The 44,763-nt window shown below is 45.9% G+C and carries 33 protein-coding genes and 3 pseudogenes; 7 read left to right on the top strand and 29 right to left on the bottom strand.

Translation table 11 applies throughout. The features are described 5' to 3' along the window. Nucleotides 1-233, top strand: a pseudogene (locus L5M18_RS16860) (IS4 family transposase); the annotation flags it as partial. Between the two features lie 9 nt (nucleotides 234-242). Here L5M18_RS16860 and L5M18_RS16855 read toward each other — a convergent pair. Beyond that, a complete protein-coding gene (locus tag L5M18_RS16855) occupies nucleotides 243-749 on the bottom strand; it encodes a toxin-antitoxin system YwqK family antitoxin (protein ID WP_263197869.1) in 507 nt (168 codons plus the stop codon). Nucleotides 750-926: 177 nt separating this feature from the next. On the opposite strand from L5M18_RS16855, the pseudogene L5M18_RS23515 reads away from it, so the two are divergent. Then, nucleotides 927-1,037: pseudogene (locus L5M18_RS23515) on the top strand (IS30 family transposase); the annotation flags it as partial. Between the two features lie 295 nt (nucleotides 1,038-1,332). On the opposite strand, the gene L5M18_RS16850 reads toward L5M18_RS23515, so the two are convergent. The 4 genes from L5M18_RS16850 to L5M18_RS16835 all read right to left on the bottom strand — a co-directional run bounded on the left by L5M18_RS16850 (nucleotide 1,333) and on the right by L5M18_RS16835 (nucleotide 5,212). Next, nucleotides 1,333-1,911, bottom strand: coding sequence for a porin family protein (locus tag L5M18_RS16850; protein ID WP_263197867.1), 579 nt, complete (start codon nucleotides 1,909-1,911; stop codon nucleotides 1,333-1,335). A 614-nt stretch (nucleotides 1,912-2,525) separates the two neighbouring features. After that, on the bottom strand, nucleotides 2,526-3,377 hold the full coding sequence (locus L5M18_RS16845; protein ID WP_105251307.1) for a class I SAM-dependent DNA methyltransferase: 852 nt from the start codon (nucleotides 3,375-3,377) through the stop codon (nucleotides 2,526-2,528). A 140-nt stretch (nucleotides 3,378-3,517) separates the two neighbouring features. Further along, nucleotides 3,518-4,294 carry an EAL domain-containing protein gene (locus L5M18_RS16840; RefSeq protein WP_263197866.1) on the bottom strand — a complete coding sequence of 259 codons (777 nt, stop codon included), beginning with the start codon at nucleotides 4,292-4,294 and terminating at the stop codon, nucleotides 3,518-3,520. Nucleotides 4,295-4,498: 204 nt separating this feature from the next. Then, a complete protein-coding gene (locus L5M18_RS16835; protein ID WP_006083233.1) occupies nucleotides 4,499-5,212 on the bottom strand; it encodes an oxidative stress defense protein in 714 nt (237 codons plus the stop codon). Between the two features lie 418 nt (nucleotides 5,213-5,630). Between L5M18_RS16835 and rimO the strand changes: the two genes are divergently transcribed. Next, nucleotides 5,631-7,049, top strand: coding sequence for a 30S ribosomal protein S12 methylthiotransferase RimO (gene rimO / locus L5M18_RS16830; protein ID WP_198573078.1), 1,419 nt, complete (start codon nucleotides 5,631-5,633; stop codon nucleotides 7,047-7,049). Between the two features lie 237 nt (nucleotides 7,050-7,286). On the opposite strand, the gene fumC is transcribed toward rimO, so the two are convergent. Next, nucleotides 7,287-8,690, bottom strand: coding sequence for a class II fumarate hydratase (fumC, locus tag L5M18_RS16825; protein ID WP_263197864.1), 1,404 nt, complete (start codon nucleotides 8,688-8,690; stop codon nucleotides 7,287-7,289). Between the two features lie 208 nt (nucleotides 8,691-8,898). Next, the gene (locus L5M18_RS16820; protein WP_173496458.1) at nucleotides 8,899-9,123 is read right to left on the bottom strand and encodes a ribosome alternative rescue factor ArfA; all 225 of its coding nucleotides are present in this window, start codon (nucleotides 9,121-9,123) and stop codon (nucleotides 8,899-8,901) included. A gap of 266 nt (nucleotides 9,124-9,389) precedes the next feature. On the opposite strand from L5M18_RS16820, the gene L5M18_RS16815 reads away from it, so the two are divergent. Further along, nucleotides 9,390-10,238 carry a substrate-binding periplasmic protein gene (locus tag L5M18_RS16815; RefSeq protein WP_263197862.1) on the top strand — a complete coding sequence of 283 codons (849 nt, stop codon included), beginning with the start codon at nucleotides 9,390-9,392 and terminating at the stop codon, nucleotides 10,236-10,238. Nucleotides 10,239-10,521: 283 nt separating this feature from the next. Next, the gene (locus tag L5M18_RS16810; RefSeq protein WP_263197860.1) at nucleotides 10,522-12,648 is read left to right on the top strand and encodes a TonB-dependent receptor; all 2,127 of its coding nucleotides are present in this window, start codon (nucleotides 10,522-10,524) and stop codon (nucleotides 12,646-12,648) included. 251 nt (nucleotides 12,649-12,899) lie between these two features. Here the strand turns inward: L5M18_RS16810 and pmbA are convergent, their stop codons facing one another. Then, a complete protein-coding gene (pmbA, locus tag L5M18_RS16805) occupies nucleotides 12,900-14,243 on the bottom strand; it encodes a metalloprotease PmbA (RefSeq protein ID WP_263197858.1) in 1,344 nt (447 codons plus the stop codon). Nucleotides 14,244-14,680: 437 nt separating this feature from the next. On the opposite strand from pmbA, the gene yjgA reads away from it, so the two are divergent. Continuing rightward, nucleotides 14,681-15,217, top strand: coding sequence for a ribosome biogenesis factor YjgA (gene yjgA / locus L5M18_RS16800; RefSeq protein WP_198573074.1), 537 nt, complete (start codon nucleotides 14,681-14,683; stop codon nucleotides 15,215-15,217). A gap of 29 nt (nucleotides 15,218-15,246) precedes the next feature. Next, the gene (locus L5M18_RS16795; protein ID WP_263197856.1) at nucleotides 15,247-17,760 is read left to right on the top strand and encodes an Ig-like domain-containing protein; all 2,514 of its coding nucleotides are present in this window, start codon (nucleotides 15,247-15,249) and stop codon (nucleotides 17,758-17,760) included. A gap of 146 nt (nucleotides 17,761-17,906) precedes the next feature. On the opposite strand, the gene L5M18_RS16790 is transcribed toward L5M18_RS16795, so the two are convergent. From L5M18_RS16790 to L5M18_RS16690, 21 genes and pseudogenes are all read right to left on the bottom strand, one after another. Further along, on the bottom strand, nucleotides 17,907-19,232 hold the full coding sequence (locus tag L5M18_RS16790) for an APC family permease (RefSeq protein WP_263197854.1): 1,326 nt from the start codon (nucleotides 19,230-19,232) through the stop codon (nucleotides 17,907-17,909). Nucleotides 19,233-19,656: 424 nt separating this feature from the next. Further along, on the bottom strand, nucleotides 19,657-20,544 hold the full coding sequence (locus L5M18_RS16785) for an ion transporter (RefSeq protein ID WP_212600528.1): 888 nt from the start codon (nucleotides 20,542-20,544) through the stop codon (nucleotides 19,657-19,659). A 221-nt stretch (nucleotides 20,545-20,765) separates the two neighbouring features. Beyond that, nucleotides 20,766-21,956 (bottom strand): ABC transporter permease, encoded by a 1,191-nt coding sequence (locus tag L5M18_RS16780; RefSeq protein WP_263197850.1) that lies wholly within the window; start codon nucleotides 21,954-21,956, stop codon nucleotides 20,766-20,768. Between the two features lies 1 nt (nucleotide 21,957). Further along, nucleotides 21,958-23,175 carry an ABC transporter permease gene (locus tag L5M18_RS16775; RefSeq protein ID WP_263197871.1) on the bottom strand — a complete coding sequence of 406 codons (1,218 nt, stop codon included), beginning with the start codon at nucleotides 23,173-23,175 and terminating at the stop codon, nucleotides 21,958-21,960. Between the two features lie 80 nt (nucleotides 23,176-23,255). Further along, complete coding sequence (locus L5M18_RS16770; RefSeq protein WP_107402716.1) at nucleotides 23,256-24,230, bottom strand: HlyD family secretion protein; 975 nt, start codon at nucleotides 24,228-24,230, stop codon at nucleotides 23,256-23,258. Beyond that, nucleotides 24,220-25,602 (bottom strand): TolC family protein, encoded by a 1,383-nt coding sequence (locus L5M18_RS16765; protein WP_263172904.1) that lies wholly within the window; start codon nucleotides 25,600-25,602, stop codon nucleotides 24,220-24,222. Before L5M18_RS16765 ends, L5M18_RS16770 begins: the two co-directional genes overlap by 11 nt. 94 nt (nucleotides 25,603-25,696) lie before the next feature. After that, on the bottom strand, nucleotides 25,697-27,145 hold the full coding sequence (tldD, locus tag L5M18_RS16760) for a metalloprotease TldD (RefSeq protein WP_113940074.1): 1,449 nt from the start codon (nucleotides 27,143-27,145) through the stop codon (nucleotides 25,697-25,699). A gap of 140 nt (nucleotides 27,146-27,285) precedes the next feature. Next, a complete protein-coding gene (locus tag L5M18_RS16755; RefSeq protein ID WP_263197848.1) occupies nucleotides 27,286-28,116 on the bottom strand; it encodes a carbon-nitrogen hydrolase family protein in 831 nt (276 codons plus the stop codon). Next, nucleotides 28,040-32,386: a YhdP family protein gene (locus L5M18_RS16750; RefSeq protein WP_263197847.1), complete on the bottom strand. Its 4,347-nt coding sequence runs from the start codon at nucleotides 32,384-32,386 to the stop codon at nucleotides 28,040-28,042. Before L5M18_RS16750 ends, L5M18_RS16755 begins: the two co-directional genes overlap by 77 nt. Continuing rightward, a complete protein-coding gene (rng, locus tag L5M18_RS16745) occupies nucleotides 32,386-33,852 on the bottom strand; it encodes a ribonuclease G (protein ID WP_168825804.1) in 1,467 nt (488 codons plus the stop codon). The genes L5M18_RS16750 and rng overlap by 1 nt, the downstream gene beginning before the upstream one ends. Nucleotides 33,853-34,070: 218 nt before the next feature. Further along, nucleotides 34,071-34,676, bottom strand: a complete 606-nt coding sequence (locus L5M18_RS16740; RefSeq protein WP_198573065.1) for a Maf family protein — start codon at nucleotides 34,674-34,676, stop codon at nucleotides 34,071-34,073. A gap of 2 nt (nucleotides 34,677-34,678) precedes the next feature. After that, a complete protein-coding gene (mreD, locus tag L5M18_RS16735; protein ID WP_105251286.1) occupies nucleotides 34,679-35,167 on the bottom strand; it encodes a rod shape-determining protein MreD in 489 nt (162 codons plus the stop codon). Further along, a complete protein-coding gene (gene mreC, locus L5M18_RS16730) occupies nucleotides 35,167-36,171 on the bottom strand; it encodes a rod shape-determining protein MreC (protein ID WP_263148058.1) in 1,005 nt (334 codons plus the stop codon). The genes mreD and mreC overlap by 1 nt, the downstream gene beginning before the upstream one ends. A 44-nt stretch (nucleotides 36,172-36,215) precedes the next feature. Continuing rightward, entirely contained in the window at nucleotides 36,216-37,265 is a 1,050-nt protein-coding gene (locus tag L5M18_RS16725) for a rod shape-determining protein (RefSeq protein WP_105251284.1), read from the bottom strand. A gap of 340 nt (nucleotides 37,266-37,605) precedes the next feature. Further along, nucleotides 37,606-41,340 (bottom strand): DUF6701 domain-containing protein, encoded by a 3,735-nt coding sequence (locus tag L5M18_RS16720; protein WP_263197846.1) that lies wholly within the window; start codon nucleotides 41,338-41,340, stop codon nucleotides 37,606-37,608. Next, a complete protein-coding gene (locus L5M18_RS16715) occupies nucleotides 41,330-41,809 on the bottom strand; it encodes an MSHA biogenesis protein MshP (protein WP_263148054.1) in 480 nt (159 codons plus the stop codon). The genes L5M18_RS16720 and L5M18_RS16715 overlap by 11 nt, the downstream gene beginning before the upstream one ends. Next, nucleotides 41,799-42,650: a PilW family protein gene (locus L5M18_RS16710; protein WP_263197844.1), complete on the bottom strand. Its 852-nt coding sequence runs from the start codon at nucleotides 42,648-42,650 to the stop codon at nucleotides 41,799-41,801. Before L5M18_RS16710 ends, L5M18_RS16715 begins: the two co-directional genes overlap by 11 nt. Continuing rightward, nucleotides 42,650-43,180 (bottom strand): prepilin-type N-terminal cleavage/methylation domain-containing protein, encoded by a 531-nt coding sequence (locus L5M18_RS16705; RefSeq protein WP_263197843.1) that lies wholly within the window; start codon nucleotides 43,178-43,180, stop codon nucleotides 42,650-42,652. Before L5M18_RS16705 ends, L5M18_RS16710 begins: the two co-directional genes overlap by 1 nt. Next, nucleotides 43,170-43,658 carry a type II secretion system protein gene (locus tag L5M18_RS16700; RefSeq protein ID WP_263197841.1) on the bottom strand — a complete coding sequence of 163 codons (489 nt, stop codon included), beginning with the start codon at nucleotides 43,656-43,658 and terminating at the stop codon, nucleotides 43,170-43,172. The genes L5M18_RS16705 and L5M18_RS16700 overlap by 11 nt, the downstream gene beginning before the upstream one ends. Nucleotides 43,659-43,829: 171 nt before the next feature. Continuing rightward, nucleotides 43,830-44,348 (bottom strand): type II secretion system protein, encoded by a 519-nt coding sequence (locus L5M18_RS16695; protein ID WP_263148049.1) that lies wholly within the window; start codon nucleotides 44,346-44,348, stop codon nucleotides 43,830-43,832. Nucleotides 44,349-44,530: 182 nt separating this feature from the next. Then, nucleotides 44,531-44,763: pseudogene (locus L5M18_RS16690) on the bottom strand (IS4 family transposase); the annotation flags it as partial.

The following is a 44,763-nucleotide window of genomic DNA, read 5'->3' as shown; positions in this document are numbered from 1 at the left end:
TGATGGTTCAATGCCTGTTGTGGCTAGTTGGTTTACACGCACAGCAACAGGGCTGGGATAAGCATTTTCAGGCCAATACCATTGGGCATCGAACGGTACTCTCAACGATTCGCTTGGGATTGGAGGTACTCAGGCGGCCTGATTATCAAATCACGGAGAAAGAATTGCTGGCGGCCTGGGTATTATTCGCCAATCAGTTGCTCAAATATGGCTATGCTATGGCTGATTTATGAGGGGATCCTTCAGTACAACGCTTCATTCTCTAGTTCACCATTACAATGATAAGTTCGATAAAAACCGTATTCTTTCCCATTTTTAAAAATTTGCACTGTTACTTGACCATTTTCATTATAATATTTCCAAACACCTTCTAAAGTCCCATTTTCATAAGTCAATTCCGACTCTAACTGACCGTTTCTATAATAGCTTTTACAAATACCATCTTCTTTCCCATTTACATAAAACTTTTCCTCCATTAGTTTTCCATTAGACCAATAATGCTTATAAATGCCTTCTCTATTGCCTTTTCTATAAGTTCCCTCTTTTTCTAACTGACCGTCTTTATAATAACTATTACAAATACCATCTAACACTCCATCTTTATAATTTTCTTCTTTTTCTAGCAGACCGTTTTCATAATAACTATTACGAATACCATCTAACTTTCCATCTTCATAATTTTCCTCAATCCTTAGTTGACCATTTTTATAATGACCTGTTACTTTCCCTGTAAATATTTTTTTACTCATTTTGCTATACCATAATTAAGATAACTAAAATTCAACTCCGAAGTGCGATACTCTAATCGGAGAATAGAAGCAAGATTAACGCCCAAGAGTGCAAATCTCAATCTATCAGTTCTATTTTCAACCATAGTTTACTCAAAAGCATACTTATGTTAACCATAGATATAAGAGACTATCACCATGAATTATCTGTATTTGACCATAGTAAGACGATACCAGATTTCTGCTCTTTTAGAACAAGGCTTTCGATATAAATGTACTGATTGTCATCGTCCTAATGACGATAGGCAATCCTCCCATGCCTAAAATCGGTGGGGTTTGCATGTTTAAAAACGCCTTTTTTAATGAATTAGTTTGACTTTTGTCCCATATATCGCCCCATCATTTTTAATGGTACTCGTTCAAGCAATTTTCGCCATAACAAATTGTAGGCAAAAAATGGAAAGTGAATTATATTGTTGTTTATAAATGGCTGCCAATACTTCTTATTAAATCCAATAACATCTACCATCAAGATAAAGTAAAAAAGGCGTGACACTTAAAGTATCACGCCTTAATAATTATGAATTGTTGATGAGATTACTAATTAGAAGCGATATTCAACACCAATACTGGCTTGATTAAAGTCTGTATCTGTTTTTCCGCCATTGGCGACGCTATCGACATTAATATCTGCATCATACCAAGTGTACTCAGCATTAATTAAAAATCGTTCTGTGACTTTAAATGCCACACCGGCGCCGGCGAATACACCTTCACCATCGTCATTGCCAGAAAAACCGACGACGTCATAATCTGTCGAATACCATAACTGACCACCTTTAGCATATAGCTCAACTCGGTCTGCAATGGGAAGCATGACTTTAAGGGCTGCCGTATAACCATCGGTTTCGGCATTGGCTAAACCATTACCATAATCACCAAAGTTAATGTAACTACCTTCAAGAGCAAGGTATTTATTAAACTTATAACCAACAAGGCCCTGCATTACATCACTATTATCATCAAAATCATCATCGCCATCGACTTTTAAATAACCGTAGTTAGCGCCGACATAGATTCCGTTTTCTGCGGCATCACTGTTGCTCATGTTATCTGCATGAGAATATGCACTAAAAGAGGCTAAAGAAATAATGGCAGCTAAAGTAAGAATGGGGTTTTTCATAAAGTACTCCTAGTTAATTATTTAAATACACTAAGGACATTACAAAAATAATGCCAACCTCGCAAAACCACACTCAGATCAATACACAATGAAAATAATAACCATACTTATCAACACCATAGATTTATTTTAATATTTTAAATTCGAGTTAACTATTTTTATAAAACACATGAAACTTTTTTCATACTTACACTAAAGCCGTGCTAATTTTGTCTTAATGTATTTATTGCCTGTGTAATTGTAACTATTTCATAGGCAACAAAATAAATACACAAAATTATTACATTTAATTAATTCTATTATCATTTCTATTGTGCGACTTATTTATTAAAGCAAGTTTATTAAAGCAAGCTCTAACAGGAATACTGTGCCGCAGCGTTATGAACAAGAGTTATGGATGACGAACTGATTGTTAAACATGGACGTTATTTGGCAAGGAATATCCAAAAGGGGAACGGTACTTTCCCCTTTTGGTCGACTCTTGATGAAAAACAGAAGTGAAGTCTACTACTTTAATTTGGCTTTAAATAAAAACAGACTGAAAGAGAAGCGAGATTTAACAAGTCACACTGACATTATGAGCAGACCTTCTGTTACCAACCTTCAACAGAAGGTCAAATCTTCACGCAAACAAACAGCGCGTTACCTGATGCTAAATCCCACGGGACAATTCTTTCATAATCGTGTTCGAAAACATGCACTTCAAAATAGGGCGCTAACAATTCCTGCAGCTCAGTGAAGCTGGTAGCGACCATAGCATGTTGGTCTTGCCATTGCTCAATACTGTGAACTTCTTGTAAACCCACTTCTTGCAAACCTGCGGCGTGTAACCCTGCTTCCAGCGAGCCTAAGCCTTTCATATCAGAGACAGGTAAAGGCGAGACCTCAGCAAACGGCTGACTGCTTTTGGCAATACTCAACTTTAATGACTGTTTCTCACCTTGCCCACTGTAATGCCAGCCGGATTCGAAGGCGAAATGGCTACCATCAAACTCGGCAAAATGCTTAACCGAACTTGTGTTATCGATTCTGTGCTTATCGACAGTATTAAAACAAAACAGCCCACCGTCATTAAGTGCGCTATGCACACTGGCGATACAGCTTTTAAGGCGTTCGATGCAAGCACTGTAATGGATGGAATATAAAAAACAGGTAATCAAATCGACGCGCTCTTCTAAATAAAAAGCCGTCATATCTTGGAGGTTAAACTGAGCTTCAGGACAACGACGCATGGCCATGTCTAGCATAGGCTGATTAATATCAAGGCCACTGCACTGATAACCAAGGTCGATAAAATGCCGCACATGCGGACCAGTGCCACAGGCTAAATCAAGATGTTGCTTACCATTATTGCCGAGGAACTGATGCAGACGATGGATACTCGCGCTCTGTTGCTGGTAGTTGATATCGGAACACATTAAATCGTAATAACCGGATAAATCGGTATAGAGCGCGTTGGAAGACATAGTAGCGAATAGGTAACAAGGGCAATTTTAGGTGGCGCATGATATATCAGTTAGCCGATATCAGAAACAAAGAATTATCCATCGAGTCTCAGCACGTGTTATCACTCTAATCGTGCAACGATATCAATCCACCTAACCATTTACTTTGGGGAGTGAAAGCTTAGCTCTTCATAGGAACTCAAATATTCGAGTCGTGGTTTGGCAAAATAATACCCCTGAAAATACTCAATCCCTATTCCAGCGAGATAATTAAGTTCGGCTTCAGTCTCAATGCCTTCGGCCAAAACTCTTGTATTAAGCTCTAAACAAATACGCAGTATTTCATCCACGGCTAACTGCTTTTCTCTATCAAGATCGATATCACGGATCAAGGTCATATCAAGTTTTAATACTTGAGGGCGCAGGGCTTCGAGCCAGCTTAAATCAGCAAAACCACTGCCAAAATCATCGATTGCCGTGATAAAACCACGCTTAGCATAGCTCTCGAAGATACGGACTAATTTTGCCCGATCAACAATTTGCTCGCCCTCAGTCACTTCGAACATGATTTTGTGAATATCAAACCCATACATGTCGGCGGCTTCAATCGTCGCGCGGATACATGTCTCAGGGTTATATACGGCATTAGGTAAAAAGTTGATACTGAGCATCTTATCGAGTCCCAGCTTTGAAGCGGTTTCTATCGCTTTTACACGGCAAGCCTGATCAAAATAGTATTTATTATTTTCATTAATCCGCTCAAACACCCACGCAGCCCCTTCACCATCAGGGCCTCTGACCAGAGCTTCATAACCGCTAATCTCACGACTAGGCCAATGGATAATAGGTTGAAATGCCATTCGAATTTCAAATCCTAATGACTTACCACTTAAGCAATCCATGCAAGTTTGTTGCTTTATTCGAGCGGGAAAATCCATAAACGGCCTCCTAAACATTAACCTTACTAGTGTGAGGATAAATACTTAAATTTGCCAGTTTTTACTGTTCATCATCCTAATAAAATCCATCACATATAGAGTGAAGAATGCTATTTCCAAAAATATAAAACGATTGTAAACGGCATAAAAAAATGGATGAATCCCAATAGGAGCTTCATCCATCACCATATGCCTCTGACTGATTTACTTCAGTTTATAAATCACTTCAACTCTATCTTCTATGCTCACTTGACCATATTGATAACTCTCGGCGGCGCCCATGGCATCGGCTTTAGCGCTCATGCGTAACATGACAGGTTGCACAGGGCGTTGATCGTAATAACGGATCTGCCAGATCTTACCGAGATTTTCACCAAAGCCTTTAGCCAAAGATTCGGCTTTTTGTTTGGCATCCACAATCGCAGCTTGACGTGCCTTGGCGACGTATTCAGCTTCTTTGCTCGACTTAAGGGCGATGTTATTGACCCGATTCATGCCCTCTTCTAAGGCAGAATCTAAAATAGCATTCAAGCGGCTTAAGTCTGTTACCGTCACGGTAATTTGGCGACTGGCAGTATAACCCGTCAGCTCTGGCGCCTTATCCTGCACATAGACGTATTGCGGTTGAAGATTTAAATTCGCGCTCTGGATCTGATCTTTAGTCACACCCGCGGCGGTGAGACGGGCGATAAACTTAGCCACGGCGGCATCGGAATTATCTTTGGCGGCTTTAGCGGTTTTTTCGGTCACGGCCACTTCCACATTCACATCCGCCATATCGGGTTCGACTTGGATTTGACTCACACCCATGGTTTCAATATGCGGGAAATCGACCTCAGCGGCGAGCACTGCTGGCGCCATAAACGCGCTAGAAAAAAGACCACCCGCCACCAATACCGCTAAAAGAGAATTTTTCATAACTTACTCCAAAAATAATGTGCTTATACCTAAACCACTTCAAATAGAACGCATATTCAAAACGAGACGGCTAAAACGACTGTGTCGCTTATTTAGCGCTTAGGCTATCAGTAAAAAGTGCCAATACTTGTGCCAATATGTAACAGCATCAAGAAATTGTCTCTTGCCCCTATAAACGCGGCCAATTTTAAAAAGGGTTAATTTTTCTGAAAAAATGTTTAGCGCTTTTTATCCAGATGAGTTAGACCTTGGATCTTTGGCCTATCTTCCTATATCCACACCCAAAATAGGCCTTAGGGTTAACTGGCATATTCAGCGCCCCAACTGTACACTTTTCAGCCAAAGCTACTGTACCTTTTAATCACTTCAGGTATAATCCGCCAACTTTTTAAGGCGGCTTATACCTCAGCGAGAAACCATGACAGTTGAAACTTTTAAACCCAAGCAAACGACCACGCTTGATATCCCAGTCAAAACATTAGAAGCAGCAAGCACTAATGCTGTTACCACTGGGAATCGCATCGGTTTCGTGTCTTTGGGCTGCCCAAAAAACCTCGTGGATTCAGAGCGTATTCTGACTCAGTTACGCATCGACGGCTACGAAGTCACTAACAGCTACGACAATGCCGACTTAGTTATCGTCAATACCTGCGGCTTTATCGATGCTGCGGTGGAAGAATCTCTGGATGCTGTGCGTGAAGCCTTAGAAGAAAACGGCAAAGTGATCGTCACTGGCTGCCTTGGCGCCAAAGAAAACCAAATCCGCGAAGTGCACCCAGATGTGTTAGAAATCACTGGCCCACACAGCTACGAAGCGGTGTTGAAGCATGTTCACAAGTATGTGCCTAAGCCAGAGCACAACCCTTTCACCTCGTTAATCCCACAAACTGGGGTTAAGTTAACGCCTAAGCATTACGCTTATTTAAAGATTTCAGAAGGTTGCGACAACCGTTGTACTTTCTGCATCATCCCTTCGCTACGTGGCGATCTCGACAGCCGCCCAGCGGGCAGCATCTTAGATGAAGCTAAACGTTTAGTGGAATCAGGCGTACAAGAAATTCTAGTTGTGAGCCAAGACACCTCGGCCTACGGCAAAGACAAAGGTGGTCGTACCGATTTTTGGAACGGTATGCCCGTCAAGCAAGACATTACTAGCCTAGCGCGCCAACTGGGTAAAATGGGCGCTTGGGTGCGTCTGCATTACATCTATCCCTACCCATGGGTTGACGATTTGATCCCGCTGATGGCGGAAGGTTTAATCCTGCCGTATTTGGATATTCCAATGCAGCATGCTAGCCCGCGCATTCTCAAGATGATGAAGCGTCCAGGCCGTGTTGACCGTCAGTTAGAAGCGATTCAACGCTGGCGTGAAATCTGTCCAGATCTAGTGATCCGTTCAACCTTCATCGTCGGCTTCCCAGGTGAAACCGAAGAGGATTTCCAAATCCTGCTCGATTTCTTAAAAGAAGCTCGTCTTGATCGCGTAGGTTGCTTTAAATATTCTGAAGTCGATGGCGCTGTCGCCAACACTATCGCCGAGCTTATCAGCGAAGAAGTGAAAGAAGACAGATACCACAGATTTATGGAACTCCAAGCCGAGATCAGCGCCGAGCGTTTAGCCCGTTTCGTTGGCCGTACTTTAGATATTCTGATTGATGATGTAGACGAAGAAGGCGCCATTGGCCGCAGCTTCGCCGATGCACCAGAAATCGACGGCATGGTGTTTATCAATGGTGAAACTGAGCTGGAACCTGGTATGTTGGTTCGTGCCCGCATCACCCATTCAGATGAACACGATCTGTGGGCAGAAGTGGTAGATGCTGACACCCAAGACTAAGCCGTTCTGATATAGGACAGGCTATGACTCAAAAAGCGAACCTCTGGTTCGCTTTTTGTTTTTATCATTTCGTAAGCATTAACACTGCGAATGCTTCAGCATCCTTACTCCACTGTTTCACCTCACTATCTCATCACACTGTTTCTTTTCATTATATTGGCTCACTATCTTGATTCATTGCCAGCCTCAATTTCGCTGATTTATCAGCAGCTAGGATGAGACGTTTTGAATTAAGCATTAAGCATCGGGTCCCAACATCTTATTGGCATCGACCCACAGCTCGAACTCTTCTGCTGTCACAAACTCAAGTTCTAATGCCGCTTGGCGCAGTGTCTTATGCTCGCTATGGGCTTTTTTGGCTATCTTAGCGGCCTTTTCATAACCGATATGTTGATTCAGCGCCGTCACTAACATGAGTGAATTTTCCACATGCAGCGCGATTTGTGGCTCGTTCGCCACTATGCCGACCACGCAATGATCGCGAAACGATTGACAAGCATCCCCCAATAAGCGCCCCGATTGCAGCACATTGGCGATAATCATCGGCTTAAACACATTGAGCTCAAACTGACCATTGCTGCCGCCAATCCCAACGGCGACATCATTACCCATGATTTGCGCGCACACCATAGTCATAGCCTCGACCTGAGTCGGGTTCACTTTTCCCGGCATGATCGACGAACCGGGTTCATTTTCAGGCAGTAATAACTCACCAATGCCACAGCGCGGGCCAGAACCTAACATCCTAATATCATTTGCGATCTTCATTAAACTAACCGCCGCCACTTTATAGGCCGCCGACAGGGAGACTAATTCATCGTGGGCAGCAAGGGCAGCAAACTTATTCGGCGCCGTCACAAAGGGCAAACCCGTGAGTTTTGCGATATTGTCCGCCACCTTAACGGCGTAATCCTTGTGTGTATTCAGCCCAGTGCCGACGGCGGTCGCACCTAAGGCTAACTCGGCCACCCGCTTGAGACTGTGCTCAATGCCTTCGATGGCATGACTTAACTGCGCGGCATAACCCGAAAACTCTTGGCCTAACGTTAACGGTGTTGCATCCATAAAATGTGTGCGACCGATTTTGACTAGGTGCGCAAACTCCTCGGCCTTATCCTGTAAGCTCTGCAGCAATAACCTCATGCAGGGCAAAACGAGCTCAACCGCTTGGCGATAAGCGGCAATGTGCATGGCGGTGGGAAAAGTATCGTTGGAGGATTGCGAGCGGTTAACATCATCATTGGGGTGCAAGCATTTAACCGCATCGATAAGTTGCCCACCTGAGAGCACATGACCGCGATAGGCAATCACCTCATTGACGTTCATATTGGTTTGCGTGCCCGAGCCCGTTTGCCAAATCACTAAAGGAAATTGCGCATCGAGTTCGCCTGCAATCAGCTCATCGCACACTTGGACAATCAGTTGAGCTTTAGCTTGAGTCAAAGTGCCAAGTTGTTGATTGGTAATAGCGGCGGCTTTCTTTAAATAGCCAAAAGCGTGGATCACTTCGACAGGCATAGATGCCTCAGCACCAATACGAAAGTGCTGCCGCGAACGCTCGGTTTGTGCGCCCCAATAACAATCGGCGGGGACTTTCACCTCACCCATAGTGTCGTGTTCAACTCGATATTGCTGTGCCATGTGCATCTCCTTCGCTAAAACGCTCTAAGCGTTCACCATACTCGTTCAGGGCGAAAGTACAATTAACCTCCAACAAGGAGTATCAATAATAAGGCTGATTTAAGCGTAAAGATTGGCGTAAAGGCAGGTGGAGGATCATGAATTGGCAGGATTAACGAGGTACTAACACAGCAGACTAAAACAGCGAACTAAAGCAGTAAAAAGCAGATTAACAAAAGCACAGACCTAGAAAGTCAAAAGGGGCATCGCCCTTGTGCTGATGCCCCTTTCGGTTTTGTGCCTTACGGTCGTATGACCCTTTGCCCTTTTTCGCTTTCTCGGTGCGGGTCCTAAACAAGGGACTCGTCACTAACGCTTTTAGTGCGTTATCGGTAATGGTGCCTCGACCACTTTCGTGTTCTAAGGGCATATTTTGCGGTTTTTGCTTAGTCATTTTATGCCTCACTGCTTAATGAAAGTTAAGCCCATAGCCTAACAGCGCAAACTATAACGCAATCAAATCAGATGTACAGAGTTTGTGCACTCCAGCATAAAAAATGACTTTGACTAGTAGGAAAGTATGATAGATTATTCAAATAAAAATAATATATTAGCTTAATAATCAATAAGATTTTATTAATAGGTTTAGTGAGTGGATTTTGCCATAACCTTTATTGGCACTCAGGTTACACTTTGTAATCGACAGATAAGGAGATCAATTTGACATCTGCGTTAGTCGTTCAACCTTGGCTCGGCGCACTGCTCTTGCTAATAACGCTTCAAGCCCCGCTTGCCAACGCTTTTTCCAGTTCAGACTCCTGCGTGATGACTATGGGGTATCGCACCAGCGAACGCTTACCCTTTATTGGCGACGAATCCAATAACACGGGATTTTATCACGAACTCTATCAAGCGGCGGCGGACAAGATTGGCTGCAAACTCAATGTGGTGCGCGCACCTAAATTACGTATTCTGCGGGATCTCAAACTCGGCAATATCGATTTTTATCCCGGCCTTAATTTCACCGAAGAGCGGGCTCAATACGCGCATTTTATCCCCAATGGACTTTCACAACGTGCGATTGGCATTAGCCGTGCTGGCGCCGCCGATATTCGCTCCATTGAACAGTTAGCCCATAATGAGATGACCCTCTTAATCGCCCCAGGCAGTTATGACTTTGGCGGCTTACCCGACAAAATCAAGGTACGCAAACCGCCTGAGCTAACCGTCCCTAAAGCCTTGGATTATTTACTTTCAAACCAAGGGGACTTTTTTATTTATGATCAAACCACTTTGCATTATTACCTCAAAAATCGCGACCAAAGCCAGTTTAAACTCCACTATCACTACAGCGAATTACCGCAGGAAATGTATCTCGGTTTCTCGAAAAAAAGCCGCCACTACCGCGGTAGACACAACCCCAACTATCGCGCCGATATCCCCATCAGCCCAGATAACAGTCCCACAGTGTTAACACCAGATTCTAAAGTCTTTGAATTTGCCAAAGCACTCGCCGCCATGGATTCCCAAGGTGAAACTCAGCGCTTGTATAGCAAGTATTTTGGCTAGCTTAAATCCCAGAAATTAAAATGCCTCATTTGGGTTAGCTTAAATCACAAAAAGTACCGCTAACGCAGAGTTCTATTGGACCTCTTACCAATTGAGGAACCAATAAAGAACTAAGCGAATCATGCCTAACTGATTAAAAAGTGGAAAACTTGTCTTCTGCTCAAGCCATATTCTGATGTTTTAACTCGCTTTGTTACCCTCTGCGACAATATGCCGCACCTGCCACACTGAGATGCTCTTTATAATGCAGCGCAATTAATCCAAGTGAATGGAAGACAATAAGATGGCTGCAAATTCTGCGTATTTATCTCACCCGTTTAAAACTTCAGTAATTTCCTCATCCCTCGCAATCGCCATGGGTTTATCACTAGCGCCACAGGCCATGGCTGACGACAGCGAATTAGCCAATATTGAACGCTTAGAGGTCCATGGCCAACAGACCGAAAACCGTAACGCCTTAGGCTCGGCTGAAAATCTACTGAAAGGGCAAGGAGTCGATTTCTCCGAAGCGGGCGGCGTATCGGCCCTACCTATCCTCAATGGCATGATGGGCGATCGCATCAAAGTGCTGGTCGATGGCGCGGACATTACCGCGTCCTGTGCAAACCAAATGAATCCACCGCTGTCCTATATCTCCGCCAATCAAATCACCACAGCCGAAGTCATTGCGGGCGTATCGCCAGTCAGTGCCGGTGGCGATAATATTGCGGGCGTGATTAAGGTTAGCAGCCTTAACCCTAAATTTGGTGAAAGCGAGGCTATCAAGTGGAATAGTGGCGATATTTCAACTGGATATCGCAGTGTGAGTGACACCTTATTACTCGGCACCAACGCCACAGTCGCCAGCAAAAATGTCAGCCTTAGCTATCAAGGCGCCTATGAAGATGCCAACAGCTATAAAGATGGCAATGGCGATAAAGTCATAGATACTCTATACCGCGCACAAAACCATGCACTGACCGCCGCATGGCGCGATGAGACTCAAGAAGTTGCCATCAAATTGACCCACCAAAATATTCCATTCCAAGGTTTTGCTAACCAATACATGGATATGACGGATAACAAGAGTTACGGTGCGCTCGCCCGTTATCAACTCAAACTCGACGATGACGGTGAATTCAGTGCCCAAGTAAACTGGCACGGCGTGAAACACGAGATGGGCTTTTTCACTCCAGAAAAAACCGGCAAGATGCCAATGAATACTGAAGGTGATGACTACAGCTATCAACTGCACTGGCGTTTGCCAATGGGTGATGACAGCACCTTACTGGTCGGCCAAGAATACTATAGCTACCAGCTCGACGATGTTTGGCCTGCGGTGCCTGGCACTATGATGGCGCCCAATGACTACATCAACATCAACGATGGCCAGCGAAAACGCGCCGCCGTTTATGGAGAATGGCAGCAAGATTTAAGTCAAAGCTGGTGGTTATCGGCGGGTGTTCGCTTTGAGTATGTCACCACCAATACCGGTGAAGTCCAAGCCTATAGCAACATGCCTATGATGGGCATGCCCAATGTCGACGCAGAAGCGGCAAAAGCCTTTAATGCAATGGACAGAAAACGTGATGATAATCTGATCGATGCCACCTTACTGGCGCGCTATCAATTATCGACCAATCAACAACTTGAGTTTGGTTTAGCCCGCAAGAATCGTGCACCTAATCTGTACGAACGTTATAGCTGGGGCCGCGGCACTATGGCGACCACTATGATAGGTTGGTATGGTGATGGTAATGGTTATGTGGGTAATCCGGATCTTAAACCAGAAACCGCCCACACCCTGAGCGCAGCCTACAAATATAACGATGATAGCTGGCAAGTCTCGACCACAGCTTGGTACACAGCTGTGACTGACTATGTCGATGCCGAAGTCATTGGTAGCTTCAATCGCACCAGTTCGCCTGATGGCAAACGCAATATTCTCCAATTCACTAACTTAGATGCCAATCTCTATGGCGCACGTTTTAATGCGCTCTACCAGTTTGCCGAAACCAGCACAGGTAAATGGCAAGTATTAGGCAAAGTGAATGTCACCCGTGGCGAGCGAGATGAAGGTGATGAACCTTTATATCAAATCAAGCCGTTGCAAACTGAGCTGGCACTGCAACATCAGTTAGGTCAGTGGGAAAACAGTCTTTCATGGCAATGGGTTGCGACCAAAGATCGCGTAGATGACCGCCGCCTTGAAAATGAAACAGACAGCTACTCCTTGCTCAATTTGAACAGCAGTATGAAATGGCAGGATCTGACTGTTACCTTCGCCGTGAATAATCTGTTCGACAGCTACTATGAGCTGCCACTGGGCGGCGTGAGTGTGGCTGAATTTAAGGCCGATAATACCAATGGCTTTAACCAGATTGCCGGTGCAGGTCGCTCGTTTGAACTCAGCGCAAACTATGCGTTTTAACGACTGATTTTAAAGGCACTGTTTTTAACAACATCGTTTTTAACCACATAGTTTTTAACAGCGCGGATTTTTAGGCCGAACAGCTCTAATCCAAACGTTAAACAAAAAGGGCAAGCAGATTAAGTGATTAATCGCTTGCCCTTTTTTATGCTCAAACCACATTCATGCCACTAACACAAAAGCACAGGCACTAAAGCACTGAGACGACTTAAGCGCACTATGCAGCACGGCTGAACGAGTGACACTATGGATTAGTTACCCGCAATCTTCATTTCAGATAACAAGATACCGCCGGTACGAATCGATGAGCGCAAATCAAAATCCTTACTCACGGCTTGCACGCCACGGAACATCTCTTTTAAGTTACCCGCAATAGTGATCTCTTCCACTGGATATTGGATCTCACCGTTTTCAACGTAAAAACCCGCCGCACCACGGGAATAATCGCCCGTTACCATGTTCACGCCTTGGCCCATGACTTCGGTCACAATCAAACCTGTGCCCATGTCTTTCACCAATTCGTCGAAGGTTTGGCCAGTGTGGCCGAGCGTCCAGTTATAAATACCGCCCGCATGGCCCGTGTTGGTTAAGCCTAACTTGCGCGCCGAGTAACTGGTCAGCAAATAGGTTTCTAACATGCCGCGGTCAATAATGCGTCTGTCTTGGGTCGCCACGCCTTCACTGTCGTAGTTCGCGCTTGCCAATGCGCCCAGTAAATGCGGCTGCTCTTCGATATTAAACCAATCGGGGAAGATTTGGGTGTTGATCGAATCCAATAAGAAACTGGATTTACGGTATAAACTGCCACCGCTGATCGCACCGATAAAGTGGCCGATTAACCCTGTGGCGATATCTGGCGCTAATAAAATGGGTAAACGCGTCGTCGCGATTTTGCGCGCACCAAGGCGACTTACTGTCTTCTCGGCGGTCTTTAAACCTACCGTTTCAGGTGCAAGCATCTCGCTGAATTTACGGGCGATAGTGTAATCGTAATCCCGTTGCATATTGCCTTCACTATCTTCACCGATCACGCTGCAACTCAAGCTATAACGCGAGCTGCAATAACCGTTTAAGAAACCGTGGCTATTGCCATACACTTTAACCGCAGTGTGAGCATTGGCACTGGCGCCGTCGGAGTTATTGATACGTGGATCGGCATCGAGCGCCGCAGTTTCGGCGCGGATCGCCAGTTGCGCTAACTCATCGGGGGAAATATCTTGTGGATAATACAGTTGAAGATCGCGGATCTGATTTGCCATCAAGGCTTTATCGGCAAGACCACTGAATGGATCCGGAGAAGTATAACGGGCGATATCGTCGGCCGCTTTCACCGCGAGGGCAATGGCCTCTGGACTTAAATCCGACGTCGATGAACTGCCCTTGCAACCATCGCGGTAAACCGTAATTCCTAAGGCACCATCTTTATTAAATTCAACGGTTTCAACTTCTTTTAAACGGGTAGAAACCGACAAACCTTGTTGTTTACTGATCGCCACTTCGGCAGCGTTCGCTCCTAATTTGTTGGCATATTCCAGCGCCACGGCCACCGCATCTTTCAGCGCGCCCAATTCACTATCGATTCTGTTCAAAGACACAAAGCTACTCTTTCGTTGTCGGCAATTGCCGTAGCATAACAAACACAAATCCCATTCACATTAATTATTCGCGGCTGACTTAGGCTTGAGAGCGCATCCTATACCCAAACAACCTGAAGATGCAGGATTCAGCGGGAGTTTAACGCACTTTAGGCAAGGCGGTTATTTGCAGGCCTAGCGGGCTAAGTTAAAAATAACCAACACAGCATAAAGTGCGTTAAAACCCGCCGGGACGGAGCGCCTAGGGCACTCCACTTCCGTGTTGCATCAATTCAAAAGGTAGCCGACATTCTGTCATTGCTGCGCCTTGAATTGAAGCACCCTATGCGCTCTGAAACTCGTATCTTCAGGTAGCTTGGGTATAAACACATTCACCTAGGCGATTTTTGGCTGGAGATGTTATTATTAGCCAGTTATTTACTTGAGGTTTTATCTATATGAAGATTGTTGGTGATTCAGAACATTTTAAACAGCCCTACGACATAGATGAAGATTATGTCAGCAGCAAAACAACGGACAAGCGTGATAGCGAAGCCGTGCAAAAAGTCGGTATGGAGCTTGTTTCACTGAGCAAGACTCAGCTAGATAAAATCGAGCTGGATGAGTTTTTGTACGACGCTATCCTGCAAACACGCAAAATCAAGGTCAATACTGAGGCGTATCGTCGCCACATGCAGTATATCGGCAAATTAATGCGTAATTTTGATATTGAGCCTATCAAGGCTTCACTCGCTATCGTGTTGAATAAAAACAACAACGAGACCGCGAAGTTGCAGATGTTCGAAAAAATGCGTGAACGCTTACTCACCCAAGGTGATGATGAGATTCAAACTGTCGTCGAGCATTATCCGCAATTAGACAGACAAAAACTGCGTACTTTAGTGCGTCAAGCCACTAAAGAACTGGCCAAAAGCCCAGAATCAAAATCATCTAAAGAGCTGTTTAAATATCTACGCAGCGAAATCCAAGACTAATTAACTTCAGCCCCACAAGGATGTTGCTTATGCGACTTAGCAAAACGTTATCGGTATTTTCTTGGGCATTACTGGGCGCATTAGCGCTCAGTGGTTGTAATGGCGCCGCTGATGGCACCGACACTGACGGAACAACAGACAGCTACAGCTTAACGCTGGGCTATAAAACTGTAGTTAACGGCAAGTGCGCCGATGCAACCACCAATTTAAGCTTTGCCTCCGATACGAGTTTTTGTGCCGTCGCTACCTTAAAAAAGGGTTCGAGTAAACTTAGCGGCCAACTGATTAGCTTCGCTGCGACCTTAGGTACTGTTGCGCCAGCAACAAAACTCACCAATGCAGATGGCGTTGCTGAAGTCATCATTTCTAACCCTGCATTAACAGCAGAAGCTGGTACGGTAACGGCGAGCTATACGCCGTCTGATGCAGACGCATTAACTGCAAGCCGGAACTACGAGTTCGTTGGTTCAGGTAATGGTAACACCATTGCAACACCTAAGCTCAGCGCCAGTATTTTAAGCAGCTCAGCCTTAGTCACTCGCTTTAAAGTCGATGAGTCGGTGCAATTACAAGCCATATTGCTCGATAGCGAAAGCAAAGGTATCGAAGGCGCTAAAGTCACCTTTACTGCAGGTTCAGCGGCGCTCAATCCAACCAGTGCACTGACCAACATTCAAGGTATTGCGCAGGTACCCTATACGCCAAGTGCAACTGAATTAGGGGCAAATGCCTTAACGGTCACTGTGGACTATCAAGGTCAATCGCTGCAAACCAGCAGTTTGTATGAAGTGTTGAGTAAAGATGCAGTCAATCAAGAAGGCACGCTGAAACTCGGCTCATTCAATGGCGCAGTCTTTACCGAAGGTAAACTGGCGAGCACCTTAACGGCCGATGCCAATGGCAAATATAAAATCAGCGCAGGCGGTAGTTTTGGTGTAAGTGCAAGTTTAGTATTAGAGGCCAATGACGGCACGGTTACGCGAGTACAAACACCCTCATCCATCAGCTTTAGCTCAGATTGCACCACAAACAATAGCGCCACACTCGATACCCCAGTTACAACCTTATCGGGTAATGCGGGCTCGACCTTCCAAGACACAAGTTGCAGTGGCAACAGTGAACGTAGCGACCAAATCATCGCCACAACCGTAGCTGGCAATCAGACGTTAACGGCAAATTTCCCATTCACACTGCAACGCCAAACCCTTGCCAGCTTAAGTTTTGAGTCGGCCGAGCCCGCCCAAATTCGCATTAAAGGTGCGGGCGGCACAGGTGCAAGCGAATCCTCTTTAGTTAGCTTCAAAGTCACCAGCGCCAATGGCCAACCCGCAGCGCAACAGAATGTCAGCTTTACCTTAGATACGGTTGTCGGTGGTTTAAGTTTTGCCAATGGCACTGCGAATGCGCAAAGCCTGACTAACTCCCAAGGTATCGCCAGTGTGCGCGTATTATCCGGCACAGTACCCACGCCTGTGCGCGTGGTCGCCACTGCTGTTGATACTGATACTAAAGAAGTCATCACTAGCCAATCTGAACAGTTAACCGTGAATACTGGTCTACCTCAACAACTTGGATTTAGTTTAGCGACGAGTAATGCCAACCCTGAAGCGGGTAATATTGATGGTGAGAAAGTCACAGTGACCGCTAGACTGTCTGACAGTTTTGGCAACCCTGCGCCAAATGACACAACAGTTAACTTTACCAGTGAAGGCGGCCAAATAGAGCCAAGCTGCTTAACCCAAAATGGTGTCTGCAGTGTGACTTGGACATCAAGCGATCCAAGACCTCAAGACCATCGCATAACAGTATTAGCCTACGCTTTAGGTCACGAAACCTTTTTCGACACCAATGGTAACAACCAATTTGATTCGGCCGATGGTGGTGCAATTCTAAAAGCCTGCTTAATGAATGGCGCCCCCGTTGCCTGTCGTGGTAACGGCCTAGATGTAGAAACATTCCACAACTCAGGTTTTAGCGATTTGCCGACAGCCTTTCGCGATGATAACGAAAACTTCGCCTATGATAGTGGTGAACGCTATTTCGATAACCTCGCTAGCAACACCTACAAAGGTGCCGATGGCAAGTTTAACGGTCCTCAATGTCAAGGCGCGCTCTGTGGGACAGGACAAGCCAATAAAACTTACGTCCGTAAAGCTGTCGTGATGATAATGTCTGGCTCGAAAGCGTATTTCACACTGTGGCAAGATGGTGTCAAAGTATATGAAGATCACCAAGGTCAAAATATTCTTAACAATCTTGATTCGTTAACGGCCATACCAGCTGGGCAAACATCCAAATTTATCGTAAAACTCTACGATAGTGCCGATCAAATTATGCCCTCTAGTACAACGCTTAATGTAGATGCAGATAAAGGGGAATTACTGTCAACGCCTTATACTGTGCCTAAAACGAATGATGCTAATGCAAGTATGGCGGACTTTTACCTCAAAAATACTGAAACCGCTAGCAGCCAAGTGGTACTAACTGTGAATACACCAAGTGGCGTTGAAACCTTGCTTAAGTTCAATGTGTTGCTGCAATAATAACGAACTGATATATAACAAAAGACCCGCGAATGCGGGTCTTTTTATTGAAGGATTTTATTAGAGGATGACAACTCACGGCCCTTAGATCTACTACACATCTTTAGTTATAGCTGTGCATCTATGAGCCATGACACTCACTAATTTTATAGCTCTACTGCACGGCGTAAACGGAAACTCCGTAAAGCCAAATACAATGCTCCCACTGCCGCCCATATAAGCCCCAGCTCTAATGATTGTGGCTCTAAGTTTGCCCAAAGCACGCCAATAGTGCCGGCGCCACACAATGGCAAGACTAAGTATTGTAAGTGGTCTCTAAAAGATTTATTACGTCGATCCCTTAGGTAAAACTGCACAATCACGGATAAGTTCACGAAGGTGAACGCCACTAAAGCGCCAAAATTCACTAAGGCTAAGGCCATTTCCAAATCAAATGAGACGGCAGACAGCGCAAGCGCCCCCACCAACAAGACATTAAATGCAGGGGTTCGCCATCTAGGATGGATATAAGCAAACCCTTTACGTGGCAACATATTATCCCGCCCCATCACATATAAAATCCGTGCAACCCCAGCATGGGCAGCCATACCGGATGCCAATACGGCAACAGTGGTCGCCACTAATACGATGGACTGGAATAGATTACCACCCACATAGAGTGCAATTTCAGGCAATACCGCATCAAGCTGTTGAAAGCGGGAAATATCGGGGAAATAGAGCTGCAAAAAATAAGACACGCCAACAAAAATCACGCCACCGAGCAAAGCCGTCAACACAATCGCGCGAGGAATAACACGTTGAGCATCTTTAGTTTCTTCAGTCAGTGAACTTAACCCGTCAAAGCCGAGGAAGGAGAAACACAGAATCGTCGCCCCTGTGAATAATGGCGCCATCGCCATATTATCGGCATAAAATGGTCGCACACTCGCGACGACACCTTCGCCTTCACCGAGGGAAATGCTATAGGCCATTAGACCAATGAACACCACAATAATGGCGATCTGTGCAAACACTATCACCCCATTAAAGTTCGCGACTAGATCAATCCCCTTGAGATTAAGCAAGGTCATTATGGTCACAAGAGCGAAAATAAAGATCCAAGGTTCGACGCTGGGAAACATGGCGGTTAAATAGATTTTTGCGAGCAACATATTGATCATTGGCATAAACATATAGTCCAGCAGCGATGACCAACCCACCATAAAACCAACATTCGGGCTAAAGGTTTTTTGAGCATAAGTGTAGGCTGAACCCGCATAGGGATATTTACGTACCAAATGACCGTAACTAAACGCGGTAAATAAAATCCCCGCCAATGCGAATAGATAAGACGTAGCCACATGGCCAGAGGTGATCTCGGAAACAATACCAAAGGTATCAAAAACGGCCATCGGCGTGAGATAGGCAAGCCCCATCACCACCACTTGCCATAAGTTGAGGGTCTGCTTCAAACCCAGATTTTGTTGGCTCATCAGCACACCCTCATTGTACAGGGTTGAACACCTAAGCACGCATCTGCAATTAGTTTTTGCTTGCGGCTAACCGTCTGTACTCTAGGTTTAATGGCTAACGCAACGACTTGATTTACAACAACTACCGACAATCCGGTACACAACAGCCCCATTGGTCTTTCCTCAGTAAAATAGGTTCAACTGAACCTCATATCATTTCCGGATGTTTACCGGCCTCAATTGTTTTAAAACACATACGCCATAAATAAAAAATAACCGAGATACTGAGTATCTCGGTTATTTTTTCGGCGCGCATTCTCCCCCAAAACCAACAAGAAGACAACCCAATAAAAATATTAAGTGATCCGCAATCTGTGATGGCTTAGCGAAAAACGACAGAATCCAAGTACAAGACTTGATATCAGCTCACGATCCTTAATCTGCTTTAATCAGAACCAATATCTCCCTTTGTCGATACATTAGAAGAATCACCAGCAGCACTGCGCAGCAAGGTTTGTAATTGTTGTAGCTCGAGTCTGATGGCTTTCAACTCCTCGTGCATTTGTCTTTGTTCCTGCTCCAAGACTTGTTTGTCCTGCTCACGCTCTAATGCATGCTCTTCGTCACTGAAGGTTTGCATGGTATTGACGATAATCGCAATAAACAAATTTAGCATAGTGAAAGTAGCCACCAGAATAAATGGCACGAAAAATACCCAAGCATAAGGGTAAACTTCCATCACTGGCCGCGAAATTCCCATAGACCAGCTTTCAAGCGTCATTATTTGAAATAGGGTATAAAACGAATCAGCAATGGTGCCAAACCATTCCGGAAACGTACCCCCAAAGATTTTGGTGGCTATCACCGCAAACACATAATAAATCAACAGTAATACCGTGGCGATCGATGCCAATCCTGGAAGTGATCCCAACAGAGCTGACACGACCCGTTTCATTGATGGCACAATTGTTAACACTCTCAACACCCGCAACACCCGTAGCGAACGCAGTACAGCCAGAGGCCCAGATGCAGGGATCAGTGCAATCACTATCACGGTAAAATCGAACACACTCCAAGGGTCTTTAAAAAATTTCCCCCTATAGGCATAAATCCGCAGCAATAACTCCACGACAAATACACTCAGCAGCACCTTATCAAGACTCATCAACAAAGTACCGTATTGCGCCATCAGGCTGGCTGAGGTCTCCATACCTAACTGCACCGCGTTGATTAAAATCAATGCCAAAATAAAATGACCAAACCAGTTTTGCTCAACCAAGCTAATCACTCGTGCCTGCAAACCCGTTGGTACGTTAAGTAAAGATGTACTCATGTCGACTCCTATAATCACAATTGCGGCGATTGTAGCGAGTGCGCTTTCAGATGCCCAGTTTTTACGGTGGGTTAAATAACAACAGGGTTAAATGCAGTGGATTGAGCAAGATTTGGATAATATGAACAGCAACTTTTATGAGGGGTGGGTAAAACGTCATTACGTCCTCAGTAAACGATTAACACTCGCCAATAAATATAAATCTAAGGTATCGCTAAAAACTAATGGGTACCAGTCAGCAACAATCTCGCTCGACGCTTAATCCCCAACATCGCTAGGCCGAAAAAGACCGCAAATAAGCCCCAGAGTTGTAGCCACTTGGGCATCACACTCGCCCAACTTGCGCCCATTTGATTGAGTTCTAGCATGCCCATAATCGCGGGTACGGCGGGAATAAACTGTGAGCCGAGTACTAAAGGTTCTGGGATCAGTGCTATCGGCCACACAAAACCTGACACGAATAGAATAGGCATAGAGATCAGCAGTAGCACCTGGGTGGGTAAATCACGGCGGGTGAACAAGGTGCTCATGGCAACACCTGCGGCGGCGGTAGCCAGTAAAAACGGCAATAACCACAGCGCAACTAAGCCAAGGCTCGCTTGAATACTCACGTTATACCAGTGATAACAATAGCCCACATAAAAGCTGGTAAAGAAGATATAAATCAACATGAAAGCAAGAATACGACCACAGACTAATTGCACCGGTGACACCTGCTGCCAATACCCTTTATGCCGCCATTGCCCTGCCCCCAAAATGCCAGTACCTATGAGTAAGGTTTGGTGCAAAATCAGCAAGAACAGTCCAGGTACTACATAGGGCGTATAACCTAGGCTCTGGTTAAAGGCTGGCACACTGTTAAGATGAAGCGAGTTTAAACTCTCTTGGGCCTGCTTAGGATTTTGTCCTTGAGCAAGCATGCCAATCAATTGCACTTGTTTACCCGCATCCATTCCAGCGCTAACTAAGCCTTCAACAACCGCGGAATAAATCAAAAAGTAACTAGCATCACCGCCATAGCTTAGCGTCACACCTTTACCGAGCAATAAATCGCGGCGGAATCCTTCAGGGATCACGAGTAAGCCGTGGGCCTTACGCGTCTCAATAAATCGCTTCGCCTCGGTAATCGAACCGACTTGACCTATGACTTGAATTTTTGCGCTGGCATCGGCATGACGGATCAATTGACGGCTTAGGGAAGAATGGTCTAAGTCCACCACGATCAGTTGTTGCTCGGTCGGCACTTGATTCAGATAGGGCAAAGGATACAAAACCGAATAAAACAGTACACCGCCAAATAAGGTCACAGCGATCGCTTTATCGCTAATAATGGCCTTAAACTCAGTGAGGATCAGTCGCCACAGACTGAGCTGACGTGGGGTGTTTGCGTGTTCGCTATTGGATAAATTCATCCTATTGCCCCTTCGCAGATATAGCTGCGTCCGAGTCATAAACCGTCACTGCAGCATTGGTGTTAACTGTGGTAGGCAGTAATTTACGCGACAGGAAATATATCAAAGGTATCAGACAGATAAAGCCCCAATAGCTGGTGATTTGGCTCGCTACACTTGGCCAAGGAGCGCCATAACTCACGATACTAACATGGGACTCAATATAATGGCTCGATGGCATGATAAGTCGCCACCACTGGGCTAATTGCGGCATTTCGTGAGTCGGAAAAGTAATGCCCATAAAGGCAAACGCTGGCGCAAATAAAGCGGTACAAAAGCTGATGACCCGCGCACTGTCACGCATCACTACAAATATTAATAACACTAAGCTCCAGACTGCCAATAACATGACTAATTGCGCTAGCAATAATAGGGCTAAACTCCCCGCCATCGGCAGAGCAAGATACAAATACAGCCAAGCTAAAATAAAGCCGCCCTGCAGCATCAATATCGGCGTAAACAGCACCATTTTCGCCCACACCTTAGGCCAAAAATGTTCAGTTAAGAGATTCGACATGCCATCGGCCTGAGTGGTAGGCGCTAAATGCAGCTCTCGATTTAAACTGTTTGCCATCACTAACATAGATAACAACTGCCACAGCGCAATCAGCACTGGCGGTACTAAGAAACCTATGTAGTTGTTATTTCGGTTAAACAGGGCTGTTGTTTGGCTTTTGACTGGGCTTAAATTCACTGCGACTTGGGATTTCGGTGTACCATTTGCGAGCTGCTTTAAACCCGCCACTTGCTGTAATCCGTCGCCTAAACTCAGCTGAATTTGGCTTGAGAGTAACTTACCCACCAGCAAAAATTGACTGTTGTAGCGCACATCAATTGTAGGCTTATGGCCTGTAAGTAAATCCTTTTTCATATCATAGGGAAAAACCACAATAGCGTAGACTTTCGCCTGTTGCATCGCGCTTATCGCCGAGGATAAGTCGGTAAAACTTTGCGGATCGGTAACTGGGTTTGCCTTAAGCTGACGGGTCAACATGCGGCTCAATTGACTATGATCTTGGTCGACAATCGCCACGGGCAGTTGCCTTGGCAGACCTGCACTGAATAACCACCATAAGCATAAAATTCCCAGTAGTGGAATATAACTTATCAGCGCTAACTGCCAAGGGTCATGCCATAGGGCACGCAGCTCACGGCGAACTAACGCTGTGAGCAACGCCATAAAGCTTATGCTCGATGGCTGTGATTCACCCTTAATCTTGTCCGCCGCGTTGGCGTGAGGCGTACGTTCAGTCACGACTTTTACTCACTACGCAGCAACACAGACATGCCGACACGCAGATCGGTAATCGGCTGGTTTGGACGCAATTCCACTTCAAAGGTTCGCATATCAAAATCATGGCCACTTTCGGTCGAACGCCAAGTGGCAAACTCACCCATCACACTGATATGGGACACAGTAAAATCCACATCCTGCCCGAGTGCCGGAATCGTTAATTGAATTGTTTGACCTTTTTTGAAACGTTTAAGTTGGTCTTCTCGCACTTGGAACACGGCCCAAGCATCCTGCATATCAATCAGACTGACAATCGGAAAACCACTGGGGGCCAATTCACCCGCCTGTAACAGCACGTCGCTGATCTCACCCGATTTAGGTGCGCGCATTTGGCTATCTTCCATAATGGCGCTAACTTCTTTCACTGCACCTTCAGCCTTACGGGCATTACCTGCTGCAGCCACTTTGGTTTCCGTCCGCGCGCCTTCTTCTGCCATTTGATACATGGCTAAGGCAGCTTGTTCTGTGTATTTTGCCGCTTGCCATTGGGTAAAGGCTTCATCGCGTTTTTGTCTTGCCGCCACACCTTCGTTAAATAAGTTTTCGACTCGGGTATAGGTGGTTTTAGCGAGCGTTGCCGCCGCCTGCGCCTTGAGCCATTGCTCCTTGGCTGCCATCACTTCTTGACTGCGAGCACCGTTGTTGGCTTCTAGCTGCATCGCCTTAGCGGCATCACGGCCACCTTCGGCCTGCATTAACTTTGCATCTAGCTCAGGACTGCGGATCGCAAATAATAAATCCCCTTGGGCAACACTATCACCGCGGCGCACGAGCACTTGCTCGACTCGGCCTGGCACCTTGGACGAAACATTGTACTCACGGGCTTCAATCTGGCCCTGCAACAAACTCGGCTGCGGGCTATAAGCGAGCTTGAGTCCATAGGCTAAGATAAGGCCTAATGCGACCAACGCCACAAGGGCAAGTATTCTGTTAGCGCGCATTGTTTGTCTCCTGCACTTGGGTAGGGGCTGTGGTACGACCGATAAATTCATCTAGTTGACCACTAATGGCCATTAATCTGGCATAGGCTTGCACATAACGATAACGGGCAGCCAATTGCTGAGTTTTCACCGCGCTTAGTTTCAGCTCCGCATCGACTCTGTCGATAGAAGTTGAAAGCCCTTGATTAAAGGCGATTTCCCTAAGACGCAGGTTTTCAATAGCAAGTTCGAGCGAAGTATCGAGCGCCGTCACTTCTTCCTCGGCCTGTAATAATTGGCGATAGCTTTGATCCACCAGCAGGCTCAAGTCTTGTTTAGTTTGTGCCTTGGTATAACGAGCTTGTAAGAGTGCACTTTTCGCCGCTTCGACCTTACCGCTACGACCATCGCGGCTGATCAGTGGCACATTGACCCCAACCCCAACCATCCAGTCAGGTGTGATGCTCGTCAAGAGTGTGTCTTCTTCATACAAGGTGTAGTTACCGAAGAGGAAAACCGTTGGATGGTATTTACCTTTTTCCAACGCTATTAAACCGTTCGCTTGCGTTTCTTTCGCTTCGAGTAATTTGAGCGCCGGATGTTGGCTCAGGGTAATTTGGCTGAGTTGAGCGAATGAAGGAGCCTGTGGCAGTACAAATAAGGGAGAATTTGTGCTCACCTGACTTTGCTGTAGCATACGTGCCAGCGCGATCACTGCCATTTCGTGTTGCCGACGAGCACTGCCTAAATTGACTTTAGCATTGTCTAGGGCGACCTGCGCATTGAGGCGCTCAACCTTCGCAATTTGCCCTTCGCGCTCTAGTGCTAAAGCATGATCAACATGCTTAGCTAACGAGCCAACCAGATCAGTCTGAGTATTCACCAATGCCAACGTCACATCGACAGCGTAATATCTATCCACCAGCAGGGTAAATAAATCACGAGTAGCCAATTGTAATTCTTGTTGCTTCTCGGCCACCATAGCCGCGTGTATACCTTGAGCCGCAGTGATTTGTCCGCCCGTATAAATCGGCCACATTGCCTGTAAGCTGGCGCTAAAAATATCTTGTTCACTTAAGGGCAGCGGCGGAATACCCGCAATAATGCCCCCAAGCGATGGCGGGATAGAAATCACAGAATTTAATTCTTTCAGATCAAACTCAATCGGTTTATCCAAATGAATATAGTTACCGCGAATGTCTAATGAGGGCAAATTTAAGCTCTCGCCCGCCTCTTGTTCACCCTTAGCGCGGTTAACTTCCTGCGATTGCGCTTGCAATTTGTCGCTCACCTTCAGCACTTGCTGCCAAGCATCAGTAAAGCTAATCGGCTGAGCATAGCCAGCCGAAGGCAATGATAATAGGCAAAGCCAGACTACACGTGATAGTTTCATTAACACCTCTAGAGTAGTTACTCTAATTTCCTTTGCGAATGATAACATTCATGGTGGGTAGCGACTAGAACCTATAGACGTAAGGTTCTAGGTTTTATGCTGTTCCGCCCACGGTGAGCTTATCGAGTTTTAGGGTCGGTTGACCCACACCCACAGGCACACTTTGACCGTCTTTACCACAAACGCCCACACCTTGATCTAAAGCCATATCGTTACCGACCATAGAAATCTGGCTCATAGCCTCAGGGCCATTACCGATTAAAGTAGCACCCTTAATGGCTTGAGTAACTTCACCATTTTCAATCAAATAGGCTTCGGATGCTGAGAACACAAACTTACCCGAAGTGATATCAACTTGACCACCGCCAAAGTTAGGGGCGTAAATACCCTTCTTCACTGACTTAATAATCTCACTGGGATCTGACTCACCGGCCGTCATATAAGTATTGGTCATACGTGGCATAGGCAAATGCGCGTAGGATTCGCGGCGACCGTTACCCGTTGGCGCAACACCCATTAAGCGAGCATTGAGTTTGTCTTGGATGTAACCCTTTAAAATACCGTCTTCAATCAATACGGTTCTTTGGGTTTGTACACCTTCATCGTCGATGCTGAGTGAACCACGACGATTAGGCAAGGTGCCATCGTCGACCACAGTCACTAACTTAGACGCAACTTGCTGACCAACCTTGCCGCTAAAGGCACTGCTGCCCTTACGGTTAAAGTCGCCTTCTAAACCATGTCCAACCGCTTCGTGGAGCAATACACCGGGCCAGCCATTACCTAACACCACTGGCATTTCACCCGCTGGTGCATCGATGGCGTTAAGGTTAACTTGCGCTTGACGCACGGCTTCGCGGGCAAAGGCGAAACACATAGGTAAACCTGTGTCATCGCTTGCCATTAACACGCCGTAGTCATGACGACCACCACCACCAGCGCCACCACGTTCACGTTTACCGTTTTCTTCCAAAATCACGCTACAGTTAAAACGCACCAGAGGACGGATATCGGCCGCCAGAGTGCCATCACTCGCAGCAACGAGGATTTCTTCGTGCACACCAGCAAGGCTAACCACCACTTGAATAATCCGGCTATCTAGACTGCGAATAAAAGCATCGGCTTCTTTCAGCAGGTTGATTTTTTTGACTTCTTCCATCGCCGCAATCGGATCTAAGCTGTCGTATAACGCCAATGCTTTTTGACGTTTAAAGGCTTGTACCTGAGTCTGCTCACCCGCACTAGCAATGCCACGGGCAGCCTGTACTGCAGCGCTTAAGGCGGCAGGAGTGATATCATCTGCATAGGCAAAACCCGTTTTCTCACCGCTGATGGCCCGCACACCCACACCGCGTTCAATATGGAAACTACCGTCTTTGATGATGCCGTCTTCCAGCACCCAAGATTCGTGGCGACTACCTTGAAAATAGAGATCGGAATAATCGATTTTGTGCTGATGTATGGTGTTTAGATAGGTTTGCAGGCCATCTAGCGCTAACCCATTCTTCAATAAACTTTGCTCTACTTGTGCTAAAAATGGCATCTATGCTCTCTTTGACCCCAAGGGATCTTGATATTCTGAGTGTAAATTCGGTGTACTAATTCTATGTGTTAATGCTGCGTATCGACTCAAGCGCAAATTCAGCATTTCAACTCGTCTGCTGGCTACTGGCTACTGGCACATTATTTCAAGCTTGGTTCAAGGAAACGATTATGCTGCATGACGGGCATTTTACTGCGAATACTGTGCAGTTCGGTTAAGTCGACCTCAGCCTGTACCCAACCAGTACCGGTTTTAAGTTCAGCCAAAATATTCCCCCAAGGACCGACTATCATGCTCTGCCCCCAGGTTTCGCGGCTACCTTCGTTATGCTGTCCCCACTGAGCTGCAGCAAGAATAACGCATTGGGTTTCAATCGCTCTTGCCTGTAACAATACCTGCCAATGGGCTTCCCCCGTCACCTTAGTGAAGGCAGAAGGGACAGTAATAATCTCAGCCCCCGCAAGGCGCATCGCCCTAAACAAGTCGGGAAAGCGTAAATCATAACAGATGGTTAAGCCAATTTTGCCAAAAGGTGTATCGATAACGCTAATGTGATCACCGGGGCAGAAGGTTTCGCTCTCGCGATATTGTTTTGTACCATCGGCAACATCCACATCAAAAAGGTGCAGTTTATCGTAATGCCCTAAAGTATCACCTTTATCATCAAACAGATAACTGCGACTATAGACACGACCATCCTCAGCCAACACCGGAATAGTCCCCGCGACCATAAACACCCGATACTTGGCGGCCAGTGCACTTAACGCCGATTTGAGCGGACTCTGATGAACATCGCCCGCATAGACAAGTTGCTGACTTTCATGGCCACCAAACAGTAAGCTGCATTCGGGTAACACGACTAAATGGGGCGCATCGGCATCCCGTCTGAGTTCGTTAAGCTGCGATTCGATAAACAGCAGATTGGCGCTGACGTCGCGACTGCTCTGACATTGCAACAGGCTGATGTGCATTCTGATCTCCCTGAATTTGCTTAATCGGTTCTACTGCTGGCTGATTCTCTGGTGTGGCAGGCGTGTTCGGCGCTTCAGGCGAAGGCGTCGCTTGAGGTTGCTCCCGCTTTAAATCGAGCGCTTTAATTTGATCTGTTGCTGGCTTTAGCTCTTCTGACTTTGATTCTTCAGATCTGGCCTCTTCAGGCTTAACGTCTTGTGGCTCGAGCGCTTCTGGTTGTGTTGCTTGAAGCTGTGGCTCAGATTTAGCGTTGCTTGGTTTAACTTCAGTTGACTGAGCTTCAGTTAACTTAGTTTCAGTTGGCTTAGCTTCTGTTAATTGAGCCTCGGTCGATTTAGTCTCTACCGGCTGAGTGATATCGGCGTTATGACTCGCGGCTTCAGTCGGCACCGCTGGGCGCTCAACGCCAACTACAGGTAAAATAGATTCTGGAATTTCAATCTCTTTACTCTTACGCTCTAACTCTTCGACCACAGGCTCAGCCATAGTCCCAGTCACCCGAAAACGAATTTCTGAAATCACTTCAATCACAGGCTCAAGCACTTTTGTCAGGGCAAAGGCTCCCAGACCCAGTGTCCAAGCGCTGGTACTGAGCAATACGACAGTCGGCACACTTGAGGCCAACTGCGGCACAAAGCGGATATCGTAATTCAAACTTTCAGTGGTGAGATCCGTATAGCCACGCACCTTCATATTACCCGCGATGGCATCCATTTCAGTGTCTGTAGTTTTCACCACGCCATTATCAATCTGCAAATTGCCATTGAAAGAATTGAAATACATGCCCTGACCGAAGACATCGGTGAAATCCAGCGACAGTTTACGCACCAAAGAATCTAAACTGAACAGGGAGAAAATCCGCGCGCCCTTGTCACTCACCTGAGATAAGTGGCCTTTGCCTAAGTTGAATTTCACCTTGCCATTTAAGGTTTCGAGGGAGAAGGCATAGGGAGCACCTTGCCAAGATAAGTCCGCATTAACCTTCAAGGGGGCTTCATTAACGCCAGGCTCTATACCCAATTGAGCAGATAGATAACTAAACTGAGTGGCATTTAACTCAACACTGAGGTCAGTTTTATTCTGTCCAGCCTGTTGCTGCCAAATGCCACTGCCCTGCAAATTGACATTGGGCGTAGTCAAAGACAATGTTTGAATCTTATATCCTGCCGCTTGTGGGCTCGCCTGCAAAACAAGCTTTCCAAAGGATTTATCGAAGAAACGAAAATCTTCCACATTCACTGCAACTGGCGGCAAGTTAGTGAGCACTTGATCACTGGCAAAATCGGCATCCGAGTTCGGCTTTACCTCAGGTGAAAAATAGAATTTATTCGCCACAACTTTGAGACCTTGAGTTTTCCAATTTGGATAGAAATCGATCCAACCGTCAAATTCGTTGGCAACGGTATTAAAACGCCATCCCGTCTCGTTAGGCTTAGCATTAAGCCTAAGCTCCGTCAGTTGTTGCCCTAAAAGATCGAGCCGACCGATATGAGAATCGATACTCGCCACCGCGGGAAATAAACTTTTATGTGGAATATCATCAACTAAAATGCCCGTTTTCGGTATTTTCTCTTGACCAACAAAGGCATTAATCACAGGTAACCATTCGGCTAATTTGGCCTTACCGAGATCGATTTGAATATGACCTTGTTCCGTATTTCTGGCTTCATCAACATCGAATAAACGCCCCAATAACAAGTCAAAATAACTAAAATTTGCGCCTTTATCGGCATCGAAACCACCGATAAACTCGGCATGACTGGCAAGTTTGACATCGAGCGTCGCATTATCTTGATCGCCAACAAACTCGGCGACTAAAGGTCGTGGTTCATTTTCGGGTTTAGCAAAGTATCCAGGGAGTAACAGTTGCGTCCCCAGCATATCCGAAGTCACTTTGGCTTGGATTTGATAACCTTGCTCAGTAAATAGCATAGTCATAGCACCGTCCCAACTGATTTTGCCCTGATAAAAATCACTCAAGGGATTGTGCAATTCATCGGGGAGACGACTGAGATCCCAACGACTTTTCAGCGAAAGATTAAGGCCAAAATCTTTACCTTTAGGCTGAGTGTCGAAAGTTAAACTAAGCGGTTGTTCGAACAAGCGCGCTTTGATGCCTTTTCCTGTCACAACCTCATTCGCAAAGTCGACAACACCAGTCACGCCATGAAGTTGAAGCCCTGGCTGAGCAATATATACCGGTGTGTTATCAAAACGGATTTGACCACGAATATCTTCAGCTTCACCTTCATACAGTGGAATGCTGATGTCTAAAGTGCCAGTGACAGCACCTTGCACTTGCACGACATCTAAGGTTTTACCTACTGAGTTCGCCAAAGGTGAGGCTTGTAACACCTTAGTCGCCGCACTGCCTTGAGTAGCAAGTTCGGCTTCAATCCTTAGCAGCGTCTGTTCACCAATGGCGGGAATAAATACATGGGCCCCTGTGGCATCCACATTCATCAGCTTGCCTTGGTTTAACCAAAGATCCATGCGGGTATTTTCAAACAAAGCGTTAAGGGACAGATCTGTGACCGCAGGCCAGTCGGGTTGAAACTGAAATTTGGCATCTGTTAAGGTAAATGCTGCCTGAAATACGCCGCTATTATCGTCGAAGGGAAAACCACTTAACGGACCACGCCAAACAACTTGCGCATCTTGGGTCTGACCCGCTTTAAGCCCAGTATCCAAATACTCGGCCAGTGATTCACCCATCGCCTTATTGGGGAAATACTTGTCGGCATTAGCCACATTGTTGAGACGAACATTGGCCGCCAGCGCCATGTGTGCAGCACCGCTAAAGTCCAAATTCAATGCCGCATCAACGCCGATATCTTCGTTTTCAAACTGCAACTGGGGCACATTTAAACTCAGATGTTCAGTATCGAATTGACCATCAATTGGCGCACCATTGAACACTAATGGCGCCGAAAATTCATCACCAAAATCGAGGGTGTACACTTGTTCAGGTAGAGAGAAATACAGCGTCTTATCTTGCCAGCGAAGGTTCACATCTACAGGATGAGTATTGGGAATACCCTCGACCTTCTGCCAATGCAACTGCTTCACTTCGGTACTGGCGAGCAAAGGCTGGTCGGCTTTTTGATACAGGCGGATTGGTCCAATATTAGCCTCGGGAGCTAACGCATGCCATTGACGCAATACAGCTTTATCGACTCCTGGGAATAGCGGCAGCAGCGGCAATAGACTCTGAGTATTAACTTGATTCACATAGGCAAATAATTCATCGTTTTGACGCTTCGCGGCCAGCATTAACGCCGGCCAATGCTCACCATTGGTGACAAAATCCAGTCCTGAACTTTGCACTTCCCAACCCGTCGCCTTTGGCTGCCAAACAATGTCACCCGCTTGAATTTCAAATTTCTGCGGCTCTTGCTTTAATGTCCATTGCAGCCAGCTCGGCTCAAAATGAACCATAGCAGAACTGATGCTGCGGTCGGCAAACGTAAGCCAAGCCTTAAGATTGACAACCCCTTCTAAGGGTAACTTTTGAGTAGAATCATAGGGATTAGGCTGACGTGAAGCCCATTCACCTAAATCCAAAGAGTTAGCCGCCAAATAAATCTGCCCAGTCAAACTGTCGGGATTTGCACCATCACCCTTGATATCTAACTGTAATCCGAGAGACTCATGCTCAGAGGCATGACTATCAAGATACAACTCTCCCGCACCCCGGTGACGTTCACCCTGATTGCGCCAGTTCAAATGACGGATATGGATCGGGCGAAACTCTTGGTGCATGCTCAGCAATTGCACTGTGGCATTGGTTAAGGAGAATCTATCGAGTTGTTTGAGTAATAGGGCATAGAGCCAATCGAGTTGCGGGGCTTTATTAATTGTGGCGGGATCGTTCTCGGTAAGTTTATCCATGTCTAAAGCGACATGGACACCCTCAAAAATAACATCTTCGATTCGCGGGGTGAGCGTGAACAGCGATTGCCAAAAATCTAACTTCACTTGTACGTTCTTGATCATCAAGGTCACAGGCAGTTGTTCCTGTGGCGGGATCACTAAGTCATCGATGTTAAGTGCAGGACCAAATGCCTGCCAATGGGCGGATAACTCCCCCACTTGCACATCGACTTTATATTCGCTTTTTACGTAATTCACCAGTTGCTGGCGAACTTCATCAACCTGCGGTAATAAACCACGGATCAAACTGACGGCAAGCGCAAACAAGACCAAAATAAGCGCCAGAAATTGCCAACAAAAACGGCTAAATTTTTTTGCAGTAAAAAGCGTAGCCACTACATCATCACCACATCGTATTTGTGCTGTGAGTACATAGGCTCATTTTGCAAACGGATGCGCTTACCTATGTAAACCTCAAGTTCAGCAATAAGATGATTATCATCGGTATGCAGACTTTGATACACGGCAGGCGAACAATACAACAGGAACTCATCAGCATCGTAGGCACGGTTTAAACGGATTATTTCGCGAAAGACCTCATAGGAAACCGTCTCAACTGTCTTCATGCTCCCCGTGCCATGGCAGGCCGGACATTCGCCGCAGACGACATGCTCTAAACTTTCGCGGGTACGCTTACGGGTCATTTCGACTAGACCTAACCCCGAAAAACCACTCACATTGGTTTTTACCCTATCCTTAGACAAAGCGCTGGTTAAGCTACTAAGAACACGAGCCTTATGATCCGCCGTCATCATGTCGATAAAATCGATAATAATGATGCCGCCGAGATTACGCAGACGTAACTGCCTCGCTATCGCTTGGGTCGCTTCGAGGTTGGTATTAAAGATGGTTTCTTCAAGATTCCTGTGCCCCACAAAGGCGCCAGTATTGATATCCACAGTCGTCATGGCTTCAGTTTGATCTATGATCAAATAGCCACCAGACTTGAGCTCGACTTTACGGCCGAGTGCACGTTGAATTTCGTTCTCCACATCGTAGAGATCAAAAATAGGCGCAGGCCCTGAATAGTGCTCAATCTTATCGGCAATCTCTGGCATAAACTCCTGCGCAAAAGACTGCAACTCGGCAAAAGTGCGGCGAGAATCCACTTGAATACGGTCCAGCTCAGTACCGACAAAATCACGCACAATGCGCACAGGTAAGGCTAAATCTTGATACAGGAGCGACACACCACTGCGTTTACGTCGCTCACTCACCTTTGACCAAACTCGGCGTAAAAATGCCGCATCTTGGGATAACTCATCTTCCCCTACACCTTCGGCGGCAGTGCGGATAATAAAACCACCGTCATCATCAACATAGGGCAAAGTAATTTGTTTGAGGCGACTGCGTTCTTCTTCTAGTTCAATACGCTGGGAAACACCAACATGGCTAGAACCTGGCATAAAGACTAAATAACGGGAAGGCAGCGTGATATCGGTCGTTAGGCGTGCGCCCTTAGTGCCCAGCGGATCTTTAACCACTTGCACCATAATGTCTTGCCCTTGACGGACTAACTCGGCGATATCACGAACAACGAAATGACCTTTCTCAACATCGGCGACACACTCAGTGTGCGGTACTATGTCGGACGCATGTAAAAAAGCCGCTTTATCTAAGCCAATATCGACAAAGGCGGCTTGCATACCGGGTAACACACGGCTGATTTTACCTTTGTAAATATTCCCCACTAAACCCCGTTTCATCCGGCGTTCAATATGGACTTCTTGCAGCACACCATGCTCAACTAAAGCAACGCGCGCCTCAGATGGAGTTACGTTGATCAGTAATTCTGAACCCATCTTGCGCTGTATTTTATTTGGATTTAAGCGACTGGTATTCACGACTCACCCCATTCGGGAAACTAGATTAATTAATCGAAGTTACAAACTCTCTAAGCATGAAAACCGAATAAAGGAACAAGGTCAACGTCATTGGAGTACTCGATTCAGAGCCCTAAACGCCAATAAGGTTCATTCTAACCTCAAGCCAAAATCGCAATATAAGCAACCAGCAGCAGTTAAATAAAGCCAACTTCGGCTAACAACTCACGCGTTTCAACCAGAGGTAAACCTACAACGCCAGAATAACTGCCTTCAATTGCAGCCACAAAGCAACCGCCGAGCCCTTGAATGCCATAACTGCCCGCCTTATCCATGGGCTCTTTTGAAGCCACATAAGCCTCAATGTCAGCTGTCGATAAAGCGCAAAAACGCACTTGTGTTTCGACTAAGCGCACTGAGGTTTTTAAGGTTGAGTCAGACTCGCCTGCTTTGTAGGTCAGTGCCACAGCCGTCATCACAGTATGCGTTCGGCCAGACAGTTCACTGAGCGTTTGCTTAGCATCGGCCACATCCAGCGGTTTACCTAATATTTGATTTTCAAGCACTACGATAGTATCAGAACCTAATACAGCAGGCTGTGACATATCTGCGCATAATGCCAGTCCAGCTTGGGCTTTTTCAGCGGCTAAACGTCGTACATAATCCCTTGGTGCTTCGCCCTGTTGCACAGTTTCATCAATATCCGGTGCCACTTGCGTGAAACTAAACTCAGGACGACCGAATCCAATCTGTGCCAATAATTCTTTGCGACGTGGCGAAGTTGAAGCTAAAACTAAATCCACAGTTAACGAACCTTATAATGACGTCGAACCCGACGTAAAATCCAAAATATCCAAGGCCAGATCACTAATCCTGAAATCGCAGGTAAAAATAGATCTGTTTTGAAAACAGCCTCTTGCATCACAAATTCCACCCAGTAAATCACTAAGTGATAAATACAAATCAGTAGCATGATCACTAACGACTGCTGCCATTGAGGGAAGTTTCGCAAACGCTGGCAATGCAAGATAGCAATATAAATAACCAAAGACATGGCTAAAGAACGCACACCTAAGGTGGCTCCCAATAAAATATCTAATACTAGGCCTAAAACCCATGCGGTTAAGATGTTGTATCTGTGGGGTAATGCGATAGACCAATAGAGAACAATCATTAATAGCCAGTCTGGACGCCAAGCATCAACAGCACTTGGTAAAGGCATGATCTGGCTGATCACGCCGATAAATAATGTCACCCAAACAATAAAGCGCCCATTGGCGGCCTGAAAACTCATTAATGCACCTCAGCCACAGGAGGAGTGGTTTCCGTTGACGGTTTGGTCGCAGGCGCGGTCACAGGTTTAGAAGCCTCTGCTGGCGTGACACTTCCACCAGCAGGAACAGCGCTATCTGCTTTTGATACATTATCGCTCGATGAATGATCCGCAGCAGGCACGGTAGGCTGACTCGGTAAAGTCACACCAGAATCGGGGGATGGCCAAATCAACAATAAATAACGAATACGATCTAACGCCGCTAAAGGCTGGGCGGTGACTCGAGCGTAACTTTGGCCATCTTCAGTCAACACTTCCATTACCCGCGCAACCGGATAACCTTCCGGGAAACGATTCCCTAAACCTGATGTGACCAGCAAATCGCCAACACGAATGTCAGTACTCTTGGCCACATGGCGCAGCTCTATTTCATCTAACTCACCCGTACCATTGGCAACAAGGCGCACATCATTACGGGTGATACGCACAGGTAATCCGTGTGATACATCGGAGAGCAATAACACCCTACTGGTCATTTCACTGACTTGTACCACTTGGCCAACAACCCCTTGGGCATCGACCACAGGCTGCCCAACAAATACACCACTGCGTGAACCATGGTTTAGCACCGCATAGTGATGGAAAGGATCGCTAGCAACCTCCAATACTTCAGCCACCATTTTGCGCGAATCAAGGTAGGCTGGTGAGCCCAACAGTGCGCGTAAACGTTCATTTTCTTGGCGTAAGTGTTCGAAACGCTGTAAGCGTTCACTCATCAGCAATTGCTGCCTGAGCAGCTCTTTATTCTGCAACGCTAACATATTGCGGGTGGCAAAACTTTCAGACGACCAGTCAAGCGCAACACCGGGCACGCTCGCTAAATACTGCAATGGACTAAAGAAAGAGGATAACGATTGCCGTACAGGATCGAGGCGATGATTAGCCACGAGCAAAGCCACCGACAAAATAATTGCCAGTGTCAGACGGAATTGGTTTGAAATACCACGAACAAAAATTGGCTTCATAGGAAAGCTAAGGCGGTGATTAACCGCCCCATACCGAAGTTAAATTAGGTTTCTTCGGAGAACAGATCGCCGCCGTGCATATCAATCATTTCGAGGGCTTTACCACCGCCACGTGCTACGCAGGTCAATGGATCGTCCGCCACCATTACAGGAATTCCGGTTTCTTGCATTAATAAACGGTCTAAATCACGCAATAAAGCGCCGCCGCCAGTTAACACCATACCGCGCTCAGAAATATCTGAAGCTAATTCTGGTGGAGATTGTTCTAACGCCACCATCACAGCACTTACGATGCCAGATAATGGCTCTTGTAAGGCTTCTAAAATTTCATTGCTGTTCAGTGTAAAGCTACGAGGTACACCTTCTGCCAAATTACGGCCGCGGACTTCGATCTCGAGCACTTCATCGCCAGGATAAGCAGTGCCGATAGTGTGCTTGATACGCTCAGCCGTAGCTTCACCAATCAAGCTCCCGTAATTACGGCGGACGTAGTTGATGATCGCATCATCAAACTTATCACCGCCGATACGTACCGAAGACGAATACACTACACCATTAAGTGAAATAATCGCGACTTCAGTGGTACCACCACCGATATCCACCACCATAGAGCCGGTCGCTTCAGATACGGGTAAACCCGCACCAATCGCAGCTGCCATTGGTTCTTCAATTAAATACACTTCGCGAGCACCAGCGCCCATGGCTGATTCACGAATAGCACGGCGTTCTACTTGAGTAGCACCAACGGGCACACACACAAGCACGCGTGGACTTGGACGAAAAAAACTATTGTTGTGCACTTGTTTAATAAAGTGCTGCAACATTTTCTCCGTCACATAAAAATCTGCAATAACACCGTCCTTCATTGGGCGGATAGCTTGGATATTGCCAGGCGTTCTGCCTAGCATTTGTTTAGCTTCTGTGCCGACCGCGGCAACAGATTTCTGACCGGAGCCACTACGCTCACCACGTATAGCAACAACAGAAGGCTCATTGAGGACTATGCCTTCGCCACGAACATAAATTAATGTGTTAGCTGTACCCAAATCGATCGATAGATCATTAGAAAAAATGCCGCGTAGCTTCTTAAACATGTAACTAGCCTGTATTCTGTGGAGTCAGAAGAAAAGAAAAATCAGCTAACTTTATCAATGCCACCCTGATTCCACAAGACCGAGGAGGTTAACAATCGCTAATGAAGTGATTTTTTTTCAAATCGCCACGTAAAAAACAGTATTTAAGCGGAAAATACTGTTTATTGACGAAAATATCAGCAACAAAAAACGAGCAAACATACAATTCAGCAACAAATATCAAACTAAGGCATTGCATTTAGAATCTGTTACAAGCGTTTTCGTCGACTTCTAATAAGTAAAATGGCAGCCCATTTCAAGGGAAAGCCTGAGTTCAATTTAATGAGAGAAATAACTCAGATTAGTTTACCTCACGCCAATAGATTATTTTATCATGCCCTCGATAACGACCAAAATACGCACTTGCCCGCGGTTCAGTGACCGCTGTTGGCGATACGCCATTCCAATTCCAGTACCATTCTAGCCATGTCGGCACATCCAAGGGCGCCATCACTTGGCCGCGGTATGGCAACCCACTTGTTGTAACGGCTTGCCAGAGCAACTCAAATTGGCCAGCTTGGAATGTTGCAGTCCCGCCAGAACGCACAACACTTTGTCCCGCCACTAAGTCGGGATCAAAATTGTAACCCAGAGCGGAATGATCAACCTGCGAACCCAAAGCATACACTGCCGTTGTGCAGTTATCGGCAGTATTTAAGGCCCAGCTGCTGCCATTCCAATATTCGGCTCGAGTCGGCATACGCAGTATTTCTGTCTCAGGACCATAGGTGTTATCCATCACCACACGACCATGACGAAGGGTTTGAGTGCTGATTTTCTTAGCATTACAGTTAGTGCAAGTGCCTGTAGATGCCGCATCCATGTCTGGTGAGGCCACATAGCTGTAAAGCCCATTCGGCCGAGGATCGTTATCCATCAATTGCACGCCAATATCGAGCAGCTCGAAGGGGCCATCCTGATACAGATTCGTCGCCACATTTGGGGTCACCCGACTAAAGTTAGCTTGGTAAGAAGCATCGACCGTCGCCACACCTTGATTCCAACTATCAGCCTTTATAGGTAAGGCACTTAAGCGACTCTGTAAATCGACACCATTATTGTTGTTTTCTCCCACTAATTTGGCAGTGGCGAGGGAAAATGGCGGGAAATAGTTTTTCGTTATATCCCCCGCGATATTTAAAGCACTGAGCTCCATCGACATAGGGAACAACTGATCCATATAGCTAAAGCCGCCGCAGGCGGGTATGACCGATACGTTACTGACTAAAAATCTATCGGGCACAAAACGGCCAATATTGACAGAATTTGCGGTAGGGATATTTAAACTACTCGCAGAACCAAGGTAATTAGCCTTGGCCGTAGCTGAAATCTGGAATACTCCAACCTCGCTAATCGTTTGATTATTGATGGTATTCAGATTATTAATTTGCGCGCTATGGCTGTAAGAAGTTACACCTAACACACCATTGTTCGCGCCACTGGCTAGAGTTGGAGCGATCACTTTACTGGCTAGTGTCATAGCAGTATCAATAAAATTGGGCGTTGGCAGATTACCACTACAAAAATCGCTATCATTATCTACCTGCCAAGCCATAGCTTGCACCGTCATGCCAAAGGTTTGACCCGCTTTACGATAGACATTACACGTCATATTCGCGCTTGAGCAGCTAGCATTGGCATCTACAGGCTTAACACACAATCCCGCTGGTACGCTGACAAATTGGTCTGAACCTGCCATGACTAAGCCCTGTTCATCACCAGTACCTGTATATTTTGCATCTAATTGTAATTTACCTGCATCAGGGTAATTGACTGAAATGCTTGCTTGTCCGTTGGTATCAAACAGCAGGTTCACCGCCGTAGGCAAGGTACTCGAGGTGCCAATTGCCGTATTGTTGATGGTGACGGCTTTAGGCGAGATAGGCGCGCTTGGCGTTTGGTAACTGCTCCAGAAATTCAGCGTTTTGGTCTGGCTTTGGAAGCTTGGGACACACTGCTTCGTCACATCGGATTTCTTCACCGCTTTGACTAACACTTGCTCGGGGCGATTCGCACGCTTATCGGGTACATCGAATACAAAACCACTGTCGGCAAAGGTGAGTGAACAATTGTTCTCACTCAAGCCACCATTACCAATACGGCAAAGGGTTTTGCTTAAGGGTTTGGTGGTGGGATTAGAGCCCTTCACCCCTAAAGTCACTACACCGGGAGTATTTCGCCTCAGTTGCAGTTGCGCCGTGCCACCGCTAAAGCTCACTTGATTACCGCCAACCCATACGCCATCTGCCGCAGAATCAGGTAATAAGGTTGCGCTAATAGGTGCAGTAAAGAGTTGACTACAATTGGCATTGGCACAGGCTCTAATCGTTACCGTCTCAGCATTACAGGTCAGACCTTGACCCGTATGATCAAACTCAAAATGATCGATCTGAGCACCAATAGGATTCGATTTTAACGCACAAATTTGCACGTTATCGATTTCGTGGTTGTTATTTGAGCCCCCCGTTGAGCCCGTTAAAGACAATAAAAAATCACTTGGAATGGCCGCCTGACCATTTTGTGCTGCGGCGTTAAATGCGGGAACTAAAGTCACAAAACCCGAACCTGTATTACGCTCAATTTTCACAATAGATTGATTCGCGGCTTGCGAATCAATTGTGATTTTATACCTGTGCGCAGGCGATACATTATTGCCGTCTACCGCAGGCGATAAGCAACTACCGTTCGTATTAGTAGTGCCATTACTACAAGCGCCGCGTAAATAATTATACCCTGACGTGCCGACACCCGAACCGCGAACCGCAACGGACTGGCGTCGCTGGCCGACATTAGAACTACCGCCTTCACCAGAGAAGTTACCGAACTCATCAATACCAAACCCAAGCCAACCACCCGCGAACCCATTAATACCAGGTTTATAACCGTAACCCAATGGACCGCCAAAGGCACCAGGCTGCGGCGTTATAGAAGCATCCGATAACACTACCGCAATGCCGTCGGCACCATTGCCACCATAGGCATAGTGATCAAACTGGATCTCCACTAAGTTAGCTTTTCCAGGAAAGAGTCTTTGATAGGTAGATGCCGTAGATTGGTCAGATTTAGCTTCGGTTAAGCGTAATCGACCACTTCGAATAGATGGAGTAAAAGTGCCACTGCTACGGGAAACGACCCAATCACTGCTTAATGCACTTTGGGAGAAAGTGTCATTAAAACACTGTAATACCGGTACATAATCATTAATACGACCACTACTCATAACCAAATAACGGCTGGTGACTCGGCCATTGATAATCGAGTTATTATTTAGACTTAATGTTGCATCGCTATAAACTCGCCCATTGAGTACAGCATCACTATTTAGCTGAATATTGCTATAACCGATAATAAGAGCAGAAGCAGCATTATTTTCATTGAATTTACTGCCATTTAATTCAAACTGTTGCTTTATAAAAATGCGGACATTGCCTTGCAAAATCACCTTAGCATCTTGATTCAAAGTAAAACTATCTACCCAATAGTCCCCTTCAGGTAAAACGAGTGTCGCGCCACCCCCAATAGCGATAGCGTTAAATCGATACTCATTTTGAGTTGCCGATAGAGTCAGAGTACAAGCAGAATAAAGCGAAACATTGCTAAACTGACTTTGCCCATTACCACCAAGCGTTAATTGCTCGCCAGTATTACAAGAACCATAACCGCCACCAGCGCCGCTACTCGATAAAAAAGCGTTGTTCCCAGTTAAATTTAACCCTCGAATATCACTGCCATCAATAGTACATTTTCGCACTCCACCAGACCCGTTATCACAACTGTTATCAGCAAGCCCGCTGCCATCGTTACTCGAACAATAATCTAATCTAGCACCACCAGTACCATTAATGATGCCATTACCGTTTATCATCAGCTGTGCCGATGATATTTGATGGCATACATTAGAATTATCACCATGGTGTCCTTGAGCAACCTTGGCAAAAATAACAGTCTGGTCAATAGGGTCGAATGCCATCACTGACGAGGGAAAACTCAAGATAAGTGCTGCCAATATGGCACGATAAAAAAGATTAATTCCCACGAGCTTCTACCTCAACTTGTCGGCTAACACGGGTCTCGCCGCTTTCACATACTGCTTTACTGTTGATTCGATATTGGGTGGTTGTACCTACCGCATAGGCTTTGCACGTCAAGGTCACAGTGCAGGCATGGAAACCAGTTACATTAGGTGGATTCCAAGTGCTCGTTGCAGGGCAAATGCCAACTAAACCATTTAATGGGAACAATGTTGCCAATGCGGCATCGGCGCCACTGTTCGCGGCAGCAAAGGCACGAGTCCCCCACACCTCTTGGGTTAATCCAGTATCCCCATCCTGCACAATATTGATCAGGGCTGACGCCAGTAGAAACATCACAGTGATCACAAATACGCCAATAATCAATGCACTGCCGTGTTGACGCGCAGGCAGAGCGTGAGAGGACGATCTTGATAGTGATGATCTGGATGCTGAGTTACGCCCTACCGAGCGACAATGTGAATTAAGGGACATTGATCACCTGCACTTGATGTCGATATTGGAACGTCTCACCATTTACATTAAACCGCGGTTGTAAATGCACCATGGCATTATTCACTAGGCTAGATGGCGTTAAAATCAGCGGTAAATCAGCACCATTATTTAAAACATTTGCCACACTTTGCGCCATTAGCACGCCCGTGCCCATAGTGGCTGGATTTGGTTGAACGGTATTAAAGTTATAACCAGCATAACGCACTATTTGCAAATAATTACCGCTTGCCCCCTTTTCAAAGCAATAGCTCACAGGACTCGAACCAAAATAGATCCTTTGTCGTGGTGATGCTTCGGCAAAACGTGTTGGCGCAGTAAAAGTCAGTGTCACTTGATTAGCCAAGGTCAGAGGAGGTGTTTTAATCTGTGCTCGTTTTTGTCTCGCGCTGCTATACACATCGGCGTCAACCAAGGGATAGATCCAAGCGAATTGATTCACGCGAATCGCACTCGCGGTATTATCTAGAATAACTATGCCAGTACTCGCGGCCGCAGCGGGGATAATTGGCATAGCAAGATAAGTCGTGCTGGCCTCGATCGGTACAAATTCAACACATTGATAGGTCAGCGAATCGCTATTAAGACGCACACTGTTGGGCAAAGCACTACGTAGCTCACGGGTCATTCGCTCAACGGCAAAACGGCTCTGACTGAGTACCTGATCGACTGAACTCGACTCCACAAAAATCCGCGTACCAAAAATAATAAAGCTACTCACCCCGACCACAAGAATCCCCAGAATCAAGATAACGGTGACCATCTCGACCAAGGTAAAACCTAGTGTGGATTTTTTATTAACCGTAGATAAAGGTGAGGCCATCAGTAATTACTCCTCACCATATTGTAAGTAATCACTTCGTTGTCGGGCGTAGTCACATTAATCGTCACTAGCTTAGTATTGGACACTGCGCCATAGGCAACTGTGACGCTTAAGTGATAGTTAGGATAAGCATTTGCATAGGTTTGGGTCGAATTGAGCATAGTCGCGGTTTCATTTAAGCCGTTGTAATCATCCACATCGTTAAAGTTGTTACGACTCTCACCGAACTCAGGGCCTAATAACGTTGAACAATTACTCCCTAGCGGACTACCACAGGCTGGCGTGCCACCATTGGCATTGGTGTTTTGATCGTAACGTTTACCCCAGATTTCATTCATCACCGAATGTGCAAGCTCAGCACTGCGTACTCTATGTAAGGTACTGGCCGCACGATCAGCTTGGGGGAATAACATGCTGGTTAGCATCACTATTGCAATGCCAATCACTAACATACCAATGACTAATTCGATAAGGGTAAAACCTAATTGACGAGCTTGAATATGTCCTTTAAAGAGAGCATTAGTTGGCATAAATATAGCCCTCGCTGGAGACATTAATCATCACAGTGTCATTTGCAGTCACGCGAATACAATCACTATTACAGCTTGGAAAAAGTCGGCCATTGATATCGAAATCAAGGGTAAAGTTGCTGCTGTTAGTGCTCACTAGCACTAATTGAGCACCACCTTGAAAAGCTTGGGTATAAAGCGGGTTTGGCGATAATGCGGTACCAGAACAAACCGCCCCATTTCGGGCAGAGAATTGACTCACTTGATAGCCAGTGCCAGAAACAGTTACACGAAAACATCTGTCGGTATTATTGAGCGCTTTTTGCTGTACTTGACGCAGCTCGCTAATGAACTCGTTACGTAAACTATAGGCACTGTAGGAAGACTGAGTAAACAGGCGTGGCAGTACAACCACAGCAAGAATTGAAATCAAGATGATGGTCGTTACTAATTCTACTAAAGTAAATCCGGCCTGTTTTGACATAGAGAATTTAAGCATCACTCGCGTTAATTGCTGATTTCATGTACTAGGTTCAGTTTCTGCCAACGATATGATTAACGCAAATAAATGTCGGAAAACTCTTGGCGGACTCATTTATTTAAAATCATGTAAGAACCGCATTTTATCTAAAAAAAAGGCCTGCTAGGCAGGCCTTTTCATAAATGCATATTAACAATCAGAAGCATCAGGAATTGCAGAGAAAACAGGAGCAACTGTCGCACTTTCTGCTTGTTTATAAGTAAAACGACATTCTGCTGGAGCACCTTTTTGCCACATGGTCACAATACCCTGACCTTCAAATATAATCCAATCTGCACCGGTGTCAGTAGCAACTGTTGGATCTGTAGCACTGGTTCCTTCATCAAAGCTCACTTCTATAGCATTCTCCAACTCAATTTCTGTTGCTTGAAGATAGCCAAATTGCGTAACTGCGTTAGTACCTGTGCCAATATCAACAGAAGGAGGAGGAGTTGCTGTTGCTGCTTTTTTCTCTTCTCCAGCCAAGGCCGCTTTAGAATAAACCAAGCTATTTGCACCTTGGATTGAGGCTTTTAGGCCATTCAAAGCAGAAACACGCGCATCACCTTGCAGGTTAATAAACTTAGGTGCCGCTGTGACAGCAAGAATACCTAAGATAATGATCACTACGACTAATTCAATTAAGGTAAAACCTTGTTGTCTTTTCATATAAAACTACCTTTCTTTCTAAGTGAGTACTCGTGTGAGTACTAATTAAGTTAAGTCACTTTTAGACTCTATTACTTTTAAACTAAGCTACTTAAAACATGAACAAAATAAAACTATTAATTACGGCCTATGGTACAAATGGTGTTTGAGTGAAACTTAATACTCTGCCCTGAAGGATCCCCTCATAAATCAGCCATAGCATAGCCATATTTGAGCAACTGATTGGCGAATAATACCCAGGCCGCCAGCAATTCTTTCTCCGTGATTTGATAATCAGGCCGCCTGAGTACCTCCAATCCCAAGCGAATCGTTGAGAGTACCGTTCGATGCCCAATGGTATTGGCCTGAAAATGCTTATCCCAGCCCTGTTGCTGTGCGTGTAAACCAACTAGCCACAACAGGCATTGAACCATCA

This window comes from Shewanella sp. SM20 (genome assembly GCF_025654545.1).
Taxonomy (GTDB): Bacteria; Pseudomonadota; Gammaproteobacteria; order Enterobacterales; family Shewanellaceae; genus Shewanella; species Shewanella oncorhynchi.
The sequence above is the reverse complement of the archived record's forward strand: the minus strand, read 5'-3'. Positions and strand labels throughout refer to the sequence as shown.

What these genes read in the sequence shown, in the direction of transcription:
- L5M18_RS16855 (WP_263197869.1), bottom strand. Translation starts at nt 749, where the DNA reads ATGAGTAAAAAAATATTTACAGGGAAAGTAACAGGTCATTATAAAAAT.
- L5M18_RS16850 (WP_263197867.1), bottom strand. Translation starts at nt 1,911, where the DNA reads ATGAAAAACCCCATTCTTACTTTAGCTGCCATTATTTCTTTAGCCTCT.
- L5M18_RS16845 (WP_105251307.1), bottom strand. Translation starts at nt 3,377, where the DNA reads ATGTCTTCCAACGCGCTCTATACCGATTTATCCGGTTATTACGATTTA.
- L5M18_RS16840 (WP_263197866.1), bottom strand. Translation starts at nt 4,294, where the DNA reads ATGGATTTTCCCGCTCGAATAAAGCAACAAACTTGCATGGATTGCTTA.
- L5M18_RS16835 (WP_006083233.1), bottom strand. Translation starts at nt 5,212, where the DNA reads ATGAAAAATTCTCTTTTAGCGGTATTGGTGGCGGGTGGTCTTTTTTCT.
- rimO (WP_198573078.1), top strand. Translation starts at nt 5,631, where the DNA reads ATGACAGTTGAAACTTTTAAACCCAAGCAAACGACCACGCTTGATATC.
- fumC (WP_263197864.1), bottom strand. Translation starts at nt 8,690, where the DNA reads ATGGCACAGCAATATCGAGTTGAACACGACACTATGGGTGAGGTGAAA.
- L5M18_RS16820 (WP_173496458.1), bottom strand. Translation starts at nt 9,123, where the DNA reads ATGACTAAGCAAAAACCGCAAAATATGCCCTTAGAACACGAAAGTGGT.
- L5M18_RS16810 (WP_263197860.1), top strand. Translation starts at nt 10,522, where the DNA reads ATGGCTGCAAATTCTGCGTATTTATCTCACCCGTTTAAAACTTCAGTA.
- yjgA (WP_198573074.1), top strand. Translation starts at nt 14,681, where the DNA reads ATGAAGATTGTTGGTGATTCAGAACATTTTAAACAGCCCTACGACATA.
- L5M18_RS16795 (WP_263197856.1), top strand. Translation starts at nt 15,247, where the DNA reads ATGCGACTTAGCAAAACGTTATCGGTATTTTCTTGGGCATTACTGGGC.
- L5M18_RS16790 (WP_263197854.1), bottom strand. Translation starts at nt 19,232, where the DNA reads ATGAGCCAACAAAATCTGGGTTTGAAGCAGACCCTCAACTTATGGCAA.
- L5M18_RS16785 (WP_212600528.1), bottom strand. Translation starts at nt 20,544, where the DNA reads ATGAGTACATCTTTACTTAACGTACCAACGGGTTTGCAGGCACGAGTG.
- L5M18_RS16780 (WP_263197850.1), bottom strand. Translation starts at nt 21,956, where the DNA reads ATGAATTTATCCAATAGCGAACACGCAAACACCCCACGTCAGCTCAGT.
- L5M18_RS16775 (WP_263197871.1), bottom strand. Translation starts at nt 23,175, where the DNA reads ATGGCGTTGCTCACAGCGTTAGTTCGCCGTGAGCTGCGTGCCCTATGG.
- L5M18_RS16770 (WP_107402716.1), bottom strand. Translation starts at nt 24,230, where the DNA reads ATGCGCGCTAACAGAATACTTGCCCTTGTGGCGTTGGTCGCATTAGGC.
- L5M18_RS16765 (WP_263172904.1), bottom strand. Translation starts at nt 25,602, where the DNA reads ATGAAACTATCACGTGTAGTCTGGCTTTGCCTATTATCATTGCCTTCG.
- tldD (WP_113940074.1), bottom strand. Translation starts at nt 27,145, where the DNA reads ATGCCATTTTTAGCACAAGTAGAGCAAAGTTTATTGAAGAATGGGTTA.
- L5M18_RS16755 (WP_263197848.1), bottom strand. Translation starts at nt 28,116, where the DNA reads ATGCACATCAGCCTGTTGCAATGTCAGAGCAGTCGCGACGTCAGCGCC.
- rng (WP_168825804.1), bottom strand. Translation starts at nt 33,852, where the DNA reads ATGGGTTCAGAATTACTGATCAACGTAACTCCATCTGAGGCGCGCGTT.
- mreD (WP_105251286.1), bottom strand. Translation starts at nt 35,167, where the DNA reads ATGAGTTTTCAGGCCGCCAATGGGCGCTTTATTGTTTGGGTGACATTA.
- mreC (WP_263148058.1), bottom strand. Translation starts at nt 36,171, where the DNA reads ATGAAGCCAATTTTTGTTCGTGGTATTTCAAACCAATTCCGTCTGACA.
- L5M18_RS16725 (WP_105251284.1), bottom strand. Translation starts at nt 37,265, where the DNA reads ATGTTTAAGAAGCTACGCGGCATTTTTTCTAATGATCTATCGATCGAT.
- L5M18_RS16715 (WP_263148054.1), bottom strand. Translation starts at nt 41,809, where the DNA reads ATGTCCCTTAATTCACATTGTCGCTCGGTAGGGCGTAACTCAGCATCC.
- L5M18_RS16710 (WP_263197844.1), bottom strand. Translation starts at nt 42,650, where the DNA reads ATGGCCTCACCTTTATCTACGGTTAATAAAAAATCCACACTAGGTTTT.
- L5M18_RS16705 (WP_263197843.1), bottom strand. Translation starts at nt 43,180, where the DNA reads ATGCCAACTAATGCTCTCTTTAAAGGACATATTCAAGCTCGTCAATTA.
- L5M18_RS16700 (WP_263197841.1), bottom strand. Translation starts at nt 43,658, where the DNA reads ATGCTTAAATTCTCTATGTCAAAACAGGCCGGATTTACTTTAGTAGAA.
- L5M18_RS16695 (WP_263148049.1), bottom strand. Translation starts at nt 44,348, where the DNA reads ATGAAAAGACAACAAGGTTTTACCTTAATTGAATTAGTCGTAGTGATC.